Annotated in this window: 51 protein-coding genes and 1 pseudogene (2 of these 52 cut by a window edge); 28 read left to right on the forward strand and 24 right to left on the reverse strand. The window is 27.6% G+C overall.

Annotation, left to right across the window (positions count from 1 at the left end; genetic code table 11):
- The 7 genes in view from fliD to AVBRAN12647_RS00325 are tightly spaced (at most 43 nt apart) and all read right to left on the reverse strand, a layout consistent with a single transcriptional unit that may run on beyond the window.
- On the reverse strand, positions 1-1,870 hold the 5' portion of the coding sequence (gene fliD / locus AVBRAN12647_RS00295; protein WP_336614503.1) for a flagellar filament capping protein FliD. It extends 449 nt beyond the left edge of the window; the window shows 1,870 of its 2,319 coding nt (coding positions 1-1,870); its start codon is at positions 1,868-1,870; the stop codon falls past the left edge of the window.
- 30 nt (positions 1,871-1,900) lie between these two features.
- Entirely contained in the window at positions 1,901-2,269 is a 369-nt protein-coding gene (locus AVBRAN12647_RS00300; protein WP_214116763.1) for a flagellar protein FlaG, read from the reverse strand.
- A 43-nt stretch (positions 2,270-2,312) separates the two neighbouring features.
- Positions 2,313-4,133: a menaquinone biosynthesis decarboxylase gene (locus tag AVBRAN12647_RS00305; RefSeq protein ID WP_336614504.1), complete on the reverse strand. Its 1,821-nt coding sequence runs from the start codon at positions 4,131-4,133 to the stop codon at positions 2,313-2,315.
- The gene (gene hemC, locus AVBRAN12647_RS00310) at positions 4,130-5,065 is read right to left on the reverse strand and encodes a hydroxymethylbilane synthase (protein ID WP_336614505.1); all 936 of its coding nucleotides are present in this window, start codon (positions 5,063-5,065) and stop codon (positions 4,130-4,132) included. The genes AVBRAN12647_RS00305 and hemC overlap by 4 nt, the downstream gene beginning before the upstream one ends.
- 9 nt (positions 5,066-5,074) lie before the next feature.
- Entirely contained in the window at positions 5,075-6,682 is a 1,608-nt protein-coding gene (locus AVBRAN12647_RS00315; protein WP_214116756.1) for a cation:proton antiporter domain-containing protein, read from the reverse strand.
- On the reverse strand, positions 6,682-7,035 hold the full coding sequence (locus AVBRAN12647_RS00320) for a heat shock protein transcriptional repressor HspR (protein ID WP_214116754.1): 354 nt from the start codon (positions 7,033-7,035) through the stop codon (positions 6,682-6,684). Before AVBRAN12647_RS00320 ends, AVBRAN12647_RS00315 begins: the two co-directional genes overlap by 1 nt.
- A gap of 12 nt (positions 7,036-7,047) precedes the next feature.
- A complete protein-coding gene (locus AVBRAN12647_RS00325) occupies positions 7,048-7,827 on the reverse strand; it encodes a DnaJ domain-containing protein (RefSeq protein WP_214116752.1) in 780 nt (259 codons plus the stop codon).
- Positions 7,828-7,934: 107 nt separating this feature from the next.
- On the opposite strand from AVBRAN12647_RS00325, the gene gpmI reads away from it, so the two are divergent.
- Positions 7,935-9,362, forward strand: a complete 1,428-nt coding sequence (gene gpmI / locus AVBRAN12647_RS00330) for a 2,3-bisphosphoglycerate-independent phosphoglycerate mutase (RefSeq protein ID WP_214119979.1) — start codon at positions 7,935-7,937, stop codon at positions 9,360-9,362.
- A gap of 153 nt (positions 9,363-9,515) precedes the next feature.
- On the opposite strand, the gene AVBRAN12647_RS00335 is transcribed toward gpmI, so the two are convergent.
- The 4 genes from AVBRAN12647_RS00335 to AVBRAN12647_RS00350 form a co-directional block, all read right to left on the reverse strand.
- A complete protein-coding gene (locus AVBRAN12647_RS00335; RefSeq protein WP_336614506.1) occupies positions 9,516-10,379 on the reverse strand; it encodes a hypothetical protein in 864 nt (287 codons plus the stop codon).
- A gap of 162 nt (positions 10,380-10,541) precedes the next feature.
- Positions 10,542-11,396: a hypothetical protein gene (locus AVBRAN12647_RS00340; protein ID WP_336614507.1), complete on the reverse strand. Its 855-nt coding sequence runs from the start codon at positions 11,394-11,396 to the stop codon at positions 10,542-10,544.
- 349 nt (positions 11,397-11,745) lie between these two features.
- The gene (locus tag AVBRAN12647_RS00345; protein WP_214120042.1) at positions 11,746-13,674 is read right to left on the reverse strand and encodes an ABC transporter permease; all 1,929 of its coding nucleotides are present in this window, start codon (positions 13,672-13,674) and stop codon (positions 11,746-11,748) included.
- On the reverse strand, positions 13,649-14,761 hold the full coding sequence (locus tag AVBRAN12647_RS00350; protein ID WP_214120043.1) for an efflux RND transporter periplasmic adaptor subunit: 1,113 nt from the start codon (positions 14,759-14,761) through the stop codon (positions 13,649-13,651). Before AVBRAN12647_RS00350 ends, AVBRAN12647_RS00345 begins: the two co-directional genes overlap by 26 nt.
- 70 nt (positions 14,762-14,831) lie before the next feature.
- On the opposite strand from AVBRAN12647_RS00350, the gene fliL reads away from it, so the two are divergent.
- Genes fliL through AVBRAN12647_RS00375 form a run of 5 tightly spaced genes read left to right on the forward strand, consistent with a single transcriptional unit; the run spans position 14,832 to position 18,354 of the window.
- Entirely contained in the window at positions 14,832-15,350 is a 519-nt protein-coding gene (gene fliL, locus AVBRAN12647_RS00355) for a flagellar basal body-associated protein FliL (RefSeq protein WP_336614508.1), read from the forward strand.
- Entirely contained in the window at positions 15,350-15,700 is a 351-nt protein-coding gene (gene acpS / locus AVBRAN12647_RS00360; RefSeq protein ID WP_214116738.1) for a holo-ACP synthase, read from the forward strand. The genes fliL and acpS overlap by 1 nt, the downstream gene beginning before the upstream one ends.
- A 1-nt stretch (position 15,701) precedes the next feature.
- Positions 15,702-16,976 (forward strand): MFS transporter, encoded by a 1,275-nt coding sequence (locus AVBRAN12647_RS00365; RefSeq protein WP_336614509.1) that lies wholly within the window; start codon positions 15,702-15,704, stop codon positions 16,974-16,976.
- A complete protein-coding gene (locus AVBRAN12647_RS00370) occupies positions 16,964-17,515 on the forward strand; it encodes a CheB methylesterase domain-containing protein (RefSeq protein ID WP_336614510.1) in 552 nt (183 codons plus the stop codon). The genes AVBRAN12647_RS00365 and AVBRAN12647_RS00370 overlap by 13 nt, the downstream gene beginning before the upstream one ends.
- A gap of 5 nt (positions 17,516-17,520) precedes the next feature.
- Complete coding sequence (locus tag AVBRAN12647_RS00375) at positions 17,521-18,354, forward strand: CheR family methyltransferase (protein ID WP_336614511.1); 834 nt, start codon at positions 17,521-17,523, stop codon at positions 18,352-18,354.
- A gap of 19 nt (positions 18,355-18,373) precedes the next feature.
- Here AVBRAN12647_RS00375 and AVBRAN12647_RS00380 read toward each other — a convergent pair whose 3' ends face one another.
- A complete protein-coding gene (locus tag AVBRAN12647_RS00380; RefSeq protein ID WP_336614512.1) occupies positions 18,374-20,404 on the reverse strand; it encodes a CHASE2 domain-containing protein in 2,031 nt (676 codons plus the stop codon).
- A complete protein-coding gene (gene mnmG, locus AVBRAN12647_RS00385) occupies positions 20,401-22,257 on the reverse strand; it encodes a tRNA uridine-5-carboxymethylaminomethyl(34) synthesis enzyme MnmG (protein WP_214116728.1) in 1,857 nt (618 codons plus the stop codon). The genes AVBRAN12647_RS00380 and mnmG overlap by 4 nt, the downstream gene beginning before the upstream one ends.
- Positions 22,258-22,306: 49 nt before the next feature.
- On the opposite strand from mnmG, the gene AVBRAN12647_RS00390 reads away from it, so the two are divergent.
- Both AVBRAN12647_RS00390 and AVBRAN12647_RS00395 read left to right on the forward strand, forming a co-directional pair.
- The gene (locus tag AVBRAN12647_RS00390) at positions 22,307-22,918 is read left to right on the forward strand and encodes a riboflavin synthase (RefSeq protein ID WP_239802721.1); all 612 of its coding nucleotides are present in this window, start codon (positions 22,307-22,309) and stop codon (positions 22,916-22,918) included.
- A gap of 8 nt (positions 22,919-22,926) precedes the next feature.
- A complete protein-coding gene (locus tag AVBRAN12647_RS00395) occupies positions 22,927-23,115 on the forward strand; it encodes a hypothetical protein (protein WP_214120047.1) in 189 nt (62 codons plus the stop codon).
- Positions 23,116-23,149: 34 nt separating this feature from the next.
- Here the strand turns inward: AVBRAN12647_RS00395 and AVBRAN12647_RS00400 are convergent, their stop codons facing one another.
- From AVBRAN12647_RS00400 to selA, 3 genes are all read right to left on the reverse strand, one after another.
- On the reverse strand, positions 23,150-24,157 hold the full coding sequence (locus tag AVBRAN12647_RS00400; protein ID WP_336614513.1) for a sensor histidine kinase: 1,008 nt from the start codon (positions 24,155-24,157) through the stop codon (positions 23,150-23,152).
- Between the two features lie 174 nt (positions 24,158-24,331).
- Complete coding sequence (gene bcp / locus AVBRAN12647_RS00405) at positions 24,332-24,769, reverse strand: thioredoxin-dependent thiol peroxidase (RefSeq protein WP_214120049.1); 438 nt, start codon at positions 24,767-24,769, stop codon at positions 24,332-24,334.
- 2 nt (positions 24,770-24,771) lie between these two features.
- A complete protein-coding gene (selA, locus tag AVBRAN12647_RS00410) occupies positions 24,772-26,058 on the reverse strand; it encodes an L-seryl-tRNA(Sec) selenium transferase (protein WP_336614514.1) in 1,287 nt (428 codons plus the stop codon).
- Positions 26,059-26,106: 48 nt separating this feature from the next.
- Between selA and AVBRAN12647_RS00415 the strand changes: the two genes are divergently transcribed.
- Genes AVBRAN12647_RS00415 through AVBRAN12647_RS00425 form a run of 3 tightly spaced genes read left to right on the forward strand, consistent with a single transcriptional unit; the run spans position 26,107 to position 28,867 of the window.
- Positions 26,107-27,717 carry a 4Fe-4S binding protein gene (locus AVBRAN12647_RS00415; protein ID WP_267525513.1) on the forward strand — a complete coding sequence of 537 codons (1,611 nt, stop codon included), beginning with the start codon at positions 26,107-26,109 and terminating at the stop codon, positions 27,715-27,717.
- 1 nt (position 27,718) lies between these two features.
- Positions 27,719-28,402: a hypothetical protein gene (locus AVBRAN12647_RS00420; protein ID WP_214120052.1), complete on the forward strand. Its 684-nt coding sequence runs from the start codon at positions 27,719-27,721 to the stop codon at positions 28,400-28,402.
- 18 nt (positions 28,403-28,420) lie between these two features.
- Positions 28,421-28,867 (forward strand): low molecular weight protein-tyrosine-phosphatase, encoded by a 447-nt coding sequence (locus AVBRAN12647_RS00425; protein ID WP_214120053.1) that lies wholly within the window; start codon positions 28,421-28,423, stop codon positions 28,865-28,867.
- A gap of 14 nt (positions 28,868-28,881) precedes the next feature.
- Here AVBRAN12647_RS00425 and AVBRAN12647_RS00430 read toward each other — a convergent pair whose 3' ends face one another.
- Genes AVBRAN12647_RS00430 through trpS form a run of 3 tightly spaced genes read right to left on the reverse strand, consistent with a single transcriptional unit; the run spans position 28,882 to position 33,368 of the window.
- Entirely contained in the window at positions 28,882-31,134 is a 2,253-nt protein-coding gene (locus AVBRAN12647_RS00430; protein ID WP_214120054.1) for a tetratricopeptide repeat protein, read from the reverse strand.
- 8 nt (positions 31,135-31,142) lie between these two features.
- Entirely contained in the window at positions 31,143-32,390 is a 1,248-nt protein-coding gene (gene serS, locus AVBRAN12647_RS00435; protein WP_214120055.1) for a serine--tRNA ligase, read from the reverse strand.
- Between the two features lie 9 nt (positions 32,391-32,399).
- Positions 32,400-33,368: a tryptophan--tRNA ligase gene (trpS, locus tag AVBRAN12647_RS00440; RefSeq protein ID WP_336614515.1), complete on the reverse strand. Its 969-nt coding sequence runs from the start codon at positions 33,366-33,368 to the stop codon at positions 32,400-32,402.
- Positions 33,369-33,443: 75 nt separating this feature from the next.
- Here trpS and AVBRAN12647_RS00445 point away from each other — a divergent pair, with 75 nt between their 5' ends.
- The 13 genes and pseudogenes from AVBRAN12647_RS00445 (at position 33,444) to AVBRAN12647_RS00505 (ending at position 48,604) form a co-directional block, all read left to right on the forward strand.
- Entirely contained in the window at positions 33,444-34,373 is a 930-nt protein-coding gene (locus AVBRAN12647_RS00445; RefSeq protein ID WP_336614516.1) for an NAD(P)-binding domain-containing protein, read from the forward strand.
- Positions 34,374-34,375: 2 nt separating this feature from the next.
- Complete coding sequence (locus tag AVBRAN12647_RS00450) at positions 34,376-36,514, forward strand: hypothetical protein (protein ID WP_336614517.1); 2,139 nt, start codon at positions 34,376-34,378, stop codon at positions 36,512-36,514.
- Positions 36,511-37,194, forward strand: a complete 684-nt coding sequence (locus AVBRAN12647_RS00455) for a tRNA1(Val) (adenine(37)-N6)-methyltransferase (RefSeq protein WP_214116689.1) — start codon at positions 36,511-36,513, stop codon at positions 37,192-37,194. Before AVBRAN12647_RS00450 ends, AVBRAN12647_RS00455 begins: the two co-directional genes overlap by 4 nt.
- Positions 37,181-37,546 (forward strand): YkgJ family cysteine cluster protein, encoded by a 366-nt coding sequence (locus AVBRAN12647_RS00460; protein WP_239802725.1) that lies wholly within the window; start codon positions 37,181-37,183, stop codon positions 37,544-37,546. The genes AVBRAN12647_RS00455 and AVBRAN12647_RS00460 overlap by 14 nt, the downstream gene beginning before the upstream one ends.
- Entirely contained in the window at positions 37,528-38,910 is a 1,383-nt protein-coding gene (locus AVBRAN12647_RS00465; protein WP_336609243.1) for a tetratricopeptide repeat protein, read from the forward strand. Before AVBRAN12647_RS00460 ends, AVBRAN12647_RS00465 begins: the two co-directional genes overlap by 19 nt.
- Positions 38,898-39,368 carry a hypothetical protein gene (locus AVBRAN12647_RS00470; RefSeq protein WP_239802727.1) on the forward strand — a complete coding sequence of 157 codons (471 nt, stop codon included), beginning with the start codon at positions 38,898-38,900 and terminating at the stop codon, positions 39,366-39,368. Before AVBRAN12647_RS00465 ends, AVBRAN12647_RS00470 begins: the two co-directional genes overlap by 13 nt.
- Complete coding sequence (locus AVBRAN12647_RS00475; protein WP_336614518.1) at positions 39,340-39,810, forward strand: HIT family protein; 471 nt, start codon at positions 39,340-39,342, stop codon at positions 39,808-39,810. Before AVBRAN12647_RS00470 ends, AVBRAN12647_RS00475 begins: the two co-directional genes overlap by 29 nt.
- Positions 39,797-40,777 carry a tRNA 2-selenouridine(34) synthase MnmH gene (gene mnmH / locus AVBRAN12647_RS00480; RefSeq protein ID WP_336614519.1) on the forward strand — a complete coding sequence of 327 codons (981 nt, stop codon included), beginning with the start codon at positions 39,797-39,799 and terminating at the stop codon, positions 40,775-40,777. Before AVBRAN12647_RS00475 ends, mnmH begins: the two co-directional genes overlap by 14 nt.
- 22 nt (positions 40,778-40,799) lie before the next feature.
- Entirely contained in the window at positions 40,800-41,984 is a 1,185-nt protein-coding gene (locus AVBRAN12647_RS00485) for a DUF262 domain-containing protein (protein WP_336614520.1), read from the forward strand.
- A complete protein-coding gene (locus AVBRAN12647_RS00490; protein WP_336614521.1) occupies positions 41,977-43,491 on the forward strand; it encodes a DUF262 domain-containing protein in 1,515 nt (504 codons plus the stop codon). Before AVBRAN12647_RS00485 ends, AVBRAN12647_RS00490 begins: the two co-directional genes overlap by 8 nt.
- Positions 43,492-43,596: 105 nt before the next feature.
- Entirely contained in the window at positions 43,597-47,775 is a 4,179-nt protein-coding gene (dnaE, locus tag AVBRAN12647_RS00495) for a DNA polymerase III subunit alpha (RefSeq protein ID WP_442862267.1), read from the forward strand.
- Positions 47,776-48,076: 301 nt separating this feature from the next.
- Positions 48,077-48,274, forward strand: a pseudogene (locus AVBRAN12647_RS00500) (zinc-binding dehydrogenase); the annotation flags it as partial.
- Between the two features lie 9 nt (positions 48,275-48,283).
- On the forward strand, positions 48,284-48,604 hold the full coding sequence (locus AVBRAN12647_RS00505; RefSeq protein ID WP_336614522.1) for a TfoX/Sxy family protein: 321 nt from the start codon (positions 48,284-48,286) through the stop codon (positions 48,602-48,604).
- Between the two features lie 219 nt (positions 48,605-48,823).
- Here the strand turns inward: AVBRAN12647_RS00505 and AVBRAN12647_RS00510 are convergent, their stop codons facing one another.
- Entirely contained in the window at positions 48,824-50,107 is a 1,284-nt protein-coding gene (locus AVBRAN12647_RS00510) for a PHB depolymerase family esterase (RefSeq protein WP_336614523.1), read from the reverse strand.
- Between the two features lie 516 nt (positions 50,108-50,623).
- On the opposite strand from AVBRAN12647_RS00510, the gene AVBRAN12647_RS00515 reads away from it, so the two are divergent.
- The 3 genes from AVBRAN12647_RS00515 to AVBRAN12647_RS00525 all read left to right on the forward strand — a co-directional run bounded on the left by AVBRAN12647_RS00515 (position 50,624) and on the right by AVBRAN12647_RS00525 (position 52,676).
- Positions 50,624-51,076, forward strand: coding sequence for an alcohol dehydrogenase catalytic domain-containing protein (locus AVBRAN12647_RS00515; RefSeq protein ID WP_336614524.1), 453 nt, complete (start codon positions 50,624-50,626; stop codon positions 51,074-51,076).
- A 9-nt stretch (positions 51,077-51,085) separates the two neighbouring features.
- Complete coding sequence (locus AVBRAN12647_RS00520; RefSeq protein WP_336614525.1) at positions 51,086-51,586, forward strand: zinc-binding dehydrogenase; 501 nt, start codon at positions 51,086-51,088, stop codon at positions 51,584-51,586.
- Between the two features lie 130 nt (positions 51,587-51,716).
- On the forward strand, positions 51,717-52,676 hold the full coding sequence (locus tag AVBRAN12647_RS00525) for an HNH endonuclease signature motif containing protein (protein WP_239802734.1): 960 nt from the start codon (positions 51,717-51,719) through the stop codon (positions 52,674-52,676).
- Here the strand turns inward: AVBRAN12647_RS00525 and AVBRAN12647_RS00530 are convergent.
- Positions 52,655-53,773, reverse strand: coding sequence for a DNA cytosine methyltransferase (locus AVBRAN12647_RS00530; protein WP_239802735.1), 1,119 nt, complete (start codon positions 53,771-53,773; stop codon positions 52,655-52,657). The two genes, AVBRAN12647_RS00525 and AVBRAN12647_RS00530, sit on opposite strands and share 22 nt — an antisense overlap.
- Before the next feature lie 389 nt (positions 53,774-54,162).
- Here AVBRAN12647_RS00530 and AVBRAN12647_RS00535 point away from each other — a divergent pair, with 389 nt between their 5' ends.
- Positions 54,163-54,333, forward strand: a complete 171-nt coding sequence (locus AVBRAN12647_RS00535) for a hypothetical protein (RefSeq protein WP_336614526.1) — start codon at positions 54,163-54,165, stop codon at positions 54,331-54,333.
- Between the two features lie 67 nt (positions 54,334-54,400).
- Here the strand turns inward: AVBRAN12647_RS00535 and AVBRAN12647_RS00540 are convergent, their stop codons facing one another.
- The 3 genes in view from AVBRAN12647_RS00540 to flhA are tightly spaced (at most 11 nt apart) and all read right to left on the reverse strand, a layout consistent with a single transcriptional unit that may run on beyond the window.
- The gene (locus AVBRAN12647_RS00540; protein WP_214116664.1) at positions 54,401-54,613 is read right to left on the reverse strand and encodes a hypothetical protein; all 213 of its coding nucleotides are present in this window, start codon (positions 54,611-54,613) and stop codon (positions 54,401-54,403) included.
- Positions 54,603-55,625: a DHH family phosphoesterase gene (locus tag AVBRAN12647_RS00545; RefSeq protein ID WP_214116662.1), complete on the reverse strand. Its 1,023-nt coding sequence runs from the start codon at positions 55,623-55,625 to the stop codon at positions 54,603-54,605. Before AVBRAN12647_RS00545 ends, AVBRAN12647_RS00540 begins: the two co-directional genes overlap by 11 nt.
- Positions 55,626-55,636: 11 nt before the next feature.
- Positions 55,637-57,671, reverse strand: partial view of a flagellar biosynthesis protein FlhA gene (gene flhA / locus AVBRAN12647_RS00550; protein ID WP_336614527.1) — the 3' portion only. It continues 143 nt past the right edge of the window; the window shows 2,035 of its 2,178 coding nt (coding positions 144-2,178); its start codon lies beyond the right edge, outside the window — the gene reads right to left on this strand; its stop codon occupies positions 55,637-55,639.

Genomic DNA, 57,671 nt, shown 5'->3' on the forward strand with positions numbered 1-57,671 from the left:
CTTCTTGAGTAATCTTATTGTCTTTATCATTTAATTTATCTAGGAATTCTTTTTTAAAGGTAATTTCCTTACCATTTATCTTCAAATCCCCTTCAGCTAAAGCTACTTTTTGACTAATTGTCTTACTTGTAGTGCTTAATTCTTGGTATTTTACGCTACCTTGTAAGAAATTTTTAATTCCTTCGCTATTTTTCTTATAAGCTTCTTCAAATTTTGATTTTTTAAAAGTTAAAATTCCTTTTTCATTAAGCTCAAACCCCATACCAGATAAACTAATCCCATTTGAATCAGTCTTAGTAATCATTGATGATAACATTGTTTTTAGCTTACTTACTTCGCTAATTCCTTGCAAACTTCCTGCTGTTTTTTTCTCTTTATCAAAACCTGTTGAGGTAGCAAGAGAATTAACTATAGAATTATAATTCGTTGTAAAAGTAGTTAAATGCTCTGTTAAAGAATCTAAATCATCGCTTACTTTAAAGTTGGTAATACCTTCTTTTTTAAGAGAAATTTTTGCTCCAATTATTAAATCATCAATGGTATTTGTGCTTCTGCTAATCTCAATACCTTCATAAATAAACTTAGCATCTTGCGCTGTTTGAACATGGTTTGATTTTGCATCAATTCCATCATACTTAGTTTGAGCAGCTTTTACATCTAATTCATTTATAAAATAATTCTCCCTAGAAGTTTCAAAAAATTCTTGAATTCCTTTCTTTTCATCTTCACTTAACTTACTGAAATCAGTAGCTTTATTTATACTAACTGCTTTTGTTTGATTAGAACTATCTTTGTATGAAATATTTAATTCTTCTCCGGTATTTTTAATATATTCAACCCAGTTTTTTGTTTGTGTTTCTATATCAGTTTTATCTTTAAATTCAGCAAAAACTGCTTTTCTTTCATCAGCACTTAGTTTAGATAAATCTGTATCTTTATTGATTTTAAAAGATACTTCAGTTTCAACAAGATTATTAGGATCACTAGGATCACTTGTATAAGCTTTATATTTTAATTCTTTTTCCCCAGTTAATTCAGAAACTTGTTTTTGAATATTTTCTAAGTATCCACTACCACCTAAAATAACTTTAGATGCGTCTAATTGCTCGTTAGCTTTTTTAAGCTCTGTTTTAGCAGCACTAGCATTTGCAGCGTCTAATAAACCAAGCTTTTTAAGAACTGCTTTTGAAAACTCTGCTGTATTAGGGTCGTCAAGTTTAAAAGCACTTCCAAATACTATTTCATTATCAATTCCAGCTTCTTTACTTGTAATCATAAGCCTATAATTATCATGACCTGTATCTAAAACCTTAGTGCTTACAAAATCGCTTAATTTTTTATTGTTTTCATTTGTAGCTGATAGAATTTTGTCATTTAAAGTTTGTAAAGAATCCCCTGAATTTACCTTAATAGTAAATGTTTGTTTATTTACAGTGATTTTAAACTCTGCTTCTTTTAGCATTTCTTTTTGACCATCACTTTTAATAATACCAACATCGTTAAATATGCCATAAGTTTCGCTAGAAAAAGAATTAGTCTGATAAGCATCTTTTGTAGCAAGTTGCTTAACATTAATATCAAAATCACTTACTTTAACACCCTTAGTAGTAGTCATACTAGCACTCTCACCTGTAGCATCTACTTTACTTTTAGAAAATGCTTCTCCTTCTACTAAAGAAGATATATCACCTTTAAAACTGCCTAAAAGTGTTGTTAAATCTGTTAAATCCTTTTGCTTTGCTTGTGTATCAGATAGTTTTTTATTAGGTATTGCTAATAAAGATTTTTGCTCGTTTGCTTTTAAAGCGTCATATTTTTCTTTAAATTGAAATTTATTAGCTCCTGCTATTAATCCTAAACCTGTTCCCATATTTAACTCCTTTTAAATTCTTTAAAGCAATTAACTCTTTTTATCAAAAATAATTCCTATTGCTTCTTTCATACTTTCACTAAGCTTAATTACTTCTTCATTTGGAATTTTACGAATAATTTGACCTGATTTTGTAGCTATTACATCTACATACATTTGATTGATTTTATCGTTATAACCAAATCTTACATCAGTTTGTAATTCTTCCATATTTTCATTTAATTTTTTAATAGATTCATCAAGCTTTTCTTTTGTTATTTCCTTGTTTATTTCTTCATTTTTTTGCTTACCTGAATTTGTTTCAATATGAGTTTGCTCAACTGGGCGCATTTTAGTTGTTTCTGCACTAGCTTTTAGTTGAGTATCATATTGAGAACTCGCTGCTTTAAAAATCTCCATTACTATCTCCTTTTAATAAGCTTTTTTCTAAATCGGCTAAAGTTTAAAAAACTTCATAGCTTTTGAAAAATTTTTCATCATTTTCTAATAATTTTAAATCTATTAATTTATTTATTACATCTTTATTGCAATCAGTTGTGCTAGGCCATTCGCTTAAATAGCCATCTATTTCGCCTTTTGAATACGTTGCAACCAAAATCCCATTATCATCTATTTTAATATCAGTGCTAGGGTCGTAATTATTAAACGCTCTCCAAATTAACATATAAGGATTATTTAAATTAACTCCTTTATCAAATAAAACAACAATCCCACCTAAGTTATTTTTGCAAGCATTATAAATAGTGTCTAAATTATGCTTTCTATCTAAACTTATACAAGTAATTTGTGTTTTTGCTTCAGGATAGAAAATGTTGTATTCATATAAACCAAATTCTTTTAAATCATCTAATAAATTTTTAAGATTTGGTTTAAAACTTGTTTTATCTATTTCTTGTTTTTCTACTTTAAAGGTATGAGCTTTATAAGTAGATTTTGAAGTAGCGTCAAGCCCTAACTTACCGCCCATACCTAATTTAGTGCTAGAATGATCTAGTTCATCACATAATCCATAGCTTAATAATAATTTTTTAGGAGAGAAATTATTTAAAATATATTCTGTAATTTTAGGATAATCATTCAGACTAGGTGCATTCTCATCTACAAAAATAGCATTTTTTACAAAACTCATCTGCCCTACTCCCCAAAATGCGTGCATATTAGCTAATGCTAAGCCATCATAATTGCTTTTTACTTTAGCTAAGATTAGATTATGAAAAACACCATTTTCAGGCATACAATAATCAATCAAATCAGGGCAAGTTGTCTTAAGTAATGGTAAAAATATTCTCTCTGTTCCATACCCCATCCATTTATCTTCTAAAGGTGGTTTACCAACTACGGTTGCATTATAAATTGGCTCATTTTTGCCTGTAATTTTTGTAATTTTCATAACAGGAAAATTACCTTGCGGAGTATAAAATCCCGTATGATCGCCAAATGGACCTTCAATAGCAAAATGATTTACATCAATTTCGCCTTCTATTACAAAATCACTATTACTTGGAACATACAAATCATTAGTATCACATTTAACTAATTTTGCTCCTTGTTTTTTGATAAATCCATAAAGCATTAATTCAAATATACCTTTAGGCAATGGTGCTTGAGCGCAAAATATATGAAGTGGGTCATCGCCTATTGCAATAGCTATTGGCATTTTTTTATTTGCGGCTTTATATTCATAAAAGAAATTATTAGCATCTTTATGAAGTTGAAAGTGCATTATTAAATGCCCTTCATCTAATACTTGCAAACGATACATTCCTAAATTATTTTGCTTACCATCAAGACTTTTGGTATAAACCTGACCCATTGTAATAAATGCACCTGCATCTTTTTCCCAAGTTTTAAGGATTGGAATTTGATTTAGAGAATATGTTTTTTGCTTACAAGGTGCGTTTTTGTTTATTTCTCTTTTTGGAGCTATATTTTTTAAAGAAAATAATTTATTTGCAAGGTTTAATTTAGCACCAAATGTAGGTGGAATATGCAGTTTTAATAAGCTCTCAATCTCATCTGCAATCTCATCAGGATTTTTACCTAAAACCAAATTAAGTGCTTTGCTATTTGCAAAAACATTCATAATAATTGGCATATCATAATTTATATTGCCTTTTTTTGGATTTGTAAATAATAAAACCTTTGAATCACTCTTTTTAGCTTCTAAATAAGCTAAATGAGCGATTTCTAACTCAACATCTAAAGGTGTATTTATAATCTTTAAAAGATTTTCTTTTTTTAATTTTTCTATATAATTTTTCATAGCATTTCTTTTAATAATTCTTCATTTTCAGCTAGAATTTCTAAAGCTCCGTGCTTTATAAATTCTTTTGCTAAAACTACCCCAAAATCACTTGCATTTGCTTGATTAATCTTTCTTTGCATTTTTATAATTTTACTAGCATCAATTAAGCCAATAATCGCATTTACGCAAATAATCTCATTATCAATAAAAGCTGCATTAATTCCTATTGGAGCACCACAACCACCATTTAAAGTAGCAGTAAAATCACGCTCAATTTTGCATAATAATGCTGTTTTAGGGCAATTTAATTTAGATACAAGATTTAACACCTTTTCATCATTAATACTCTCAATCGCAACAGCACCTTGACCTGCTGAAGGTATCATAATTTTTGTATCTAAAATCTCATAATTTAACTCATCTAAAAGATTTAATCTCTTAAGTCCTGCATAAGCTAAAACTATCGCATCAAATTCGCCATCTTTTAATTTTTTAAGTCTAGTTTGTAGATTTCCCCTTAATGAGTGAATAGAAAAATCATCTCTAATTAATCTTAATTGCATTTGGCGGCGAAGACTTGTTGTGCCGATTTTTGCACCTTGTTTTAGTTCATTTAATGATTTTTCATTTCCACGAAAAACCACAACATCATTAGGAGTTTCTCTTTTGCAAATACTAGCAAGTTTAAAATCATACGCCAAACTTGCCCCAACATCTTTTAAAGAATGAACGCTAATTTGTGCAAGCCCATCGTGCATTGCGTTTTCTAATTCTTTAATAAATAAATTCTTCCCACCAATTTTTGCTAAAGGAGTATCTAAAATAACATCTCCTTTAGTGCTAAGCTCTAATAATTCTATATTTAAACTAGGCTCAATTTCTTGTAATTTTGCCTTTACAAATTCGCTTTGCCATAAAGCAAGTAATGATTTTCTAGTAGCTATTTTCATATTTTTCCTTTAAGATTGTTGTTTTATTCTGCAAACTAATGCTTCTTGTAAAAGTGTTCTTGCAACCACTTTTTCTTCTTTTACCATTTTGATATTGTCGCCTAAATCTTCAAATATTTTATATTCATCTTTATTTATTCTAATGATTACATTAGCATTTGGGTCATAATCAAGTATTTTTTTACTAACTACTTCTAAGACTTGTTCGTTTGAAATAGTAACGATTACTGCTGCACTTGTTTTAATACTAGCATTATCAAAACTTGTATTTTGCTCTGCACTAGCATAAAAAACATTTTCTCCCCTACTTTGTCCAAGCTCAACTAAACTCATATCATTTTCTAGCACGATATAAGGAATGCCTTGGGTTTTTAATCTTAGCACAACTTCTTGACCAAGTGAGCCATATCCAAATATTACAAAATGTCCGCTCATTGATTCAATCTTAGGAGCTACGGTAATTATCTCATCGTTAGTAATACTTGCAAGAGATTTTATATTTTTTAAAATAAAAGGAGATAAAACCATACTTAAAATTACTGATAAAGTAAGCATTTGAGCTGTATTTGTATCTAGCATTTTATTTGCAACCAATAAAGTAAATATTGCTAAAGCAAATTCTCCAATTTGACTAACGCTTAATGCAGTTTTTAACGAATCACTTTTAGTGCTTTTAAGACTTAATAATAAAAATATACATAAAGTCTTAATTAGCATAATACCAATTGTAAGTGCAATTATTATATACCAATACTGAATGATAATATTTATATTAATTTGAAGCCCAACGGTTATGAAAAAAAATCCTAATAACAAATCTCTAAACGGGATTAAGTCAGCTTCTATTTGGTGTTTAAATTCAGTTTCTGCTATCATCATTCCTGCAATAAATGCACCAAGTGAATATGAAAACCCAAAAAATGAAGCTAAAAACGAAGCACCAACGACAGTGAAAAGTATCGTTGCTATGAATATTTCTTGAGAATTTGTCTTTAATACAAAATAAAGCACCCTGCTATAAATATATTTTCCAATCAAAAATAATAATAAAAGCACAATAAAAGCTGATATTAAAGTCTTAACAACTAAAGTGCTAATTGCAACTCCATCTTGATTGAAAATATCAATCATCAATAATAGTGGAATTACTGCAATATCTTGAAATAATAATATTCCTAAAGCTTTTCTTCCATATCGCTGATTTATGTCTTGATTTTCATTTAGTATTTTTAGAACTATTGCAGTTGAAGAAAGTGAAATTGTAAAGCCAATAATTAAAGCAATATCATCAGCTATATTAAATGCGTGGTGCAAAATTACTGCAAACACAATTCCACATATTCCCATCTGTAAAGCACCATTTATAAATACATCGGTTTTCATAGTTAAAAGGTGTTTGATAGAGAACTCAAGTCCTATGGTAAACATTAAAAATACTATTCCAAATTCTGCAATGTGGCTTAATTGTTCTGAAGTGGTTACAAAAAATACTTCTTCAATAATAAAGCCAGTTGCAATATAACCAATAATTGTTGGTATGCTAAATTTTTTAAGCACTACATTTAAAATAATCGCAATAGCACTTGTAATTAAAAATATTTCTAAGAACTCTTGCATTAGCTACTACCTTTATCATCATAAAATATCACATCGTATTTTTGATTTTGTTTAATTAAGGCGTTTTTCTTAGGCTTTTCTTTTAAACCACTTAGCATTTCTTCATAATCTGCTATTTGACTTTTAAGCTCTAAAATAATGCTAACTCCAGCTAAATTTACCCCCAAATCCCTTGTAAATCTTAAGATTAATTTAATTCTATCTACATCTCTTTGCGAATACATTCTAACCTTTCCACAGGTTCTATTAGGCTCAATCAAGCCTTCTCTTTCATATTGTCTTAGAGTTTGTGGATGAATATTTAATTGCTTTGATACTACAGAAATTAAAAATACCGGTTCATCATAGTGCATATTTCCTCCTTTTTATAAATAATCTTTTAAAGCTTTAACCAACTTATCATCAAGCGTATTAATATCAGGTAAAACCACCTTAGCTCTTAAGAATAAATCCCCTTGATTTTTAGAATATGAATTATAAATTCCCCTACCTTTAACACGGATTAATCCACCATTTTTTACATTTTCTTTTAAAGTTACTTTTAAGCCTTGCTCTTTTGGAGTATCAAACTCAACTTTACCACCAAATAAAGCTATTTTTAAAGGAATTTCAAGTTCTTTTGTCAAGTCATCTCCATCACGCTCATATTCTTTTGAATGTTCTATTTTAACAGTTGCTTTTAATGTTAGATTGTCTTTTTGCATAGTTATTTCTTGATTGTTTAATACGCCTGATTTAATCTCTACATCAAAACTAACTCCCCTTACATTAATACTTCTAGTAGTTCCTAAAACAGATTCTAAAAAACTTATTTTTAACTCAACTTGAGCTGGTTTATTATAAGACCTACTTTGCCCTGCTCCAAAACCAAAATGAGAAAATATATCCTCAAATCCACCACTAAAACCGCTTGAATTAAAATTAAAGCCATCAAATCCACCAAAAGAAGGATTATCATAAGCTCTTCTTTTATCTTCATCGCTTAACACTTCGTAAGCTTCGGTAATTTCTTTAAATTTTTCTTCAGCACCCTTATCTTTATTCACATCAGGATGATATTTTCTAGCTAAACTTCTATATGCTTTTTTTATTGTGTCAGTACTTGCGTCTTTTTTAACGCCTAATATGTCGTAATAATTCTTCATCTTTTAATCCTATAATAATAAAAATTTTTGAGTAATATTAGCTAGTTAAGCTTAATAGAGTTTAACCACTTACTATCAACTCTTAAATTATACTTAAAGGAGTAAAAATGCAAAAATGTATATTAGTAATTACCGATGGTATCGGATTAAACGATAGATTAGAATACAATTCTTTTTATCATGCAAAAAAACCAAATTATGATTTTTTAAACCAAAATGCAAAATTTTCAAGACTTAAAACAAGTGGCAATGCAGTAGGTCTTCCAGATGGTCAAATGGGAAATAGTGAAGTAGGACATATGAGTATTGGAAGTGGTAGGGTTATTTATCAAAACCTAGTTAGAATTGATAACGCTATTAAGGATAAAAGCCTAGAAAATATTAGTATTTTAAAAGACTTTTTGAAAAAATATAAAAATATTCATATAATAGGTTTATATAGCGATGGTGGAGTGCATTCAAGTTATATTCACTTTAACGAAATTGCTAAAATTGCAAGCGTTAATAATAATATTTTTATGCACTTAATAAGTGACGGAAGAGATGTTAAACCAAATTCTTTTAAAGATTTTATAAAAAATAATCCAAGTTTTATAACTCCAAGCAGTATTTCAGGTAGATTTTATGCTATGGATAGGGATAATAACTTAGATAGAACAAATGAATATATAAATATGCTTTTTAGTAAAGCAAATAAAAGTGATTTAGAACAATACATAAACGATAATTATGAGAATAAAATTTATGATGAGTTTTTTAAGCCACTTAATCTTGGTTTTGATGGCATTGGTAAAGATGATGGAGTTATTATCATTAATTATAGAAGCGATAGAGCAAGGCAAATTGCAAGTGAGCTGAAAAATCGTTTGAGTAAAAATCAAGTTTTATGTATGTGTGAATATGATGAAAAACTTGACTTAGGCGTGATTTTTCCAAAAATTGATATTAAAAATACCTTAGCTGAAGTCTTAAGCAAAAATAATTTAAGGCAATTTCACACAGCAGAAACAGAAAAATATGCCCATGTTAGCTTTTTCTTTAATGGCGGGGTAGAGAAAGAATTTCTTAATGAAAAGCGTGTATTAATCCCAAGCCCAAAAGTAAAAAGCTATGATGAATTACCGCAAATGAGTGCTTATTTAGTTTGTGATGAAGTAATTAAGGCTATGAATGATGGTTTTGATTTTATCGTAGTTAATTTTGCAAATGGCGATATGGTAGGTCATACAGGAAATTATGAAGCTTGTATTAAAGCGGTTGAGTGCGTTGATGAATGCTTAGGCAAAATCATTAAAGCTTGTAAAGAAAATAATTATGCTATGCTACTAACTTCAGATCACGGAAACTGCGAAGATATGAAAGATTTAAATGGCAATATTTTAACCAATCATACAACTTATGATGTTGGTTGTTGGCTTTATAATTATCATAAAGATAGTAATTTAAAAGATGGCTCATTAGCAAATATTGCAGCTAGCGTGCTAAAAATACTAAATTTAAATAAGCCTAGCGAAATGGAAGAAGCTTTATTTTAAATCTTTATTCCTAGTTCAAATTCTTTAAAAAATTAATGGAATTTGAATTAGGATTTTAATAAATTTGAATATATTTTATTATTATCATTTTTTAATCATCATAAACTATATCCGATAAAACTGCATATTTTAACAATTCATTATAACTTGTTTTCATTTTAATTCTCCTTTTAATTTATTGAAATAATTTTGATAAACATCATTAGAACAACTACCTCTATTATTATCGTAATTACCTAATTTAAGATAATAATTATCAACAAATAACCTAGCAAAAGAATTAGAAATTCTATCAAAATCAGGATGCTCTGGGATTTTTAGTCCTCTAAAAGACATATATGATTTTGCGTAACTACAATCCACAAAATAACCATAAATATCATAATTTATTAGCTTATCTTTACTAAGTCTAGTTGGTAATTCTGAAGCTTCTTCTTCAAAACTTTTTTCATGATAATCTTCATATAATTGCACTTCTTTATCAACTATTAAATTTACGCTTTTAAAAAACTTTCCATCTATCGTATAGTTTTCTTTTTTAATTGTGCTTAATAATAAGGTATTTGGTTTTTTAAGTTCTGTTACTTCGTGCTTTGGGCTTTGTTGTAAATTAAAATAATTTACCAAAAATACACTATAAAAACTAATCATTAAAAATGAGAAAAAATAGAATATACCTTTAATAAATTTTTGATTTTGTCTCATTATAAATTCATAAATTGATTTAATAGGATAATACAATATAAAAGGGAAAATTATTTGAAAAAACAATATTGCTGCAACAGAATCATGGTTGCTAATTTCAACACTAAAATCTAAATAAAAAAATACAACATATAAAACTTTTATAAATCTAGGATAGAGCTTTAATCCTATAAAAAATGTAAGGGCAAAAAGCATAGGATAGGTAATAAACAATGGCACATAAATTATAGGAATTAAAATACTAATAATCCCACCAGCTAAATCGTGTAAATTATCTAAAAAATACGCTAGATATATTAAAAACTCATTCATATCTTACCTTTAAAAATAATTATTAAAATTATGTTACTTTTCGTAATAAATAATATTCAAAAATATTTTTTGATTTAATTTCAAATCCCTAATTCAAATTCTTTTAAAATATAGATAGCAAAAGTTTAATTAATATAATCACCAAAATCTCTTTTGCCAAAATCAAACATTTACTCTCCTTTTACTTAAAATCTTTTCAATTTTATTTTTTTGTTTTTCTATGTATTTTTCACCTAGTGGTTGTGCTTCTTCTCTATGTTCTATTTCGTAAGCTCCTTTGCTTATCGCAGAATGTTTTAATCTATATTCAGTGTATAAAAAATAAACTGATAAATCATCAATAAAAGGCAATGAAACTAGCTTGGTTTTAGTTTGATATATTGTGTAAGTTTTTAAGTTTTTACCATTTAGTAAAAACAATATTAAATAACTTGATAAAATATTTAATATTGCAAAAAACATAACTATAGGAAAGAAAATTATTCTAGCTACCCTATAATCTAATCTATAATTTAAGCTTTTATTTTCTATTTCTTTAGTATTGTAAGTATCTTTATCAAATATATGAGAATACGCTAAAGCAGGTCGCTTAGATTGCAATCTAAAAACTATATCGCTTTTATTTATCGTTTCGCTTACTTTTTTATAACTTTTAGCAATATCAAAAAGACCTTCTTTATCTACTGTATATGTTTCAAAATATATCTTTTCATTATCTACGCTAATATAAAAATCATTATTTTTAACAAATCTAAGCCTTTTAATATGATTGGTCTTTATGAATAAAAAAATAAAAAATATACCGACAATTATTGTAGCTTCGCCTCTTCCTCTTAATCTAATCTCAGTCATTTCTGTGTGAGAAGCTTCTGGTAGTTTATCTAACTTGTAAGCTATAAAACAAATTGTGCAAATTAATAATAAAAAAGTAACAATGTCATTAAACAACCTAATAAGCTCTAAGCTATATAAATAATCGTTTTTTATTTTATAATCTTTTAAATTATCTATATTCAAATTTATCCTTTGTTTTTAATAAGATTAATTATATGAAATAAAAATAAAAATTCATAAAATTATTAATATATGTTACTTTTTATAATAAATAATATTAAAAAATATTTTTTATTTAATTTCAAATTCATAATTCAAATTCTTGTAAAAGATAAAAAATAAAAAATTATAATAAGGTTAATTAGTGGTGTGAAATATTTTAAAATTTAAATTAGGATTTTAATATATTAATTTAGTCCTTAAATTTTGTAAATTCCTAAAATTATTTAAAACTACACATTCATTAGTTGCTTATGATTTTATATAAAATAAAAAAGGAAAAACTTTATTAATTTAAGTTTTTCCAAATTAATCAATCATCAGTTAAAGCAACTGCAGGGATTAGCTTACTAGCTTGTTTAGCAGGAAAATATCCAAAAAATAAGCCAACTAAAGTGCTACTTAAAAACCCTAACATAATAGCATCAAAATCAACTATCATTTTAATAGGAGCGTCAAGTAAATTAATACCATAAACAAGCATTAAAGCAATCATTACACCAATACTAGCAGCTACGCTACAAAGCACAACCGATTCAATCAAAAATCCCGTGCTAATATAAGATGGACTTGCTCCGATTGCAAGTTTTACCCCTATTTCTTTCGTTCGCTCTTTTACAACGACAAGCATAATATTCATAACGCCAATTCCACCAACAATCATAGCAATAAACGCAATGCCAAAAATCATTAAACTAAGTGTATTTGTAGTGCTTTCTATACTTTTTTTAATAGCGTCTTGATTAAAGGTCAAAATTGAATTAGCACCCTTTTTAATCTCTAAAATCTGTTTAATACTATTATCAGCTAATTCACTATTTACATCATCTTTAAGCAATACGACAATACGCCTAATATGTTTATTACCATCAAATTTATTGCTAATTGTGCTATTTGGAACATAAACTCTAATATCAAAACCATCTCGCTCATTTTTATCTTTTTTAAGAACTCCAATTACTCTTAATGGCTGACCTTTTAGATATATTATTTTATTTAATGGACTTTCTATTTTAAATAAAGTTTTAGCTAAATTCTCACTAATTACACATACATTCTTAGCGTCTTGTTCTTCTTGCTCGGTAAAAAATCTACCTTCTTTCATCTCCTTAGCACTAATTTGTAAAAAATTCGCAAAAACTCCTGTAGCATCAGTATCTACTTCGTTTTTTAAATAAGTAATATAAGCACCACTTAAACCACTCTCAACCCCAACTTCTTTTACAAAATCAAGCCTTTTAATAAGCTCTAAATCTTGGTATGTTAAATCCTTAATCCTACCTGCATTTCTATCTCCAAATCTTGAGCCTTTATGAACTATAATTGTATTTGTCCCAAGTGATTTTATCTCTTCTAAAATATCAGCTTTCCCACCATTTCCTAAAGCTATCGTTGAAATTACTGAAGCAGTAGCGATTATAAGCCCTAGCATAGTAAGAAATGACCTTAATTTATTTGTGATTAGATTATTTAATGCAAGTTTTACATTTTGAGAAAAAAAGCTAAAACTAGCTATAAATCTATCTTTAAAATTAGCTTTATTTAAATTATCTTCATTTAAATTGCTTGTTTTAAATTCTTTAACATTTTCATCACTAATGATAACTCCATCTTTCATTTTGATAATTCTAGTTGCGTATTTACATAAACTCTCATCGTGAGTTACTAGAATGACCCCAACTCCGTTTTCATTTAGCTCTTTTAGAATTTGCATAAGCTTTATTCCATTTGCACTATCAAGCGCTCCTGTTGGCTCATCTGCTAATATAAAATTTGCATCATTTATAAGTGCTCTTGCCACACTTACACGCTGTTGCTGACCACCACTTAAATGTGCTGCTTTTTTATGAGTATGTTCGCTAAGTTCTAATTTTTCTAATAATTTTTTAGCTTTTTGAATGCTAGTTTGTTTGTTTTTCTTAGCATATAAAGCTCCCATTATTACATTTTCTAATACACTTTGTAAGGGCATTAAATTGTATCTTTGAAATATAAAACCTAAATTATCTCTTCTAAAGGCTGATTTTTCTTCACTATTTAAAGAATACAAATTCTTATCATAAAATATATATTCTCCGCTACTTGGCTCATCAATTAAGCCTATCATATTAAGCAAGGTGCTTTTTCCTGAACCACTTTTGCCTAATAATATTACAAACTCGCCTTTTTTTATCTCAATATTTATATCTTTTAATACTTGAGTTGAGCCATAAAATTTATTTAGATTGCTTATCTTTATCATTAGTTATTACCACTTCATCATCATCATTTAAGCCACTTGTAATTTCTATATTAAAATTATCGCTCTTACCTAAGGTTATATATGCTTTTTTATAGCCTATCTCGCTATTATCTTTAATATTTACAAAATAGCCTTTATTGTCTTTATTAATATAATTAATAGGTAAAGTTAAAGCATTTACTACCTTATCAATTTCTATGGTATTTTGAACATCTATTCCTATTTTTAATTCAGGGTTATTATTTACAAAATATCTAGCATAATAATAAACAGCCCCACTTGAAGTAGCATTATCAATAACACTAACATCAGCACTATCAATACTATTTATGCTAGCTTCTTTAGTGCTAGCCCCATCACTTAATGGAGTATATGTGATTTTTTGCCCTACTTTTAATAAGCTAACATCATTTTGTGCTATTTGCATTCTTACTTCCATCTCATCTAAATTAGCTAATTTAATTAGTGTTGGTGAGCTTTGCTTTGAGTTAATTGTCTGACCTAAACTAGCATAAACACCTATTACGCTACCATCAATAGGAGCTTTTACTATTGTTTCATCTAAGCTTTCTTGCATAGTAGAAATATTTGCATTTGTTTGAATTATTTGAGCTTTTATTGAGCTAAGTTTTGCTTTTGCGTTGTAATAATTAGTTTTTGCGTTTAAATAATTTTCTTTAGAGCTAGCACCCTTACTTAATAACTTTTCTTGAGTTTGAAGTTTTACATATAATTCGTTTAAATATACTCTAGCTGCTTCTTCTTCATCATTTAAACTAATTAATTTACTTTTTTCTATAGCCAAATCATTCTTAGCTTTTTCATCATCTAAAATAGCAATAATATCGCCTTTTTTAAGCTTATCTCCTAGCTTTACACGAAATTCTTTAATCTCACCATTTGCTAAAGTTGCAACATTTACCAAAGAAGGAGAATAAGCCTTGCCTACTGCTTCAACATTAATTGATAAATCCATTCTTTTTGGTTTAATAATTCTAAAATTATTATTAGTTTCATCGTTGCTAAAATATGCAAAACTAAATATGCCTATAATTATTACTATCAAAATAGCTAGTATTTTTTTCATTTTATCCCTTCTTTAATTTATTTTTGCTAAAATCTCAATTTTTAAAATATTTATCAAAAAAGGTTAATAAATGGCAGAAAACGAAGAAGTTGTAGCACCAAAATCAAAAGGTTCTAGTTTGGTTTTAATTTTAGTAACCGTTTTATTACTTGTTGTATTAATCATAGGCGGTTTAGTTATATTTTTATTAATGGGAAGTGGCGATGAAGAAAAGGCTGATGAAAGTGTAAAAACCGAGCAAGTTGAGAAAAAACCTGCTAAGAAAAAGAACGAAATATCAGCTGATGTTGGTGTTATTTATCCATTAGATGGCTTTACCGTGAATTTAGTAAGTGATAGTGGGACTAAATATTTAAAATGCAAAATTGAATTAGAGCAAAATATAGAAACACTAACACCAGAACTTGATAAAAAAATACCTATTATTAAAGATAAAATAATAGAAACTCTAAGCTCAAAAAGTGTAGAAGAAATAAGCACAGGAAAAGGCAAAGAAAGATTAAAAGAAGAAATTATCAATAAAATTAATGAAGTATTAAATGATGGCTTTATCAAAAATATTTATTTTACTGATTTTGTGATTACTTGATGATTGGTTGTGATATTGTTGAGATTGCTAGAGTTGAGAAAATTCTAGCTAAATCTCAAATTAAATTCTTAAAAAAAATCCTTACCGAAAACGAATTAAAAACTCTAAGTTCTAATTCAAATTCTATTGCAGGTTATTACGCAGCAAAAGAAGCAGCTAGCAAAGCTTTAGGCTGTGGAATTAGTAAAGATTGCTCTTTTATGGATATAGAAATTATAAAAAATAATCAAAATAGACCTAGTATTTTATTTAGTGAAAAAATTTTTAATAAATTTGGAGTAAAATCAGCTCATCTTAGTATTAGCCACGATGCAGGGATTGCAATGGCTGTTGTTATGCTGGAGAAATAAATTGAAAAATTATCTTGAATTATTAAAATATAGTAAGACTTTTAAAATTCTTATCCTAGTTCAATTCATAACTTATTTTGGGGCTTGGTTTTCACAAATTGGTGTTTATACTATGCTAATTGAATTTGATTTTAGCAAGTTTAGTTGGAATATTTTAGGCTCTGAAATAAATCACGAAAGTATGAAAAAATGGGCTATATCTTTTTCTGCTGTATTTGCATTTTTGCCTACTATTTTAATGGCACCAATTAGTGGAATTATAATTGATAGTTTTAAGTCTAAAAAACTTTTATTATTATCAATTATCATTGAATTGTTTTCAGTATTTTTACTAATTTTTATAAAAGACGCTAGTTATATTTTTATACTATTTTTACTAATTTTTATAAGACTTGCGGTTGCAAGTTTATATTTTCAAACTGAAATGAGTTTATTGCCACATATTTTTGATAAAGACAGATTAAAGCTAGCAAATGAGTTATTTTCAGTAGTTTGGGCTATTTCATACACTACAGGAATGGCAGTTGCTGGTATGTTTATACATTATTTTGGAGTTTATAATGCCTTTTTGCTTGATTGTTTTTTATTTTTAGTTGGAATTACATTATTATTTTTTATAAAAATAGAAGTAAAAAATGAAAAATTTTATTTCAAAAATATCACAAAAATGGCTAAAGAAGGTTTGTTTTATTTACTAGGAAATAAAAAAATATTACATTTAATATTATTACACGCCTTTATAGGATTTACAGCTTATGATGCTTTGATTAATTTTTTAGCTGGATATGATTATTTAAATAAAGTATATTTTCTAAAAGAAATTCTAAGCACAGGTTTAATAATTGGACTTAGTAATGCAATTAGAGCTTTATCTTTAGTGGTTGGACCTTTAATTTTAAGTAAAGTCGTAAATCACAAAAGATTATTCTATTTTTTTATTTTACAAGGCTTAGGGATTATTACTTGGGCTTTACTTCAATTTAATTTCTGGGTATCTTTTATAGGTTTAATATTTGCTGGATTTTTTACTAGCACGATATGGTCTTATACTTATACAGCAATTCAAAACAATTGCGATAAAGAATATTATGGCAGAGTGATTGCTTATGTTGATATGATTTATATGAGCTTTTCATTAGCAATTACTTTACTAACTGGTTGGTTATTTGATAATAAAGTTGGCACTTTTTATATTACAATATTAATTGGAAGTTGCTTTATAATAGGTGCTTTTTATTGGTTATTTTATATAAGGAATTATGGATGCGAAAAGTAATTTTAATAGGTGCTAGCACAGGTGGTCCTAGTCAGATTAAGTATTTAATTCAAGATTTAAAACTTGTAAATACAACAATAGTTATTGCTCAACATATGCAAGCAAATTTTTTACCAAGTTACGCACATCAACTTGATAAAGAATGTTTAAGTGAAGTTGTGCTATTAGAAAATACTTGCTTTTTAGATGATAAAAAAATATATATTTGTCAATACAATACGGAGTTATTTTCAAATCTAAGGGCTAATTTTAATAATGGAGTTTTTCCATTTTGTCCTAATGTAGATTTATTGTTTAATAGTGCTTCAAAACTTACAAAAGACTATGAAATACTAGCAATATTATTAACAGGGATTGGAGATGATGGTGCTAAAGGTTTATTTGAACTATACAAAAAAGGCGCTAAGTGTATAGGCGAGAGTGAAAAATCTTGCATAGTTTATGGAATGCCAAAAAGAGCTTATGAATTAAATAATAATCTTTTACAACTTGACATTGAAGATATAAAAAAAGAAATTGTAAATTTCATTCAAAGGTAGGTTTTATGTTTAGTTTTTTATCAAATAAAAAAGATATAGAAAATCAACAAAAAGAAGAGTTTAAATTCCACGACGATAATTATAAATTTGATATGCTTTTATTAAAAATTAGACAAGTTTGTGGAATTGATTTAGAAGTTAAAAAAACAACAATAAGACCAAAATTAATCAAATTTTGCACTAATAATAATTTAAGCTCTTTTTCTCAATTAACTAATAAAATGGATTTAAACCTTCCTATTAGACAAGAATTATTTGACTTAATAACGGTTTGTGAAACTTATTTTTATAGAGAACTAAAACAACTTAATGAATTAATTTATATCTTAAGAGCAGAACCTAGCAAAAGAAGAATTTTATGCGCTCCAAGTTCAAGTGGAGAAGAAGTATATTCAATACTAATGCTAGCAAATGAAGCAGGGATTACTAATCTTTCAATCTTAGGAATAGATATAAATGCTGAAATTATTCAAAAAGCAAGAGCTAGAAGATATTCAAAACGCTCATTATATAATCTAAATGATAATCTAATCAAAAAATACTTTGACCAAGACAATGATGAATATGTGATAAAAAGCCAATATTTTTCTAATGCTAAGTTTGAAGTTGTGAATGTATTTGATAAGAAATTTTTAGAATTAGGTAAATTTGATGTGATACTTTCAAGAAATATGATGATTTATTTTAATGAAGAATACAAATACCGCTTGGTTGATAATTTTGTCAAAAATCTCAATGATGGCGGAATGTTTTTCGCTGGACATGCTGATTTAGTTCCAAGTCATAATGAATTAAAAAAAGTATATGCAAATACTTGTACTTACTATGTAAAAGAATAATTAGAAATTAAATTCCTAATTATTCACGCCATAAAGTTAATTTCTCTCCTTTAAAGCCACTGCATTTATATAATTTAGTAGCTTCATCTTTACCTTTTAGCTTTAATTCATCAACTAATTCTAATTCATATATACTAGCGTCTTTTAAGGCTGCTAAAGTGTTATGAGAGATTAAGATATTTGCCTTATAGTTTTTACAAGAGCTTTCTACCCTACTTGCCGTATTTACCCCATCTCCTATGCAAGTATAATCACTTCTTGAAAGGCTTCCCATCTCCCCTACAATACATTCACCTGTGTTAATTCCTATACCTATATTTATATAAGGAAGTCCTTTTTTGCCCCAATCTTCGTTTAAAAGCTTTAAGGCTTTTATTTGCTCAATTGCAGCTTGTAAAGCACAATCAGCGTGATTTTCTAAATCATTTGGAGCATTAAAATACGCCATAACAGCATCACCTATATATTTATCAACCGTTCCATTGTATTTAAAAATAATATCACTCATAGGGGTCATATATTTATTTAAGAAATTAACCAAATCAGAAGCATCCATATTCTCACTAATCGTAGTAAAATCTCTAATATCACTAAAAAATACTGATATTTCTCTTTTGCTTGTGCTAAATACATTGCTATCTGTATTAATCAATTGCTCTGCTACTCTTTTTGAAACCTTTTTTTCTAGCTTAGCTTTTATAAATTCTTTTTGTCTGCTTTCTAAAAAGAAGTTAATTAATATCCCAATTACTCCCATAATAGCTAAAACCAAAATAAGTTCAAATGTATGAAGTAAATACTTCTTGCTAATTATAAAATAATAATGCCCTAAAATAATAGTTGCTAAAAGTATTAAATGCCATAAAACTTGTAAAATTATGCTTTTAAAATACATAAAAGAAACACTAAGAGCAATTATTATTAGTAAAGAAATTAAAAGTATTTCAGATGAATATTTTGGGGTTGTTAGGTATTCATCATTTAATAAATTATCTATAGCATTTGCGTGGATTTCAACACCTGGTAAGTTTTCATCTAATGGATTGCTTCTAATATCATTAAGCCCTACAACGCTAGTTCCAATTAAAACTATTTTATCTTTAAAGAACTCTTTACTAATAGTCCCATCTAAAACATCAATAGCGCTAATATAATCATAATGCGGAGATTTTCCTTTAAAATATAAACCAAGCAATGCATGAGCATTTACTACAAAGCTATCCTTATCTCCTAATACTAAATGTATATCTTTAAAATTATCTCCAATTGCTTTAATATCATCAATTCCTAGATATTTTGCATACATTGCAAGACTAAGACTTGGTAAGAGTTGTTTAAACTCACCATCATCATAATAAATCATCATAAAGGCATTTCTGATTACATTATCTAAATGTGAATATGAATTAACAAATCCATTTGCATAAGCATTATCACTTAATTCTTCTATACTTGCTGTAATATTTTTGCCATGTTCAAGCAATGAATAATCAATATTATCTTCAGCTATGCTTTGATTACTTAATGGGGCTAATTTTTTTTCCGTATCGTTTATATAAGAGCCTAAGTTTATAGCATAGGCTAAAATACTATTTGTCTTTGAAAGTGCCATAGCAAAAGCTTTATCAGTATCTTGAGTGCGTTGGCAAAAATGATATTTTGGAATGTTTAAAGAATTAAACTCCATATCATTCATCTTTTTAGTAATTTCTCCACGCTTATCGCTTTCTGCAAAATAAATATCAAATCCTACCACACTAGCAGAATTTAATTTATACACCAAACAAGCAAGAATATCTCTATCCCAAGGCCATTGCCCAAGACTAGCTAAGCTTTTTTCATCAATATCAACTATAGCAATTCTACTATCACCTTTAATATTATGATTAAAATAAGCATTAATTCTAAAAAACATATCGTGAGTTAAATTATCTAGCCTTGTGATGATACCTACTTCTTTTATAGTTATAAAAAATGAAAAAACAATCATTAAAATTGATAAAACTATAAAAGAATAAAATTTCTTAAACTTACTTAAATGTCTAATCAATTCTTAGCCTTTAATTTAATATAAATTTGAAGAATATCAATTGCAGCTGGAGTAATTCCACTAATTCTACTTGCATCAAACAAATTATCAGGCTTATTTTTTTCAAGTTTTTCTACGACTTCATTACTAAGCCCACTAATTCCACGATAAGTAAAATCATTTGGAATTTTAATCTTAATCAAATTCGCTTGATTTTGAATACTTTCATCTTGTAATTTTACATAATGATAATATTTTGCATCAAGTAAAATTTCATCTAAAACAAAATCATTTAAATTAGCCAAACTTGGTGCTAAAGAAAGCATTTTTTCCTTTGTTATCGTGCTACGAGCTATGATTTTTTGAAGAGTTGTTGGTTGAGAAATCGGCTCTTCATTAATACTTGCTAATAATTCATTAAAAGAATTTGAAGGAACAACCCTGCTTTCACATAAAAACTCTAAACCTTTTTTAATATCATTTATTTGATTTTCATAGTATTTAAAGCTATTTTCATCTCTTAAACCACACTCATAAGCGTATTTATTAAGCCTTGTGATTGCATTGCTTTCACGAAGTAATAATCTAAACTCAGCCCTACTTGTAAACATTCTATAAGGCTCTTTTGTGCCTTTTGTAACTAAATCATCAATTAAAACACCAATATATCCTTCATCACGGCGTAACACAAGCCCATCTTTATTATCAATTGCCAAACTTGCATTTATAGCTGCCATAAGCCCTTGAGCTGCTGCTTCTTCATAACCAGTTGTCCCATTTACTTGACCTGCTAGATAGAAGTTTTTAATAATTTTACTTTCTAAAGTATGAAACAAATCAAGCGGGTCAAAATAATCATATTCTATTGCATAGCCGTGTCTTGTGATTTTAGCATTTTCAAAGCCTTTAACCGAGCGTATCATTGAATGTTGAACTTCAAATGGTAAAGAAGTTGAAAAACCATTTATATAATATTCTGTAGCTTCTTTTGTCTGTGGCTCAATAAATAAATGATGACTTTCTTTATCCGCAAAACGATTGATTTTATCTTCTATACTAGGACAATATCTAGGGCCAACTCCTTTAATTTGTCCTGTAAACATAGGAGCTTTATCAAAATTTGAACGGATAATATCATGGGTTGTTGTATTTGTATGCGCTATATAGCAAGGAAGTTGCGGCAATGTATGAGAAGTAAATTCTAAGCTAAATCCTTTAGTATTTAAATCGCTTTCTTGAGTTTCTAATACGCTAAAATCAATACTGCTTGCTGCAATTCTAGGACAAGTTCCAGTTTTAAGTCTTCCACGATTAAGCCCTAAAGCAGCTAAATTATCGCCTAACTCACTAGCACTAAGCTCTCCTACACGACCACTTTTTATCTTGCTTAAACCTACATGAATTAAACCATTTAAAAATGTCCCACTGCATAAAATTATTTTCTTAGCTTCATAAGTTTTATTAAGCTCTGTTTTTACTCCATAAGCTTCATTATCTTTTACTAAAAGCTCTGTAACCATTTCTTGAGAAATGTCTAAATTAGGCATATTTAATAATATATTTTTAGCATTTTTATTGTATTCATCCATATCTATTTGAGCTCTAGTTCCACGAACAGCTGCACCTTTACTCTCATTTAAAGTCTTGTAATTAATCGCACTTAAATCAGTAATCTTTGGCATAATTCCGCCAAGTGCGGCTATTTCTTTTACTAAATGCCCTTTTGCAAGTCCGCCTATTGCAGGATTGCAAGAAGTTGCTCCAATTCTATCGTTTAAAATCGTAAGAAGTAGTGTTTTTTTACCCATTTTAGCACTTGCGTGTGCTGCTTCAACACCAGCATGACCAGCACCAATTACTATAATATCATACATCATTAATCCTTTTTTTTATAATACACTAAGCTTATTGTAAAGGATAAAAATGTTTAATGGTTTAATAAGAGAATGTGGCTTTATAAAAAACTATTCAAATAATGAATTAAGATTAATTTCAAAACTAAAACCAAACATAGGAGATAGTGTAGCAACTAATGGAGCTTGTCTTAGTGTGATAAAAACTCATAATGACGGCTTTAGTCTAAATCTTAGTAGTGAAACTCAAAAAATAATCAAACCTTTTAAAGTAGGTGAAAAAGTGCATACTGAATTAGCAATGCAAGTAGGAGATAGGATTGATGGGCATATTTTAAGTGGGCATATTGATGGGCTTGGTAAAATCATTAAGATAAATAAGCTTACTAGTGGGATAGATTTTTATATAAGTCTTGATGAAAAATTAATGCCTTTTGTGTGTAATAAAGGTAGCATCGCAATTGATGGAGTAAGCCTTACTATCAATGAAGTTTTAAACAATTCTATAAGACTTACAATAATTGATATTACTTTAAAAGATACTTTATTTAATTCATATAAAATCAATGATTTAGTAAATGTAGAAACTGATATTTTGGCAAGATATGTTCATAGAATGCTAAATTATAAAAATAACTCACTTACTTGGGATGATATTGATAGAATTAGTGCTATTTATTAGGAGTTTTTATGAATGAAGAAATTATGTTAAGAGCTTTAGTGCAAAAAGCACAAGAGATGGATGATGAGTATTTGGCAAATGAAAAATTAGTAAAAATGCTTATTAAAAAACAAGTATCATTTGATAATTACGATAAAATAAACGAGTTTTTAAACTTTATAAAAGACGCTAAAACAAACGCTCAAAAAAGCAAATAAAAAATAATTAAGATATTTAATAATAAATGAATTATTAAATATCTAATTTAAATTCCACGCAAAAGCTCTTAGGCTCGTTGCAATAGTATATGTTTGCATCGTGAGCGTTGCAGATTTGTTTGCATAATGCTAAGCCTAAGCCATTGCCTTTTAGCTTAGTTGTATTGAATGCTTCAAAAAGATTAGTAAGATTTGCTATCTTTTCGCCACTATCAAAAACACTAATTTTATATATATTATTTATAATTTCTCCTTTGACTTTGATAGTGCCATTTTCTTCACAAGCATCAATTGCGTTATAAATTAAATTGCTTAAAACTAAGCTTATTAAAGACTTATCAGCACTAATTGTAAATGGAGCAAAAGTGCATTCACTTAGAATTATCTCATCACTATTATTATAGGTATTAAAGACATTTTGGCATTCGTTTTCAAATTCTTGCAAATTAAACTCATATTTATTTAGCTTAAACCCACGAGTAAAAAGCAAAGTGCTCTCAATTATTCTCTCAACCCTTTTAATCGCATCTTGCATTTGCATTACAATATGTTTATTTTTAAGCTCAACTTTACTAAAAAGCACCCCTGCTAAAAGCGAAACAGAGCCTATTGGATTTCTAATCTCGTGAGCTAAATTAGCCGCTACTTGACCCATAGAAACAAGCCTTTCATCTCGCTTTTCTTTAGTAATATTTGTAGCCATTATTAGGTGCTTATCAGCGTATTTTATAGATTTGATTTGATAAAAATTGTTTAAAAATTCTAATTCATAATGCTCTTTATTAAGGTCAATTTGCCTAAATAATTCATCACTTGCTAATTTGTTTTTCACTACTAGATTTTGATTTTCATCCAAAACCCAAATAGCACTTGGTAAAATCTCAATGATTTCATTTATCATTAGCATTAAACTATCATAAGAAGTCTTTAAAGCCTTGTATTCATTCTCTACTACATAAGTTTGCTCAATTAACGCCTTTAGCCCATCAGCAAAACTCTGCTTATCTGATAAATCTAAGCTATCTAAAATATTTTTATTCATAAATGTCCTTTAAATTTTTAATTATCTTAGCAGTTTTTATAAAAACAAAAAAATTTAAAATTAGAATTTATATAGTATTTCACATTATAGAATATCTTTAAAAAGAGAAAATAGTAGCAATTATGGAAAAATAAATTATATTTTTTGATTTTAGCCATTAAGGCTAAAATCTAATTATTCTCCTAATAAATCCTTATTAAGTCTTGCGGCAAAGCCTGTTGCTTTGTGGTTTTTGTATTCTTTAATGATTTCGCCGTTTTCATCTAGGATAAAGCACGAGCGAATAAGCCCTTCGTATTCTTTACCATAATTTTTCTTAATCCCCCAAGCACCAAATAGCTTAGCCACTTCTTTAAATTCATCGCTTAATAAAATCTGATTTAAGCCGTATTCAGCTTTAAATTTCGCTAGTTTTTCACACTTATCAGGACTAATTCCAATCAGCACATATCCTGCATTAAGCAATTTATCAAAACTCTCACTTAATTCACAATTTTGCTTGGTACAACCTGGAGTGTAAGCTTTTGGATAGAAAAACACTATCACCTTTTTACCGCGAAAATCACTTAGATTAATCGCTACTTCATCTTGATTTAATAAAGTAAATTCCATATTTAATCCTTTAAAACTTCTTTTATAATATTTGCTAAGCATTCTAATTGATTAGGTAAAACGCTCCTTAAATCAATTATTATGCTATCTTTATCATAATTAGCCACTACGCCTTTATTTAAAAGTTCGTTTATCTTGCTTTTATTAGCCTTAATTTTTAAGGCATAGCCGCTTAGTAATTTTTCAGGCATTGAGCCACCCCCTACTAGGCTTTTGCTCTCTATAATTTCGCCAAAATTTATTAGCTCTTGCAAGGTTTTTGCTTTGTTTAAGACTTGAGATTTTGTATCATTTAATAAAGCTAGGCTTGGTAGATTTGCATAGTCTTTATTTAAATAATTTTTAACAGCTTTTGTAAGTATTAATAAGCTAGTTTTATTTAGCCTAAACATTCTTAAAAGCTGATTTTTGCGTAATTTTTCAATTAGTTCTTTTTTACCTAAAATAATTCCTGCTTGAGTGCTAGAAAACAATTTATCCCCACTAAATGAAACCAAGCTAATACCTTTAGATATTAGGTTTTTTACACTAGGTTCATCCCTTAAACTATCATTTATTAAATCCACATAGCCACTACCTAAATCATAATAAAATATTTTTTCATTTTTACAAGCTAAATCATTTAGGCTAATCGCATCTACTTCTTGACTAAATCCACCGATATAAAAGTTTGATTTATGAGTTTTTAAAATCATTTTTGCATTGTTTAATTCAGCTTCATAATCGCTCATCTTAGTCTTATTAGTAGTTCCTACTTCAATAAGCCTTGCTCCACTTTCACGCATCACATCGCTTACTCTAAATCCCCCACCAATTTCTACTAGCTCGGCTCTACTTGTAATTACACCTTCGTTTTTACCTAAAGTATTTAATACTAAAAATACAGCAGCAGCGTTATTATTTACCACAAGTGCATCTTCGCAACCAAAAAGCATTTTTAAATAAAATATGAGATTTTCATCTCTTTTACCCCTTGCATTGCTTTCTAAATCAAATTCTAAATTAATATTATTAGTATGAAAAGCCTTTAATTCATCATAATCACTCTCGCTCATTAAAGCGCGACCAAGATTTGTATGAAGCACCACACCAGTAGCATTTATCAATGCTCTTGGCTCTTTTAATAGCCTTTTATTAATTCTTTCATTAAGCTCTTTGAGTATCATCTCGTAACTTTGCTCTTTATTAGTAGCTCTTAGTTCATTTATTAATTCTTTAGCCAAAAAGCTAACTAAAAAACTAGGTTTATCATTAAAGGCATTAATTAATTTTGATATTTGTGGTAGCATTTTAAAATCCTTAAATATTTTTTAAAATACTAGCAAGGAAAGGTAAAAATGAAAGAATTTGCATATTTAAAAAAGGCTGATTTTATAGATGATTTAGGCAAAAATATAGCCGTTATAAATAGCCCTACTAGTGAGAAATTTCTAATAGCAAATGATAAGGCTTTAAATGCTTTAATTTATGCTCCTGAAATTGATTTTTATATAAAAAACTCAAGTGCTTTTAATAATGAAAAATTAGAAAAATTATATGAAGCAAGAGCTATTAATTATGATTATTCAAGTGAGATTAATTTATATGCGAATATTGATAAAAGAATTTGCATATTATTTGATGATAAAGATTTAAAAAACAAATTAATAGATAATGGTTATAAGGCTGTTTGCGTTAGTGAATTTGAGTTTGTTTATGGTGGGATTGGCTCACTTGTAGTAGTTACTAAAGAAGGCGAATTAGATTGTGATTTAGCTATTTCACAAACAAAACTAAACAATCACGCAGTATTAATAAATCATGAAAATATATTGCAAGATTTAAATTCTTTAACGGGTAAAATTAGCTTTACAAGAAAGATTGAGTTTAATTCAAGTTTATGCCAATTAGACGGGCGTAGGAGTGAGCATTGTGGTTGGTGCGTTGAGGCCTGTCCTAGCGTGGCTTTAAGCACTGATGATAAAAAAATCATAATAAGCGAAATTGATTGTATTAATTGTGCAAAATGCGTAAGCGTATGTCCTACTAATGCACTTGAGTTTTGTGAGTTTAATAAAGATTGCATAAAAGAAATTAGCAAAATCTATGAAAACGAGCAAATAATAATAACTCAAAATTATGATAATGATTTTAATATAAAGCACTTTTTACCATTTAATATACCTTTTGATTTATTAGATGAGTTAATACTTTTACATTTAATAAACACAAGTGGTAAAAGCATTGCGATAGTTGGAGATATTAGCGAATTTTTAGCCGAAAAAATCAACTTAGTAAATGATATTTGCAAGGCAATCACAGGAAAAATAGCTATATATGTAAATGCAAATTTAGATGAAATTCCAAATGAATTGATAAAAGAATTTAAATCAAGCGAAAGTAATTTTAGACTAAATAAAAGAGAGCTTTTTGGCTTAAAAATCTCTTCTATGTTAAATAATTTAGATAAAGGCGTAATCACTGCTAAAAATTATGCAAAAATTAGCATAAATGAAAGCACTTGCACCCTTTGTGCTTCTTGTGCTGGGGCTTGTAATACGAACGCAATTTTAGCTGATAGTAAAGAAAACGCTATTAAATTTAACGCATCATTATGCACAAGTTGTGGATATTGTATAAATTCTTGTGCTGAAAAAGATACTATTTTTATACAAAATGATATTTTAGAACTAAATCCGATTAGCTTTACTCATAAAACTTTAGCTAAAGATGAATTATTTGCTTGTATTGAGTGTGGTAAAGAATTTGCTACTAAAAAATCAATTGATAAAATAGCTGGTATTTTAGGGGCTGCTTTTAGCTCTGATGTTACGAAAAAATACTCGCTTTATTGCTGTGCTGATTGCAAGGCTAAGATAATGATGCTAAAACAAGCTCAAGTTTTTGATGATACAAATAGTTTTTTTGCACCACTTGAAGAAAAATTAAATAAATTTTTGAAAGGTTAAAATGAACGAAGAATTAAATATAACTAGGTCATATTTTTACGAATTTTGTGCTAGAGCAATTAGTTTTATGAATAATGATGATTTTAATACTTTAAGAGAACAAGCTAAGTTTTTTTATGATAATTTAGATGATTTAAAAGATGATTTTAAAGTAATTTTAGATACTGATTATGCAGCTTATAAAGATGAGCAAAATGCTGTTTTTTATGATTTTTCTTATGTAAATGTGCCTACTGATGCTAGTTTTTATGATGAAGGGCGTGATAATGGCAAAATGAGAATAATTGCAACAGGAATTTTAAAAAGAGCTAATTTAATCAAAAACACAAATCTTAGCGATAATGAAGATAGTATGAATTTTTTATTTTATCTAGGTAGTGTTTTATGCAAAAATAATGATGAATTATGTCAGGAGCTATTTTCAAGAATTATTAATGAAGTTGTAGATGAGTTTTGTGAAAAACTACAAACTCATAAAAACTCAAAAATATTTACTCATATTGCAAATATAATATCTTATTTAATACAAATTGAAAGGGCATTTTATAGTGTAAATGCACCTGCTAAAAAAGAATCGGTTGCAGACAAAGCATTGCAAAGAATACCTTATGAACCAAGACTTCCAACCGAGTTTTCAAAAATCAATATGAGTGAGCTAACTAGCTTTAAAGAAAATATAGAATAAGTTTTATAAAGGAATAAAATGAAGATAATGTTTGTATGTTTAGGCAATATTTGTCGCTCTCCTATGGCTGAGTTTATTATGAAAGACTTATGCAAAAATAAAGAATTTAAAATAACAAGTTCAGGAACAGCAGGTTATCACGATGGAGAAGATATGCATATAGGCACGAAAAAACTTTTAAAAAATAAAAATATTGAATGTGATAATTTCGTATCAAAAAAACTCACAAAAAAATTATGCCAAGAATATGATTTAATACTTACTATGGACGAGAGTAATTATAAAGATGTTTTAAATAATTTTTATGAGTTTAAAGACAAAGTAAAACCAATATGTTCTTATTGTGATTTAGGATATAAAAATGTGCCTGACCCTTGGTATACAAATAATTTTGATGAAGTTTATATGATTTTAAATAATGCTTGCAAAAATATCCTAAAAGAAATTGAAAATAATAAGATTTAGCTAAAAACTAAATCTTATCTAAATATCTGAAATGTAAAAAACTCTGATTTGTATTCATCATTCATTTTCTCATATTGTGATATAGCTGATTCATAATTTTTTGCTTCGTGATAAAGTAAAGCTAAAGCTAATCTTGATTCAAGATTGCTTGGATTTTTTACACGAGATAGCTCAAGTAAGGCTATAGCTGAATTATTATGCCCTGCTCCAATAGCTGCAACACTAGCTAAAAATAAAATATCAGAATCTTCAATATGATAATCATCAATCAAACTATTATAAATTGCAAAACTCTCTTCAAATTCATTAGCATAAATATCTATATAAGCAAGTGCTTTTAAAGCTCCTATGTCTTCATTAGTTTTTAAATATTGCTTTAATTTTTCTCTTTCTTGTTGTAAAAGACCTGAAATCTGCATTAATTTTACATAGTTATACCCTACTATTTTAGCACCACCAAATAATGAGCGATAATCTAATTTTTTGTTAAGAAAATACATTTGAACATCTTTAGCATAGGCTTTTACATCTTTTTTATTGTTTTTTAAAGAAAAATATAAAATATTTGCGATTATGTCATTATCACTTAAGTCTATTAAAACTTTTGATTTATCTATCATCTTATCGTAATCATTTTGCATATAAAATCCAAGAATTTCTAAACTAATATTACTAATATTATTTGTATTAGTTTGGTTCAAAAAACCTTGCATATTTACATAATCTTTTTTCTTAATTGAAAGCAATGCTAAATAATAATTTCTATCTTTTTCATCTTCAACATAATTTAAATTATATTGTAAATCTTGCTCTAATTTCGTAGTATCATCATATAACAAATCCGAACAAAATAAAGCATAAATTCCTGCTCTTAAATCCTTAGGGTCTAAATGATAACTAGCTAAAAAGTGTTTTTTTGCTAAATCATATTTGCCTAAGAGTGCATATGCTAAACCTAAATCATATTGCAAAATACTATGCTGCGGATAAAGTTTTACTAATTCTTCTAATAACTCACTAGCACTCTTTATATCATAACTAAAAGCATAATTTAAAGCTTTTGTAATTTGTATATTTATCTTTGATAAAGTTTGACTATTTTTAAGATAATTTGAGCTTTTATCTAAATCATCTAAGTAAATATTAACATTTGCCTTATTTATCATTTTAGTCGCACTTGTCGCATCAAATACTTTAAAAGGCGAAAAATAAAATATCAAATCATATTTTTGTTGCTTTGAATCTATAAAGGTTTTTTCATAAGTATGTTGAGCGTAATTTATATCAAATATCCTATCATCTATGGTTGTTTTGACATTATAGCTTGACTTAAGCCACTCTAAATCATTTTTTTCTAATTCTTTTAAAAACCTTGAAGCTTCTTGATATTCTGCTAATTTTATATCAACTAAAGCTAAAGCTAATTTTGTCTCTTTTGGTTTTATTCTTTTTTCAAGTGCATTTTTTAAATAAAATCTTGCTTTGTTATATTCAGCATTTCTTGCATAAAGTAATCCTAAAGATAAATTTTTATCATAAGAATCTTGTAAATTAATCTCTCTTATAGAATCAGAACTTTTATTAAATGAGCTTAATATTTTTGCTCTTAAATATCTTGCGTCGTTTTGATAAAGTGGATGGATTTGTTTATTTAATGCTTGTAAAGCTTCAGGATAAAATCCTTTATAAAAATTCACTAAACCTAAGTAATAATAATAAAGGCTTGAGTTTTTTTCATTACTTAAATAAGAATATGCTAAATCTATATAATATTTAAATTCTTTATCTTTTTGTAATTTTAAAGCACAAACAGCAGCATTTAAAGCAGCCACCGTGTTATTTTCATTATTTTCCAAAGCCTTTTGAAAACTCTCTAAAGCTCCTTTATAGTTTGCTTGTTTCATTCTTGAAACTCCTAAATTATAATGCGAAAAACTCTCATTATATTTAGCTATATTTTCATATATTTTTAAAGCTTCACTTTTGTTTCCACTCTCATATAAAGCATTGGCTTTTGCCACCATTAAATCTAATTTTTGGCTTTTAAATTGTTGAATGCTTATTTTTGGTTCTATTAGCTCATTTTGCTCAACTTTAATTTCTTTTGACTTATCTTGAGTAAAAATTAAAAAAAGTAAAACTACTAATAAAATAATAATAAGTAAAGAAAGTCCAGCAATTAAAATTATACTTTTTTTGCTGAACTTACTTTGTTTTACTGGAAGAGTATTTCCTTCTTCAATAACAATTACTTGTTCTTCTGCCATACTTTATCTTACATATATTTTTGTAATACTTCAGGTATTGCTATTGTGCCATCTTCTCTTTGATAATTTTCCATAATAGCTACTAAAGTCCTACCTACTGCAAGGCTTGAACCATTTAGTGTATGAGCTAATTTGTTTTTACCATTTTCATCTTTATATCTTATTTTTGCGCGTCTTGCTTGAAAATCATAGCAATTACTAACAGAGCTAATTTCACGATATTTATTTTGTGCTGGTAGCCACACTTCTAAATCAACGGTTTTTCCTGCACTAAAGCCCAAATCCCCACTACAAAGCATTAAATGTCTATGAGCTAAACCTAAGCTTGTTAATAAATCACTTGCACAACTAAGCATATCTTCAAATACTTTATCGCTATCTTCTTGAGTGCTAATGCTTACAAGTTCAACTTTTCCGAATTGGTGTTGGCGGATAATTCCTTTTGTATCACGCCCTGCACTTCCTGCTTCTTTTCTAAAACAAGGTGAATAGCAAGTCATTTTGATAGGCAATTCATTTAAAGCTATAATTTCATCATTATATAGATTTGTTACACTAACTTCACTTGTAGGGATTAAATATAATTCTTCGCCATCAATTTTGAATAAATCATCTTTAAATTTAGGTAATTGTCCTGTGCCAAACATAGTATTAGCATTTACAATATAAGGAGTATTTACAAACTCAAATCCTCTTGAGCGGTTAAAATCTATCATATAATTATATAATGCTCTTTCAAGTCTTGCACCTTCACCGCGTAAAGCTACAAAACGACTTTTAGCAACTTTTACACCACGCTCAAAATCAAGCCAACCAAGTGCCACACCTAAATCATGATGGTCTTTTGGAGTGAAATTAAATGTTGGTGGAGTTAATACCTTTTTAATCTCTACATTTTCTTCTTCATCATTTCCAATAGGCACACAATCAGCTATTAAATTTGGAATACAAGCTGCAATTTCATTTAATTTAGCTTCACTTACGCTTACTTTTTCGTTTAATTCAGCTATTTTTTTCTTATTTTCATCTAAAGACTTTTTAAGCTCACTTATATCTTCTCCTGATTTTGCTTTAAGTCCCATTTCTTTTGAGAATTTGTTTTGAAAACTTTGAGCATTTTCTAATTCTATTTTTAACGCTTTTGTATCATTGTAGCTATCTAATAAACTTTTTAAAACTCCATCATCTACTTTTTTTGCTTTTAATTTTTGATTAAAAACTTCATAATTTTCTTCAATTTTTCTTAAATCTATCATAATTTCTCCTTATAAACTTAAAGCTTTATAAACTTGTTGCATTTTATTTTGCACTAATATACTAGCTTTTTTTGCACCATCGTTTAATATATCAGCAATTTCTTTACCTTGCAATAATCTTTCATACTCACTTCTAGCCTTGTCAAAATACTCCCAAATAACATCACATAAATACAATTTAAAATGTCCGTATCCTTCTCCACCTTTTTCATACCTTGCACGAAGACTTGCTAAATCATTTTCATCTAAAAATAATTCAGCAATTTTATATATATTACAATTTTTCCAATCCTTAGGCTCTTCAATAGGAGTGCTATCGCTTACTATTTTATTTACTTGTTTTTTAAGTTGTTTATAACTTGTGAAAATATCAATAGTATTGCCATAACTTTTACTCATTTTAGCACCATCTGTGCCTACTATTGTTTGAGTATTTTCATCAACTAATGCTTCAGGGATAGTAAATACATTTCCAAATTCATTATTAAATTTAATTGCAATATCTCTTGTAATTTCTAGGTGTTGAATTTGGTCTTTTCCAACAGGAACTAATGGTGCATCAAACAATAAAATATCAGCCGCCATTAAAACAGGATATGAAAATAAGCCGTGATTTGCACTAAGACCTTTTGCTATTTTATCCTTATATGAATGTGCTCTTTCAAGTAATCCCATAGGAGTAAATTGCGATAGTATCCAATAAAGTTCTAAGACTTCTTTAACATCACTTTGTAAATAAAATATACTTTTATTTGGATTTAATCCTAAAGCTAAAAATGCAGCTGCTGCTTTATTAATATTATCTTTAAAATTACTAGCTGTTTTTTTATCCTTTAAAATACTTGTCATAGCGTGATAATTTGCAATAAACATTATCATTTCATTATCATTTTGTCTTTTCATCATTGGAGCTATTGCTCCAAAATAATTGCCTATATGCAAATCCCCACTTGGCTGAAGTCCTGTAAAAATTCTCATTTGTTCTCCATATCTTTACTTGTAATTTAAAATTTATGCTTAATATAGAGCAAAAAAATTAATAAAGGAGCTTAAATGCTATATGATTTAGTAGTAATAGGTGCAGGTCCAGCAGGAATTGCAAGTGCTTATGAAGCACATAAAAATGGTTTAAAAAATGTTTTATTAATAGAAAAAGCAGCAGAGAATTGTCAAACTTTTAGAACTTATTATAAAGATGGAAAAAGAGTTGATAAAGTTTATAATAAAATTGATATTCCAAACTTAGGAAATATACCTTTTGAAGATGGAACAAAAGAAAGCTCATTAGAATTATTTACAAGCCTTTGCGATGGTTCTTTTGAAGTAATGTTTTCAAATGAAGTTGAGAAAATCAAGCAAGTTGATGAAAATTTAGTTGTATATTCAAGTAAAGGCGAATTTAAAACAAAAAATGCAGTAATTTCAATAGGTAGAATGGGAAAACCAAATAAACCAAGTTATAAACTACCTTCAAAATTAAGTAAAGTTATCAATTTTAACGCAAACGACGCTAAAGAAAATGAAAAAATCTTAGTAGTTGGTGGTGGTAATAGTGCTGTTGAATACGCTGTTGATTTAAGCAAAAAAGCAAATGTTACATTATGCTATAGAAGAGCTGAATTTAGTAGAATTAATGAAATAAATCATAAAAATGTATATGAAGCAAAACTTACTTTAAAATTAGCAACTGATATTAGCGAAGTAAATGAAGTAGATAACAAACCTGAAGTTACTTATACTAATGGTGAAAAAGAGATTTTTGATAGGATAATTTATGGAATTGGTGGCTCTACTCCAGTTGATTTTCTAACAAATAGTGGAATAGAAATTGATGATAAAGGCGTTCCTACTTTTGATACTAATATGCAAAGTAATGTTAAAAATATTTTCGTAGCAGGAGATATTGCTAGTAAAAATGGAGAAAGCATAATAACGGCTTTAAATCACGCTAAAAAAATTGCTGATTATATTATTAAGGGTTAAGCTTGGCTAAGAAGAATTTAACACTATATAGCTTAGGTGCTTGTGCTGTTATTTTAGGTGGAATTTATTTTGTAATTCCATCTAAAGACACAAAAACAAACCAAACACCAATAAAACCACAAGTAAAAATAGAGCAAAAACAACAAACAAAACAAGTGCAATTGCCAAAACTTGAAGAACAAAACTATAAGATATTAAATGATAGAATTGTAAAGCTTACAAAGCAAATAGAAAGCTTAAAAAATAGCAATACCAAAGCCAATGAAATAGAAAATCTATATCAAGAAATTGAAAAATTAAAAATACAAAACGAACAATTAGAAACTAAGAATAATGAATTAGTTCATCGTTTAAATAACGAAAGTTTATTAGTAAATGAAAATAGCAAAAACTCATATCAGCAAATGATAGATAAGCTAAATGAAGATTTAGCAAATTATAAAAGCGAAAATGATAGTTTAAAATTAAGCTTAAATGATAAAGAAAACGCTGTTAAAAATCTAAATTCTTTACTAGGAACTCTTAGTAATCAAAAACAAATGGACGAATTTGAACACGATAATTTAGCAAGAAAATTGCAAGATGAATTAGATAAAGCAAATGCAAAAATCATAGCAAATCAAAAAAATTACACAGATGTAGTTAAAGAAAATGATATTTTAAAACAAAGAGTAAAAAATCTAGGGAATTTAGAAAGTGTAAATGCTGAATTAAGTAAAGTAAATAATGAACTTAACTTAAAAAATCTTGAATTAAGTAAAGAAATAAAAGCAGCAAGCAAGCTAAATGATGAATTAAAAAGTAATAATAATTCTGATTTTGTAAAGCTTAATTTGGATAATAAAAATCTCCAAGCAAAATTAGATGATGCTAAAACTTCAATATTAAAACTAAATCAAGTTAAAAATGATTTGGAACAAAAATTAGATAATTTGAAAAATATTGAAAAACAAAGAGATGAATTAAAAAATGAAGTTTTTCAGGCAAAACTAGAACTTGAAAAATCTAAAAACGAACAAACTAAAGTGATTAAGGATTTAAGTGATAAAAGCCAAAATTCACTTGATAATCTTACAAAAGAGCTAAATAAAGTTAATGAATCTAATGCTAAATTACAAGATAAAAATACAAAAAATGAAATAGCATTAAAAGATATGCAACTAAAAAATAAAGAACTAGAATTAGACTCAAAGAAAAAAGAAAAAGATTTAAGTGAAACAATAGCAAAACTTCAAAAAATTGATGAGCAATTAAAAGCAAGTAGTGCAAATAATATGGATTTAAAAATAAAATTAGATAATTTACAAAAAGAAAAAATAGAATTAACCACGCAATTAAATAAAATTAATAATGAGTTTTTAAACTATAAAAACGATAGCTTAAGTAATAAACAAAACGATGTTAAAGACTTAAATAATAAGCTTTACGAAAGTTCAAAAGCTTATGATGAGCTAAATGTAAAATATATTGCTTTAAAAGAAGAATATGCGGCTAAAGAACTAGATAATAATAAAGCAAAACAAGAAAACAAAACACTTTTAGATGAAATTGAACAACTAAAATTAACTATTAGTAAGGATACAAATTCTGAAAGAGTTTTAGCCTTAGAAGAAGAAAAAGATAAGCTATTAAAACAACTAAATGAAATAAATATCAAAACTTTAAATAACTATAATCAAGAAAATAGCGAACTAATAGCAAAAAAAGAAAAAATTCAAGAATTAGAAAAAAAACTTGAATTAGCTCAAAAAGGAAGTTCGTTAAATACAAATAGTTTAAAATTACAAGATACTTTTGTTTGTGATGATATAAAATCAGGAGTAATTGGACTTAGTAAAACTTGCTCGCTTGAACTTGATAAATTCTTAGCAAAATATAATCAAAATTATTTATATGAGATAACTCCTATAATTGATGATAGTGGCTTTAAGAGTTTAAGTGCTATTGATGGAGTTCATATGGCTAGTAAAGAAGTGCAAAGATTAACTCGCTTAGCTAATTTTGGATTATCAAAAGATAGAACAAAAAGTGCTGCAAGTTATATAAAATCAAAAATTCCTAATGCACTAATTAGCTCAAGTTTAGAGCCTGAATACTCAAAAGACAATAAAAAAGGCTTTATTTTAAGAGTTTATAAATGATAATTTATCAATATAAAAACGGCTATCGCTACAATAGTGATAGCATAATTTTATATGATTTTATAAGTAAAGATAAGCTTAAAGGAATAGGACTTGATATTGGTGCTGGAAGTGGAATTTTAAGCCTATTATTAAGCGAAAATAAAAATATAAAAATAGATGCAATTGATATTCAAGAAGAAAATGTAAAACTATGCAAAAAAAATTATGAAAAAAATAATCTTAATTATAAAGTAATTTTAGGTGATATTAAAGATTATAAAGTTTATAATTATTATGATTTTATAATCTCTAATCCACCATTTTATTCTAAAATGCAAGCACAAAATAAGCATTTAAATATTTCAAGACATATTGATTTTTTACCACTTGAAATATTGTTAAAAAGTGCTGATAAATTATTAAAACCAAAAGGTTTTTTATATTTTTGTTATGATGCTAAAAAAATTGATTTAATATTTGAAACCTTAAAAAATACGAATTTAAAATGCGAAATAATAAGATTTATTCACACAAAAGCCGAAAAACCATCAAATTTAGTATTAATTAAAGCAAGAAAATTAAGCAAAAGCGATGTGCTGATTTTGCCACCTTTAATATGTAACGATAGCAATGGCACAACAAAAGAATTTAATTCAATTTATCAAAATATCAAGGTTCAAAGTTATGATTTACAATAAAGATTACTCATATTCATTTGATGAGAGTAAATGTAGTGAGTGTGGCGGTAAGTGTTGCACGGGTGAGAGTGGTTATATATTTTTAACTAGCGATGAAATTATCCAACTAGCTAAGATAAAAAATACAACTTTTAATGATTTTGTTAGTAAATATTGCATTAAAGTAGGCGTTAGGTTTAGCCTAATTGAAAAGCCATATAACAATGGCTTTGCTTGTATATTTTTTGATGAAATTAATAAAAATTGTGGAGTATATGAAGCAAGACCTATGCAATGTAGAACATTTCCGTTTTGGGAATATTTTAAAAATAACCTAAAGGAGCTTAAAAAAGAATGTATTGGGGTAAATTAATACTAATCTTATTAGCTAGTATTACTTTTGCTGATAGTATTGATGATTTGCGTTTAAACGCAATGTTAAACGAAAATAATAATGCTAAATTATCTAGCGAATCATATTTAAAATTATATGATGAAACAAAATTAAAAGCTTATTTAGAAAATGGAATAAAACAAGGTTTTATTGCTAATTTAAATATGGATAAAGCAGTAAATACTTTAAGAGATATTGATAAAGATAATAATTTAATCAAAAAACTAGATATTGTTAAATTAGTAGAACAAAAAAATTATAAACAAGCAAAAAAAGAATATTACAAATTCATATCAAAAAACGAAGATTTTACACTAGCTAATGCTATGAGTAAGGAGCTGTTTAATCAAGGATTAAAAAAAGAAGCCTTGCAAATATCTAAAGATTATTATAAAAAATATAGTAATTTATACTCATTATATTTATATATTGAAATGCTTATGGCTAACGAAAAATATAAAGATGTAGTAAAACTAACAGAAGAATTTAATAAAACCGCAGAAGAAAATAATAAAGTAGATACAGAATTAGCTCCTTTTTTATTAATGCGTTTAAATGCTTTAAAAGCTCTTAATATGTGGGAGAAAACGATTAGATTAGACCCTAAAGGCTATTCAGAACAAATATTAAAATTATTTAAAGAAAAAGATTATAAAAATATCAAAGAATATACTAAATTAGTGCCTATAAATCCTGATTATTCATTGTTTTTGTTGTATAGATTAGAAGCGCTTTATGAACTTAATAATTCTTCGGATATTGATGAGATTTTTAGCTTAGGAATGAAGCTTTATGAATTTACAAATAATAAAGATATTTTATACACAATAACTAAGAAATTATTGGAATTTAACAAGAAAAAAGAACTTTATGAAATAGCTAATTTAGATGATGAATTAGCTTATAAAGTATATTTTAATTTAAAAGAATATAAAAAACTTAGTGAATTTTTATATCAAAAAGCAATTAAAGAAAATAATAATAGTTATTTAATAGAATCATATATATACGAAATGCTAGATAATCCTAAAGAATTTGATTATTTCAAATTAGATGAATTAGTAGCTAAAGGTGGTGTTGCTCCTAATATGCTAAATATATATGCTTATACAATAATTGATGAAAAAATTGATATTGCAAAAGGTATAAAACTAATACAAAAAGCTTTAGAACAAGAACCTGATAATGCTTATTTTCTTGATACTTTAGCTTGGGGCTATTATTTAATAAATGATTGCAAAAATGCACAAGAAACTATGCAAAAAGTATTACAAAACGAAGATGTTTTAAATGAAGATGAAATAAAACTGCATAATCAAAGGATAAATAAATGCAAGAATTAAGCAAAGAAATTCTAATAAAAAGCCTTGGATTTAATCTGTTTTATCCAAGAGATTTAAGCGAATTTAAAAATGAAATAATTAAATTTAGCTATGACTTAAATGATTTAAATGATGCTTTTATTACCAATGATTTTGATGAGCTAGGTTATGCTAGGCGTTATGTTAAAAAGCATTTATTTTATTATTCAAAAAACTTAAGCGAAGATGAATTAATCAAAGCTAGTATTTACGGAGCTGATGGGATTGTTTTGGATAAAATTGCTAATAATGATTTATTAAATCTTGCAAAAAATTGTGGTTTTAGCTTAGGATTTTTAGCTAAAAATAATATAGATTTATTTAAAGCTACCATAAAACAATTTGATATTTTTATTGCTAACGATAAATTATTAAAAAATGTTCCAAATACTAAATATAAAGGAATTCTTAATGCAACACCTAAAAGCACCTTGGCGTGATAAATATTTTAAAGAAGATAGAAGTTTATGTCCTTTTTGCGAAGCTAGTGAAGTGCTAGTTTATGAAGATGAGTTATGTAGGGTTTTAATGAATAAATACCCTTATTCTCCAGGACATATTCTAATAACTCCTAGAAAACATGTTGAGTTTTTAAACGATTTAGATGAGATAACTTGGCTTAGAATGGCAAAAATAGCTAGATTTGCTGAAAATATTATGAGAACAACCTTGCATGCACAAGGAGTAAATATCGGACTTAATTTAGGCGATGCAGCAGGTGCTGGTATAGCAAAACACTTGCATTTACATGTCTTACCAAGATGGCATAAGGATACTAATTTTATAACCACTATTTGTGATACTAGAGTTATAGGGACTAGCCTAGATGAATTATATTTAAAGATAAAAGAGAGCTTTAAAAACTACAATGCAGCTAATTAGTGCTAAAGAATTTTTAAATATTAATAAAAATATTTTAATAGACGCAAGAAGTCCAAATGAATACAAAAAAGCACATTTAAAAAAAGCCTTAAACTTTTTTGCTTTAAATAACGAAGAGCATAAATTAGTAGGGACAAAATACGCTACTAATAAATTTAACGCAAAATTATTAGGAGCTAGTTTTATTTGTAAAAACACAAGCATTCATCTTAAAAAAATACAAAATATAGCAAATCCACATAAAGATGAAATATATATTTATTGTGCTAGGGGCGGTCAGCGAAGTGGTGCGATAGGTCATATTTTAAGTGAGATTGGATTTAAAGTCTATAAATGCGAAGGTGGTTTTAAAGAACTTAGAAACGAGATGATTTCGTATCTTAATAGCTATCAAAATCCTAATTTTGTAAGCCTAGCAGGAAATACAGCTTGTGGTAAAACAAGGCTTTTAAAATTACTTGATAATAAAATAGATTTAGAAAAATTAGCCCATCATTTCGGCTCAACTTTTGGCTCTCGTGGGTTTTTACAACCTAGCCAACAACAATTTGATATAAATCTAATAAATGAATTAAAAGCATTAAAAGATGCAAAAGTATTCATAGAAGCAGAGAGCAAAAACATAGGAACTATAACTTTATTTAATAATTTTTACGAGCAAATGAATAGCGGTATTAAGGTGTTTTGCGAAGCTAGTTTGGATATTAGAGTGCAAAATTGTGTGAATGATTATCAAAACATTAGCTCGGAGTTTTTTTATTTTTGTCTTGAGAGATTAAAGCCTTATTTAGGAAATGCCTTAGTTTATGAGCTAAGCACTGCTTATAATAATAAGGATTTAAAAAGTGTAGCAAAAATACTTTTAATCAATTATTATGATAAGGTCTATAAAAAACCTAAGGAATTTGATTTATTATTAAATCTTGATGATTTAGAAAAAGCTAAAAACGAGTTAATGAAATTGTAATTTTATAATCTAAAGGATTTTTATGGATAATGTAAGCTCAAGCATATTAACTTTTGATGAATTAACCGAACTAAATCTTAGCATACCTGATTATCAACGCCCTTATGTATGGGAATTAAAGCAGGTTAAAAAATTAATTGAAAGTATAAATAAAGATGAAAAATTACTTGGTTCAATCGTGTTATATAAAAATAATGACACCTATGAAATAATAGACGGACAACAAAGACTAACCACTATAAAACTTATTTTAAAGGCTTTAGATAAAAATAATAAGTTTTTAGAAAATGCTAAATATTATCATCAAATATCACACATAAAAATTAAGCAAAATTACGAATACATTCAAAAATACTTAAAACAAAATAATAACTTTTATGATAAATTACAAAATACTAATTTTATTTGTATTAGCACGAATGATATAAAAAGAGCTTTTGTGTTTTTTGATAATATCAATACTAAGGGCAAAAAGCTAGAAAATTATGACTTAATCAAAGCATATTGGGTATTAAATACCAATAATGATTTAATTAATTACTATGTTAAAAAATATAATGATTTTATTGAAGATGGGAAAAAGCACGAACACCCTACATATAATGGAGTAATTTATAATAATTATTTTCAATATTTTTTAAAAAATATAGCTATGATTAGGGGGTCTATGCGTGAATATAATAAAAACTATCAAGATATTAATATCATAGATGAATATTGTAAAATCACTCCTTTTAGTGCTGGATTAAATATAAATAATATAAATGCAAGTTTTACTAATGGGGTTAGCTTTTTTGCTTGGGTAAAAAAGCACTATGAAAATACAAAATTAATAGCAAAAAGTGATTTTATAAGTAAATTCCAAAAACTATATGTAAATAATAATTTATATCACTATACTATTTTTGTTTTGATTATATATCTTGATAAATTCCCTGATGGTGATTTTAATAAAATAGCTAGAATGATAGTTAGGATTACTTATTATAGAGCTATTAATAATGATACAAAATATTCTTATCAATCTTTAATCCAAGATTGCAAATATATAATCCAAATCATTTTAAGCTCAAATATAGAAGAAGAATTAGTTTATAGATTAAATGATTTAATAGCTCATTATCCTTACAAACAATGTATTAAACAACTTGAATTTTTAGAGCAAGAATTTAAAAATTATGGTATTTTAGGAGCTTCTTATGAATAGCAAAATCATTAAAATAAGCGAAATAAATCAAAGCCTTGTAATACCGATTTATCAAAGGTTATATGAATGGGATAAAGAGCAAATAAGAACACTTTTAGATGATATTTTAAATGCAAACGAAGAATATTTCATAGGCACAATTACAACTAGCTTAAGAAATAATGAATTAATAATAATTGATGGGCAACAAAGGCTTAGCACTATATTTTTCTTATGTGCTTATATGTGCTATGAAAATAACAAAATGCAAAAAGCTGAAGGGGAATTTGCAAATGCTTTTAATTTTGCGTATTTAGAAAATGAATGTAGATTCAAAATGCCTTTAAGAGAAGATATAACAGATGCTATTTGGGATTATGATTTTAATAATTTAGGCGAGAATATAGACAATGCTTTTAATACTTTTGAAGAGTATTTTAAAGACAATGATAAGTCAAAATTAAACGAAAACCTTTTTAAAAATATAAAAATTAATTTAGTAATTTTAGATGATAATTTAGGCGAATATTTTTTAACTATGAATAGCAATTTAATTCAATTAAATCCAAGTGATATTTTAAAGTCATATTTACTAAATCTCTTAAAAGATGATGATAAATATTTTTATTATTCAAATATTTTAAACGAATGTATGCAAATGGATAAAATAGCTGATTTTAATACAGAATACAAAGCTCTTAGTATAGATGATATTTTAAATACCAAAAATCATGAAAATAATATAAAAATATACGAAAGCCTTATTGATTACCCTACTTTTGTTTTATATGTTTTTAAGATTTTATTTCCAAATAATATAGAAATTAACAAAAACAAATTCTTAGAAAATACTTGGAATAAATTAGAACATTCTAAAGAAAACGCCATAAAAATAATAAATGCTTTAAAAGAATATAGAATTATTTTTGATAGAAGAAGTGTTAGAAAAACTCACGAAGATTATAAGCTTTTAGGAGATTTAAAGGATGCTAAGCTTGAATTGTTTTTAAATTATTTAAGAGTAGCTAGAAATCCTAGTGAATATTTAGAAACTTTACTAACTTGTAAAAGTGATGAAGATTTATTTAAAGAGCTAAAAAACCTAGATGATAATCTAGCAAAAAACGACAATCTTAATGATTTAAATTATAATCATCCAAATATTGTTTATTGGTTACAACGTTATGAATACTATCTAATGCAAGATGTTGATTTTAAAAATAACTATAAAAATTACATTGCAAATTATCGCTTTAGAGATATTAATTCAGTTGAGCATATTTACCCACAAAGCAAAAGTAAAATTGATGACTTAGGCAATTTAGCCGTAATAAGCGATAGTGAAAACTCACAATTTAGCGATAAAGATTTTAATAAAAAGAAAAATATTTTTCAAAATTTCATAAATGAAAAAATAATAATTAGTCTAAAATTATTAGAAGTCTATTCTAAAAATAGCTGGGATTTAGAAGAAATTAATGCCTATCATAAAAAAATGCTAGATATTTTAAAAAACTCATTTAATTAAAATCAATTTTCTATTTTAAATTCTATAAAAATATTAAGAATTTAAAATAGATTTTGTGTTTAAAAAGTCTTTAGATAAAACGACTAAAATAGCCCTAAAGGATAAATTATGGATTTTACACATTTACATTTACATACAGAATATTCGCTTTTAGATGGCGCAAATAAAATTGATGAATTAGCAAAAAGATTAAAAGAGTTAAATTTCAAATCTTGTGCAATAACTGATCACGGGGTTATGTTTGGAGCAATTCATTTTTATAAAAGTATGAAAAAGCACGGAATTAAGCCTATTATTGGATTTGAAGGCTACTTGCACGATGATGATGATTTAAGCAGCACTGCAACCAATCGCCGTTGGCATATATGTTTATTTGCTAAAAATCAAAAAGGCTATGAAAACCTTATGTATCTTACTTCAAGAGCTCATATAGATGGTTTTTATTATCGCCCTAGAATTAATAAAAAATTATTAAAAGAATATAGCGAAGGTATAATTTGTAGCTCTGCTTGTCTTGCAGGTGAGATTAATTGGCATTTAAATGATAAAGAAGTTCGTCGCAATGGAAAAACAAATGCTGATATGGGTGCTAAAGGCTATGAAGGTGCAAAAGCAGCCGCACTTTGGTATAAAGAAGTTTTTGGAGATGATTTTTATCTTGAAATTATGAGAATGGGTATAAATTCTCAATTAAATATAGATACAAATATACTTAAATTAGGAAGAGAATTAGGCATAAAAGTAATAGCTACAAACGATTCGCATTATACTTATAAAGATAGGGCTCAAGCTCAAAATATCTTTATGGCAATTAGCACAGGAGATATTGTAGGGGTTGATCCTGAAAGTGATGAAGCCAAAAAAGACAATGGCTTAAGACATACAATGAGTGAAATCTATGTAAAAAGCGCTGAAGAAATGCATGAATTATTCCTTGATGTGCCTGAAGTTGTGCAAAATACTCAAGAAATAGTTGATAAATGCAATTTAGAGCTAAACTTAGGAAACCCTACTCCACCAAATTTTAAATTCGCTCTTGAATACGCTGAAAAAATCGGCTTAGAATTGCCTAGTCAAGATATGTTTAGCTTTAGCAATGATGATGTATTATTTGAAAGGCTTTGTTGGGACGGGCTTAATAAGCGTTTAGTATATATTGATGAGAGCAAACACGAAACCTATAAAGAGCGTTTAAGAACTGAAATCAACATTATTAAAAATATGCGTTTTAGTGGTTATATGCTAATCGTTCATGATTTTATAAAAGCTGCTAAGGATATGGGTATTCCTGTTGGACCTGGTAGGGGCTCTGCTGCAGGTTCATTGGTATCGTTTTGTTTAGAAATAACCGACCTTGACCCACTTCCTTATAATCTACTTTTTGAGCGTTTTTTAAATCCTGAGCGTGTATCTATGCCTGATATTGATGTGGATTTTTGTCAAAATAGGCGTGAAGAAGTAATTGATTATGTTGTAAAAAAATATGGTCGCTATAACGTAGCTCAAGTAATTACCTTTGGTAAATTACTTGCAAAAGGTGTTATTCGTGATGTTGCAAGGGTTTGTGATTTACGCATAAAAGATGCTGATACTTTAGCAAAATTAGTCCCTGATGAGCTAAAAATCACTCTAAAAGATGCTTACGAAAAAAACCCTGATATTAAGGCTTTCATTGAAGATTTAGACAATCGTGCAGAGTATAAAAATATAGTTTGCCACCCTGATGATGTAAGGGGCAAAAGCAAAATCGGAACTAGGGTTTGGGAGTATTCATTAGCACTTGAAGGACTTAATAGAAACGCAGGAATGCACGCTGCTGGAGTGGTAATTTCAAACGAAGAATTATGGAAAAAAACCCCATTGTTTAAACAACCAAAATCAGACGCATTAGTAACTCAATATATGAAAGATTATCTTGAAGATGTTGATTTGATTAAGTTTGACTTCTTAGGACTTAAAACTTTAACCGTTATTGATAATGCTATAAAACTCATTAAAAAACGCCATAATATAGATATAGACTGGAACAAAATTGATGTAAATGATAAAGGCGTTTATGATTTAATTCAAACAGGAAATACTCTTGGGATTTTTCAAATAGAAAGCTCGGGAATGCAGGATTTAAATGCTAGGCTTAAGCCAACTTGCTTTGAAGACTTAATCGCTGTTTTAGCACTTTATCGCCCAGGGCCACTTGATAGTGGAATGGTTGATGATTTTATAGATATTAAGCACGGAAGAAAACCAGCTGTATATGCTTTCCCTGAATTAAAGCCTATTTTAGAGCCAACTTATGGGGTTATTGTATATCAAGAGCAAGTTATGCAAGTAGTTCAAACCATTGGTGGATTTAGCTTAGGTGGAGCTGATTTGGTTCGTCGTGCTATGGGTAAGAAAAAGCTTGAAGAAATGGTGAAATTAAAAGGAGAATACCTAGAAGGTGCTATAAAACAAGGCTTTGATGAGAAAAAGGCTGATGATTTATGGGAGCTTATCTTAAAATTTGCTGAATACGGCTTTAACAAATCTCACTCAGCAGCCTATGCTCTAGTAGCCTTTCAGACTGCTTATCTTAAAAAATATTATGAAACAGAATTTATGGCAGCATTACTAACTAGCGAAGAAGGAAAAGTTGAAAAAATTGAAAAATATAAAGATGAGCTAGATAGATTAGGAATAGAGCTTTTACCACCTAATATAAACGATGGCACAAGGGAATTTAACGTTACTATAAAAGATGGAAAAGCTGCTATTGTCTATGGGCTTGGCTCAATTAAGAGCTTTGGAATTCCTAGTGCTGAAGGACTTGCAAAAGCTAGAGCAAATAAGCCATTTAGCGATATGAAAGACTTTATTGCAAGGGCTGATGCTGCTTATATGAATAAAAAAGGCTTAGAAGCTTTAGCTAAGACGGGTTGTTTTGAATGTATTGGGATTAATAGAAAAAGTGCTTTAAATGCAATTGATTATATTATTAATGAGTTTAAAGCAAAAAAAGAGCATGATAAAAGATTGCAAGAGAGTTTATTCTCTCAATTTGAAACAGAATATCATAGTAGTATTGATATTACAAACCAAGAAGAATTTAGTGTAGCAGAATTAGCCGAGTTTGATAAAGAATATTTAGGAATATATCTTGGCTCACACCCACTAGATGAGTTTAAAAAAGAAATTAAATCAATTGAGCATTATAAAAGTAGTGATTTTGAGAATTTAGATGATGGGGAATATCAAGCATTTTGCTTAGGAATTATTGAAGAAGTTGATTTTAAACAAAGCAAAAGCGGTAAAAGCTATGCAAACATTAAAGCACTTGATTATTATTCAAATTTTAATATTTTATGTTTTAACCCTGATTTAATAGATGTTTTAGCATCAAAATATAAAGCAATGAACCTAGCAGCTCAAGATGTAAAAACCAAAAAATCTCTTTACGCATTTATTTTAAATCTTAAAAGAGATAATGCAAAAAATACTTTATTTTTAAATAATTTAATAGAAGTAAATGCTAGTGAAATAGGTGTAAATACTGATGATAAAAACGCTCTTGGATATGAAGTGTTTAGCAAAAAGGGTGGTAAGAAAATTAAAGGCGATATTAAAAGATTTTCTCATCTAACTCAAAATATTGAATACTTAAAAAGTAGCGATTTTAACAAGGCTGATTATGGAGATTACAATGCTTTTTGCTTAGGAATAGTAACTGAAGCAGAATTTAAAGTAAGCAAAAAAAATAAAGCCTTTGCTAAGCTTAAAGTGGTTGATGAAGGTGGAGAATTTGATATTTTATGCTTTAATGATGAAGTGTATAAAAAGCTAGAAAATGAGTTTTTTAGTAAAGAAAAAGAAGAGAATTTATATGGATTTGAAGTTAGTTTAAGAGCTGATGAGAATGGAGTTGGGGTATTTATTGATGATTTTTTCTTAATTACTAACGAGCTTATAAAAGAGCCAAGTGAGAATAAAAACTCATTAGGTTATGTGGTATTTGAAAAAAGAATAGCAAAACCAAGAAGGCAATATTCTAAAGAAAATAAAGAAGAATTCACGCAAAACCCAAAAGCCTTTGAAGGAGAATTCATACAAATTGATTTATTAAATATCAGTGCAGAGATTTTGCAAGAAATCACAAGATTGATTAAAGAAAATTTAAGTCAAAATGTAAGTGCAAAAGAAATAGTTTTAGAATTTTTAGATGATTCTTGCGTGAATAAATATTCAAGAAGATTTGGTTTAAATAATGAAGCTATAGAGAAAATAAAGGAATTATCAAAAATTAGCTAAAAAATTGATATTTAAATTCTAGTGGATAAAGAATTTATAAAATAAATTATAAGACTTTATCCACTAAATAATCTTTTATTTTATAACTAACTTAGATAAAAGTAAAAGAATTTAAAACATAGATTTTTAATAAGTCCTTATTAAGTATAAAATACTAGTTAAGTAACATAAAATAAGTTTTATCAATTTTACAAAAGCTTTAGAATTAGGCTTTTGCTAGTATTTTTTAAAGTTATATAAGGCTTAAAGCTTTCAAAACTAAAGCAAATTTTATTTTGCAGGACTTAAGCTAAACAATGCTGCTAAAAAAGTGGGTTGCGAATATCATTTTATGTTTGTTAATAAAAATGGCGAAGAGCTTAGGCAAATATCATCTATGCTAGATGAAATCAAATACCACCCATCAGTTGGCGAGATTTTTAGCCTAGATGATATAAACCAAGCTTTAAAAAGTGTAAAAAATAGCAACAAAACTGGCAAGGTTTTAATTAAACTTTAAGGAGATTTTATGGCTAGTAGTAAAGAGTATTTGGAGTATGTTTTGGAGTTTTTTAATGAGCCGAATATAACTTATAAGTATATGTTTGGAGAATATACTTTATATTTTAAAGATAAAATCATAGGTGGGATTTTTGATAATCAATTACTTTTAAAACCCACAAAATCAGTGCTAAACTACATAAAAGAGCCAACGCTAGTTTTACCCTACGATGGGGCAAAAACTAAAATGGTTTTGTTTGACAAAGAAGATAGCGAGCTTTTAAACGCAATAGTTTTAGCAATGTATGAAGAACTTCCAAATCCTAAGAAAAAGCCTAAAAAAGCTTAATACGAAAATAAATTCCATACTCCAAACAAGCGAAATTTATAGAATTTATTTCGTGTATTTTCAAAGAATTTGAAATAGGAATTTCGTTTGTTTTAGCCTGACTATAAACATACGAAATTCCGATTTTAATTTCAAGTAAAAATTATTACAAAAACCTTTAAATAAATTGATTTTGATTTAAAACACCTTGATTAATATTAGTTTATTGTATAACTAGTATTAATCATTAATTTGTTCAAAAATCCATTCTCTTATAGGCTCTATTGAGTATGCAATTCTCCAAGTATTTCTATGTCCGCTAGCTCCTTGCTTGTTATCTCCTTCTAAAAATACGCTATCTTTTTTAAATACTACATAATTAATAGGATTATTATTAGAAATTATCTTATCAAATGCAAAACGATACTCGCTATCACCCCATCTTCCGTCCCAAATATAACGGCTAATCTTAGCCCCTTCCTTTTCTAATTGTTTTGTTATTAAATTTTGCCCAGGAAATGCTCCTAAATCATCTGCTGATACTAATATAAAAAGCTTTTTATTTGCTAATGGTTTTACTAGTTTATAATCCCATTGACCTGCTACCAAAAACGATGCGGCAAATAAATTTGGATATTTGATATTCATAGCAATACTCATCATGCAACCACCAGATTGACCTGTGACATAAATCCTTTTTGTATCAATATTGTATTTATTTACTAGTTCATTGATTAAATTAATTGTTGTTTCTAGCATACTTGAGGCATTAGAATTATCATCTACTATTATTTCATCATATTGTGGTGCCAACACAAAGCAAGGTCGTTTTTCTTGCTCTTTAGGGCTAGCCCAAACAATAGCACCTAAACCTTGATATAAAGTAGCTTTATGATACTCACTAGTTGTCCCAGCATCGTGCATAAATAGCACTAAAGGAAGTTTTTTGTCTTTAGCGTTTTTAGGAATATACAAATTATAACGCAAGGTTTTATTTGTGGTTTTATCTTGAAAAATAAGTTGCAAAAATTCATCAGCAACAAGGTTTTTTACACTATCTGTGCTATAACTTATACCTTGATATGTTATTTTGGCTTTTGGTTCTTCAAAAACTAAATTACTTGCTGGCTTATCTCCTGCAACCCAAGGCTTTTTAGATGTTTTACTTGCTTTTATTGTAGAATTTGACATAGGTATCATTTTTGATAAAGATAGATTTTTATCTTCTAAAGATAATAAAAGTATGATAAATTTTCCTTTTTCTTGCTTTTTTAATCCTATTTCATCGCTTATAAAAACATCGCTAATGGTTCTATTTTCAACGCAAAAATCATCTTTTTTAATATCTTTTAAGGTTAATATTTTTTCACACTCAAGTGCAATAGCAACAAGCTTAATACCATCTCCAAATATCTTAGTAATAGCAAAAGCTCTTATGTTTTTGCTTGTTTGATTTGCAAAAACAGAGCATGAAACAGCTAAAACTAAACCTAAACTAGAAACTAAAAATTTTCTTCTTTTCATATATTTTTCCTTGTTTTAAATAAAATATAATTTTATAATATTAATTTTAATTATTAAAATTAATATTATTTTTTTGAAAATTTTTTATTATCTAGCGTTGTTTTAAACTAAAATTTTATAGTTAAAAATACAAAAAATAAATTCTTTTAAATATACAAATTTACTTAAAAAAGAATTTGAAATCGGAATTTCGTTTGTTTAGCTTAGTTAAAAATAAAATTAGCTTTATAAAAAGTGTATTAAAAACACAAAAACATTTTTATTTGTAACGAGCGTAAATAAATCAATTTTGTTTTATGAAAAGCTTGGGTTTTGCATAGAGCAAAAATAAGAGATTAAAAACCTTTTTTCAAACGAAAATGCCTAGATAATGCTACAAGATATAAATAGGATTAAAAAAGAATTTTCGTTTCTAGCAAATCTAAAGGCTATGACACTCAAGAATTTGTAATGCGAGATTTTAATGATTATGTATATATAATTGCAGAAAAAAATAATTAAATTTAAAGGAAAATTATGAAAGCAGCAGTTTTAAATAATTTTAAAAGTGATTTAGAAATAAAAGAAATTGATATTCCAAAAATAACAGATGATGAAGTTTTAATTAAAGTAACTTATGCAGCCGTAAATCCACTAGATAATCTTATAAAAGATGGCGCACTAAACATAATAACTCCTTATAAATTACCACTAATTTTAGGCAATGAATTAGTAGGAGTTATAACTAGCATAGGTAAAAATGTAAAAAAATTTAAAGTTGGGGATAGAGTTTATGCAATGTGTGAAAAAGCATTTGCTGAATATGTAGCGATAAATCATAAGTATATAGCAAAAGTGCCTGAATATTTAAAAGATGATGAAGCAGCTTGCGTGCCACTAGCCTCTTTAACATTTTTACAAGCTATTAAAATAATGAATGCTAAAAATGAAAACTCAATATTTATTTCTGGAGCTAGTGGGAGTTTTTAAAATCTTGCTTTGCCACTTGCAAAAGAGTTTAAAATATATGCTAGCGGAAATGCTAATTTTAAGCAAAAAGCCTTAGAATTAGGTGTTTGCGAGTATTTTACAAAAAGCGATGATTATACAAAAATTAAAGTAGATTTTGTAATAGATTGCATTGGTAAAAATGAAACTTTTAAGCAGTTTAAAATCCTAAATAAAGGCGGAAAGCTAGTATCTTTAAAGGGTATGCCTGATATGAAATTTGCTAAAAGCTTGAAGCTTTCAAAACTAAAGCAGATTTTATTTTATTTTGCAGGACTTAAGCTAAACAATGCCGCTAAAAAAGTAGGCTGTGAGTATCATTTTATGTTTGTTAATAAAAACGGCGAAGAACTTAAGCAAATATCTTATATGCTAGATAATATAAAATACCGCCCATCAGTCGGTGAGATTTTTAGCCTAAATGATATAAACCAAGCTTTAAAAAGTGTAAAAAATAACAATAAAATCGGTAAGGTTTTAATTAGACTTTAGGAGGTTTTATGGCAAGTAGTAGACGCAGCAAAAACACTTCACAATTTTCAATAATTAGTATAAAATTATGATTAAATTATTTTAATTTAATATAATTATTGTCAAAGAATATAATTTAAGGAAATTTGTTATGATTATTTGTGGGATAGATTTTGATTTAATAGATAGTATAGAACAAATTACGATTGCAGATAGTTTTGTTAAAGGCGGAAATAAAATAGGTACAGGTCATGGCGAAGCAAAGCTTTATGTCGGGCAAATAACAGATAATAGAACACAAGAATTTTTTAATCTAAATCCACAAAATAAGCCTATTAAATGTTTTATATTAAAAGACGACCTTTATAGATATCTACTAGATACTAAAATAGAATATCAACATCCTACGCAAAATTATCAATCAGCTAGTCTTATGCCTATGCTTTGGCAAAAAAGATTGGAAAATCTTTCATCAAAAAACAATGTGCTCGAATTTGAACTAATAAATACAAACGTCACTCCGCCTAGAATTTATTTAAATACCCCAAATACAAATGATGAGAATTATAATTTAATAAGAGAATTTGCTTTGCCAAATTTAAGCTATTTGTCTTGTCTAAAATTACGAGATAAAAGAACTTATCAAATTTATTTTTATTTTAGAATTTTTGCAGACCTTAGCTATTTATCAAATAACACCTTAATGGAAAACGAAATTATTGAAAATCCAATTATGGCTAAAAATATCAGAGATGGTCAAGCAAAATACAGACAAATTTTATTGCTTGAGTGTCCATTTTGCCCTGTAACAATGGTAAACTATGATAGATTGTTAATCGCAAGTCATATTAAACCTTATGCCCATTGTAACGATTATGAAAAATATGACCCCAAGAATGGACTTATGCTCACTCCAACCATTGATAAGTTGTTTGATAAAGGCTTTATTACATTTAACATAAATAAACAAATTGTGTTAAGCCCGTGGTTATCAAAACACACTTTCAGGTGCTTAAATTTAACAGAAGGGACTATATATCCTAATTTGCCTTTTGATGAAAAAAGAATTGCTTATATACAATATCATAATCAATCTGTTTTCAAAGCTTGAAAAATTTGTTCTAAGATTTTAACAAGAATATTAACTACAATTGAGTTACCAGCTTGTTTATACATTTGTGTATCGCTTACAACAATTTTAAAACTATCATCAAAACCCATTAAACGCAAACATTCTCTTGGGGTTAATTTGCGAATTCTTCCAGCATGAGTAACATAATTATCAACCCCAGCTCTATGCATTTTATGCATTGTGTTTAAAAGTGGTCTTGCAATGTTTAAATCAGTTTTTGTGCTAGTTTTAAAATTTTTTGTGCCACCTGCTAGAACATAATCTTTTACTTTGTCGCTTAAATAATACTTCTCTTCTACATTTCTTATATCAAATATAAACTCATCAGGCTCTAAGGCTGTTTCAAAAACAAAATCTCCGTGCCAGTTATATTGTTGATTTGCTTTTTGACAAAGTGCTATTTTACCATTAATTTGGGTGTATTTTTTAAGACGATTTTTGGAGCTTGTAACAAATTTAATACCTTTTTCTTTTAGGTAATATTTACTATCTGTAAAATCTTGTAAAAAATCTTGCATAGTGCTTGTAAGCTCTATTGGTTTTGGAAAATTAAATTTAACATTATCTTTAAAACCAACCACGAAAATTCGTTCTCTGTTTTGTGGAATTCCATAATCTTTTGAGTTTAAAATTTGAGAATAAATTGTATACCCTAAATCTTTAAAAGTTTCTTGCACTATTTGCCATGTTTTGCCTTCGTCGTGATTTGTTAATCCTTTTACATTTTCATAGATAAAAACTTTTGGTTTACATTCTTTTATCACTCTTGCATAATCATAAAACAAAGTGCCACGAGTATCTTCAAAACCTTTACGGTTACCAACAATAGAAAAGCTTTGACAGGGACTACCACCCGCTAAAATATCTATTTGTCCTTCAAAAGGTGTGGCGTCAAATTTAGCAATATCGGTATGCCAGCTACTTTCATTTATATCATAATTTGCAAAGTAACTTTGTTTTACAAAATCATCTATGTCGCCAGCAAATTTTATTGTATGATTAATGTTTAATTTTTTTAATGCCATTTCAAAAGCACCTATCCCACTAAATGTGGATGCTACTTTTAAATTGTTCATATATTATATTTCCTTGTAATTTCTTATTGTGTTAAGTATATCAAATATTTTAAAATAACTCTCATGCTCAATGGCTCGTTTTGCTTTTATATAATTCTTTATAAGTAATATTGCTAAAATAATTTTCAATCTTCTTAATTGTTGTAATTATATACAGTTTTTCTTAAGCTTGTGCATACATTGTTTGTTTAAAAACTATCTATATATTAATAAAAAATATTATACACTCAATTACATATTTTTAATAATATAAAATATTTATATTGTAGCTTAAAGAAAAATATAACAGCGTGGTATTTTCTGCTTTTTTAATAAAATAGTAATACTATAATACTAAGAGATGAAAGAATTGTTATAATATTTGTAATTTAAATCAATGACATATTAAAATGTTAATAAAAAATGGCGAAGAGCTTAAGCAAATATCTTCTATGCTAGATAATATAAAATACCGCCCATCAGTCGGTGAGATTTTTAGCATAAATGATATAAACCAAGCTTTAAAAAGTGTAAAAAATAACAATAAAATCGGTAAGGTTTTGATTAATTTCAATAATTAGAATGCTTATAAAATATCTTTCTAATTTAAATTCTAAGAATTTAAATTAGACTAATTATATTTATATTTTAGTTAAAAAACTCAGGGTGTTTGTCTTTTAATAAAGCCATAGTTTCTAAAATAAGCTCAAAATCATCTTCACTCTTAGCTTCATCAATTAGCTCAAGATAAGTAAATGCAGCCTTTTCTAGGCAATTTTTCTTAACTCCTGCATAATACAAAGCAGCTTTATGCATTAAAGCAATCTCATACATTAAATCTTCAATTTCTTCATTTTTCATTAAATTTCTCCAAATAAGTTTTAGTTTGTTCGTAAATCTTAGAATATACACTACTATCTTTATAACTTGTAAATATTCCGCCACTAGCATTTGCGTGACCGCCACCATTAAAAGCCGTTTTTGCAAATAAGCTAACATCAATTTTATTATTAGCCCTAAGAGAGATTTTCTTGCCAGGATTAATTTCTAAAAAGAAATCATATTCAGGATTTTTTACTAAAAAATCATTTCCTATAACGCTAACATTTCCTATATCATAGACTAATAAGCCTTTTTTATCTTTATAATAAATCGTATAATCTTGCTTATTTTCGCTTAAAATCCTTACTAAATAATCGCTTATTAAATTACATAAAGTATCGTTTTTGTCATTTTTAAAAAACTCTTTTTTAATACTATGAGTTGCATCTTCTAAAGCAATATTTGGATTTTCAAGATGAAAATATTCTCTAGCTTTGTTTAATAAAAAGAACATATAAGCGTGATTTTGCTTAGCAAACATAGTTCTATTTATCTCCTTACTACTAGCAATTATTTGCATTAAGATTTTGCCTAATTCAAAATATTTGCTATCACTTAGCCAAATATCAATGCTATTTATAATATCTACCATTAGGCTTAGCTCTTTATTTTCTCCAAAAATTTTACTAAAAAAATCATAAGTAATCTTAGTAGCACACCTTGAACTATCTAAAAAATACCAAGGATATTTTTCCATACAAGCTTTGCCTGTTTGATGATGGTCAAGCAATAATAATTTTGCGTGATTTAGCCTTGCAACCCTAGAAGTAAATTCTTCGCAAACACTTTCAATAGGATTTACATCAGTTATTAAAATAAGAGCAAATTCATCAGGATTTGCTTCTACTTTTATCATAATTTCTTCAAATTTTTCTTCAATTTCTTTGCCATAATTAGAATTATAAAATTCACAATCCTTAAAATAATTAGCTACCACATATTGGCAACCATATCCATCTAAATCAGTGTGGCTTAGGTGATATATTTTCATTATTTTCCTTTCTAAATTGCTGCATCAACATTACCTATATTATCAAAATCAGCGTTATTTGCAATCTCGCTATAAGCAAGAACAACAACTTGTTTTAATCCAAATCTTTCACAAATCTCTTTTATCTTTCTTCTAAGACTAGGTTCTACTAATAATATAAAAGTATTTGAATGCATATTATAATGCTCTTTTACTTTATCGCTAATTGCTGTATATAAAGCGTGGGTTTGCTCTGTATTTATTGCTAGGGTTGTTGTGCCGTTTTTATTAGTTACTAGCATTTCCAATAAACGCCTATTTACTTGCATTGATAGTGCATAAAATTGTAGTTTGTTATTATCATCTAAATACATATTAGTAATTACTCTATTAAGACTAGCTCTTACATGATCTGTTATTGTATCAATATCTTGAGTATAAGGCACTAAATCAGATATTGTTTCTAATATACTTATCATATCTTTTATTGGAATTTGCTCTTTTAATAATTCTTTTAATACCTTTTGTATAAGACCTATTGAAGTGATTTTCAATACTTCTTCAACCAACACACTTTGAGTAAGCTTTAATCTATCTAATAAAGAATTTACTTCTTGCCTTGTTAAAAGTTCGGCTGCGTGTTCTTTAACCAATTCACTTAAATGTGTGCTAATTACTGCACCAGGATGAACTACTACATAACCACTCATCGTAGCTTTATTTTTTTCACTTGGGTCAATCCAAATAGCTTTTGAACCAAAAGCAGGTTCTATTACTTCTATTCCTTCTATTTCATCGGTTTCATCAAAACCATTATCAATTGCTAAAAATTTATCAGGATATATAATATTTTTTGCAATTGAAATTCCTTTAATTCTAAAATCATATTCATTAGGGTCTAATTGAATATTATCAATTATTCTAATATCTTGCATTAAAAAACCTAGATTTTTAGCTATTGTTTGACGCATTGTTGGAATTCTATCTATTAAATCACTTTCAGCAACTTTTACTAAAGAATATCCAATTTGTAATTCAAGCATTTCAAGATTTAAGCTTTCTTCGTTTTTCTTTTTACGCTCTGCTGCAATTTCAGCTTCACTTTTTCTAGGTGGTGTTGTACTTTGAGCTGGTGTTGCTCCACTTATATTTGGTTGTTGAGCTGCTCCTTTTTGCTTTGGTTTAGGACTTAATAAATCTTCATCTTTAGTCTTCATAAGTAAAAAGCCAAGCCCACCAAATACAAAAGCCATAAAACCTAGTGAAATAGTAGGAAGACCAGGAACTAAAGCAAATACGAACAAAATAAACCCAACTATAAATAAAGTTTTATAATCTCCAAATAATTGCTCTAAAGATTTTTCAGCAAATGGTTTTTCTTCTTTACTTGCACGAGTAATAATTATAGCTGTTGCTGTTGAAGTGATTAATCCTGGGATTTGAGATACAAGACCATCTCCTATAGTTAAAATAGTATAACTAGAAGCAGCAGCATTTAATTCTAAATCGTGCTGAAACATACCTATTAAAAGTCCGCCAACTATATTAATAATAGTGATGATTATACCTGCAACTGCATCACCTTTAATAAATTTAGAAGAACCATCCATAGCTCCATAAAAGTTCGCTTCGCCTATTATTTCTTGACGCCTTTCTCTAGCTTGCTCTTCAGTAATAAGCCCCGCATTTAAATCAGCATCAATTGCCATTTGTTTTCCTGGCATTGCATCTAGCGTAAATCTAGCTTGAACTTCACTAACGCGAGTTGAACCCTTTGTAACAACCATAAAATTAATTAATACTAAGATACAAAATACAACAACCCCTATTACATAATTTCCGCCTACAACAAATTCTCCAAAACTAGCAATTATATCACTAACCGCAGCAGGGCCTTCGTGCCCTTTGCTTAAAATCATTCTAGTGGTTGCGATATTAAGGCTTAGTCTAAAAAGAGTAATTATTAAAATTAATGTTGGAAAAGTAGTCAAATCAGTCGGTTTTGGAATATACATAGCTATTAAAATCATCAAAACCGATATAGCAATACTAAGTGCTAAGCAAAAA

Origin of the sequence: Campylobacter sp. RM12647, from assembly GCF_020138135.1 — a bacterium.
GTDB lineage: Bacteria > Campylobacterota > Campylobacteria > Campylobacterales > Campylobacteraceae > Campylobacter_E.

Bases quoted from the DNA above. Each gene is read 5' to 3' on its own strand.
- AVBRAN12647_RS00300 (WP_214116763.1), bottom strand. From the start codon at position 2,269: ATGGAGATTTTTAAAGCAGCGAGTTCTCAATATGATACTCAACTAAAA.
- AVBRAN12647_RS00305 (WP_336614504.1), bottom strand. From the start codon at position 4,133: ATGAAAAATTATATAGAAAAATTAAAAAAAGAAAATCTTTTAAAGATT.
- hemC (WP_336614505.1), bottom strand. From the start codon at position 5,065: ATGAAAATAGCTACTAGAAAATCATTACTTGCTTTATGGCAAAGCGAA.
- AVBRAN12647_RS00315 (WP_214116756.1), bottom strand. From the start codon at position 6,682: ATGCAAGAGTTCTTAGAAATATTTTTAATTACAAGTGCTATTGCGATT.
- AVBRAN12647_RS00320 (WP_214116754.1), bottom strand. From the start codon at position 7,035: ATGCACTATGATGAACCGGTATTTTTAATTTCTGTAGTATCAAAGCAA.
- AVBRAN12647_RS00325 (WP_214116752.1), bottom strand. From the start codon at position 7,827: ATGAAGAATTATTACGACATATTAGGCGTTAAAAAAGACGCAAGTACT.
- gpmI (WP_214119979.1), top strand. From the start codon at position 7,935: ATGCAAAAATGTATATTAGTAATTACCGATGGTATCGGATTAAACGAT.
- AVBRAN12647_RS00335 (WP_336614506.1), bottom strand. From the start codon at position 10,379: ATGAATGAGTTTTTAATATATCTAGCGTATTTTTTAGATAATTTACAC.
- AVBRAN12647_RS00345 (WP_214120042.1), bottom strand. From the start codon at position 13,674: ATGATAAAGATAAGCAATCTAAATAAATTTTATGGCTCAACTCAAGTA.
- AVBRAN12647_RS00350 (WP_214120043.1), bottom strand. From the start codon at position 14,761: ATGAAAAAAATACTAGCTATTTTGATAGTAATAATTATAGGCATATTT.
- fliL (WP_336614508.1), top strand. From the start codon at position 14,832: ATGGCAGAAAACGAAGAAGTTGTAGCACCAAAATCAAAAGGTTCTAGT.
- acpS (WP_214116738.1), top strand. From the start codon at position 15,350: ATGATTGGTTGTGATATTGTTGAGATTGCTAGAGTTGAGAAAATTCTA.
- AVBRAN12647_RS00370 (WP_336614510.1), top strand. From the start codon at position 16,964: ATGCGAAAAGTAATTTTAATAGGTGCTAGCACAGGTGGTCCTAGTCAG.
- AVBRAN12647_RS00375 (WP_336614511.1), top strand. From the start codon at position 17,521: ATGTTTAGTTTTTTATCAAATAAAAAAGATATAGAAAATCAACAAAAA.
- mnmG (WP_214116728.1), bottom strand. From the start codon at position 22,257: ATGTATGATATTATAGTAATTGGTGCTGGTCATGCTGGTGTTGAAGCA.
- AVBRAN12647_RS00390 (WP_239802721.1), top strand. From the start codon at position 22,307: ATGTTTAATGGTTTAATAAGAGAATGTGGCTTTATAAAAAACTATTCA.
- AVBRAN12647_RS00395 (WP_214120047.1), top strand. From the start codon at position 22,927: ATGAATGAAGAAATTATGTTAAGAGCTTTAGTGCAAAAAGCACAAGAG.
- AVBRAN12647_RS00400 (WP_336614513.1), bottom strand. From the start codon at position 24,157: ATGAATAAAAATATTTTAGATAGCTTAGATTTATCAGATAAGCAGAGT.
- bcp (WP_214120049.1), bottom strand. From the start codon at position 24,769: ATGGAATTTACTTTATTAAATCAAGATGAAGTAGCGATTAATCTAAGT.
- selA (WP_336614514.1), bottom strand. From the start codon at position 26,058: ATGCTACCACAAATATCAAAATTAATTAATGCCTTTAATGATAAACCT.
- AVBRAN12647_RS00415 (WP_267525513.1), top strand. From the start codon at position 26,107: ATGAAAGAATTTGCATATTTAAAAAAGGCTGATTTTATAGATGATTTA.
- AVBRAN12647_RS00420 (WP_214120052.1), top strand. From the start codon at position 27,719: ATGAACGAAGAATTAAATATAACTAGGTCATATTTTTACGAATTTTGT.
- AVBRAN12647_RS00425 (WP_214120053.1), top strand. From the start codon at position 28,421: ATGAAGATAATGTTTGTATGTTTAGGCAATATTTGTCGCTCTCCTATG.
- AVBRAN12647_RS00430 (WP_214120054.1), bottom strand. From the start codon at position 31,134: ATGGCAGAAGAACAAGTAATTGTTATTGAAGAAGGAAATACTCTTCCA.
- serS (WP_214120055.1), bottom strand. From the start codon at position 32,390: ATGATAGATTTAAGAAAAATTGAAGAAAATTATGAAGTTTTTAATCAA.
- trpS (WP_336614515.1), bottom strand. From the start codon at position 33,368: ATGAGAATTTTTACAGGACTTCAGCCAAGTGGGGATTTGCATATAGGC.
- AVBRAN12647_RS00445 (WP_336614516.1), top strand. From the start codon at position 33,444: ATGCTATATGATTTAGTAGTAATAGGTGCAGGTCCAGCAGGAATTGCA.
- AVBRAN12647_RS00455 (WP_214116689.1), top strand. From the start codon at position 36,511: ATGATAATTTATCAATATAAAAACGGCTATCGCTACAATAGTGATAGC.
- AVBRAN12647_RS00460 (WP_239802725.1), top strand. From the start codon at position 37,181: ATGATTTACAATAAAGATTACTCATATTCATTTGATGAGAGTAAATGT.
- AVBRAN12647_RS00465 (WP_336609243.1), top strand. From the start codon at position 37,528: ATGTATTGGGGTAAATTAATACTAATCTTATTAGCTAGTATTACTTTT.
- AVBRAN12647_RS00470 (WP_239802727.1), top strand. From the start codon at position 38,898: ATGCAAGAATTAAGCAAAGAAATTCTAATAAAAAGCCTTGGATTTAAT.
- AVBRAN12647_RS00475 (WP_336614518.1), top strand. From the start codon at position 39,340: ATGCAACACCTAAAAGCACCTTGGCGTGATAAATATTTTAAAGAAGAT.
- mnmH (WP_336614519.1), top strand. From the start codon at position 39,797: ATGCAGCTAATTAGTGCTAAAGAATTTTTAAATATTAATAAAAATATT.
- AVBRAN12647_RS00485 (WP_336614520.1), top strand. From the start codon at position 40,800: ATGGATAATGTAAGCTCAAGCATATTAACTTTTGATGAATTAACCGAA.
- AVBRAN12647_RS00490 (WP_336614521.1), top strand. From the start codon at position 41,977: ATGAATAGCAAAATCATTAAAATAAGCGAAATAAATCAAAGCCTTGTA.
- AVBRAN12647_RS00505 (WP_336614522.1), top strand. From the start codon at position 48,284: ATGGCTAGTAGTAAAGAGTATTTGGAGTATGTTTTGGAGTTTTTTAAT.
- AVBRAN12647_RS00510 (WP_336614523.1), bottom strand. From the start codon at position 50,107: ATGAAAAGAAGAAAATTTTTAGTTTCTAGTTTAGGTTTAGTTTTAGCT.
- AVBRAN12647_RS00515 (WP_336614524.1), top strand. From the start codon at position 50,624: ATGAAAGCAGCAGTTTTAAATAATTTTAAAAGTGATTTAGAAATAAAA.
- AVBRAN12647_RS00525 (WP_239802734.1), top strand. From the start codon at position 51,717: ATGATTATTTGTGGGATAGATTTTGATTTAATAGATAGTATAGAACAA.
- AVBRAN12647_RS00530 (WP_239802735.1), bottom strand. From the start codon at position 53,773: ATGAACAATTTAAAAGTAGCATCCACATTTAGTGGGATAGGTGCTTTT.
- AVBRAN12647_RS00535 (WP_336614526.1), top strand. From the start codon at position 54,163: ATGTTAATAAAAAATGGCGAAGAGCTTAAGCAAATATCTTCTATGCTA.
- AVBRAN12647_RS00540 (WP_214116664.1), bottom strand. From the start codon at position 54,613: ATGAAAAATGAAGAAATTGAAGATTTAATGTATGAGATTGCTTTAATG.
- AVBRAN12647_RS00545 (WP_214116662.1), bottom strand. From the start codon at position 55,625: ATGAAAATATATCACCTAAGCCACACTGATTTAGATGGATATGGTTGC.